The organism is Embleya sp. NPDC127516 (assembly GCF_044765325.1).
Taxonomy (GTDB): domain Bacteria; phylum Actinomycetota; class Actinomycetes; order Streptomycetales; family Streptomycetaceae; genus Embleya.
In genome coordinates, this window is sequence record NZ_JBIWJT010000035.1 from 1 (window position 1) to 57,671 (window position 57,671).

Genomic DNA, 57,671 nt, shown 5'->3' on the forward strand with positions numbered 1-57,671 from the left:
GAACTTCTGCGGATATCTGGGTGGCACGTTCTCTCTCATTTCCGAATCTCGACAACCCTACGCGGGTCACTGTCCGGAAGAAATAGAGCACCTCAAGAGGACGAGCTTCTCGTGCGGCCCGGCGACCGAGAGCATCGCGCTCTTGACCGACAGCGAGCTGCCGCACGTGGTGAAGAACGTGTGGTCGGCGTGCACCGCCTCGGCCATCAACTCCTCGGCACGCTCGAGGACCCGTCCCGACGAGGTTCGGTCGTCCAGGCCCGAGGTCGCCAGGACGTCCGAGGCGAACACCGCCTCACCCAGCACCGCGCGGGTCCGCGCGTCGATGCCGCGGCCCTGCTTGTGACCGGGCGGCGTGAACGGCGTGTATCCCTGCTCGTGGTAGGCGGCGAGCGCGTCCAGGACGGGGGTCTGCGACTGATCCATGCCCACCGGCTGCCCGGTGGACGGGGCGTTGACACCCCAGATCGGGCCGGCGAGGTCGCCCGCCCGTCCTCACGACAGGCACCGCACCGGGTCCGGCCTCCGGCTGCGGACTCGACCACGTCCGCGACACCGTCACCCCCCTCGCACCCCACCGGGGCGTGCCCGCCGTACGCGACTACCTCGACAAGGCCCACACCAGCCCCGCCCTGCGCACCGCCTGACGGGCACTCAGCGCGCCGTGTCCGGCAGCCACTCGGGGGCCGGCGCCGCGTACACGATCGTGTCCCCCCACGCGCCCCGCAGGAACACGTCCTGACGGCGCGTCCCCTCCAGATACATCCCGGACCGTTTCAACACCCGGCCCGAGGCCACGTTGTCCGGCTCGTGCCCGGCCCACACCCGATGCAGACCCACCGTCGTGAACGCGTAGCCGAGCAACGCCTCCAGGGCTGCGCCCGCGTAGCCGCTGCCCCACGGCGACCATCGCACCGCGAACCCGATGCTGCCCAGGTGAGGCGGGCGTACGTGAAGTGGGCGGGGCGTGTGAAGGTCGCTCCGGTGAAGCGGGCGTCGGTGGCGAACGCCGTGCCGGTGAACTGGGCGGCGCCCGAGAAGACGACGCCCTCGAAGCCTGCCTCGGCTGTGAGTTTCCCCGGGCTCGGAACCCAGCTCGGGGCCCGGGTGCTCGCCGAGATCGGGGACGACAAGGCCCGCTTCGCCGACGCTCGCGGGCTCAAGGCCTACGCCGGTGCTTCACCGATCACCCGTGCATTGGAACGTGTGGTGGGTGTCGGTGCGGCGGGTCGACGGGAGGCCGGGGCGGGGCGGGTCGTGCGGGAGGTATGTCGTGGGGGGAGGGCGGGAGGCTCGGGTGGGGTTGCCCATATCCCGTATTGCGTGGCGGGTGGGACGGGTTCGCGACGCGCCGACGTCGTCGTGGGTCGCGGCTCGGGTGCGAGCGAGGGGCCGCGGTTGCGTCGGGCTGCTGTCATCCGCATTCGGTCCGGGGCGCGGCCGGTCGGACTGGGCGCGGTCCACCGATATCTCGTGTAGTGACCGCCGTCGCGCACGTGACGTTGTCCCGTTCGGTCCCGAGTTCGTATCGGATCCCGCGCGAGCGCGGCGAGGTCCGCGAACGCCGACGACAGGCCACCCATCCGCCCCGCGTGAAACCGGAGTTGGTGGCCGAGGCCCCGAACACGATGTGGTCGTGGAACGTGACGAAGCCGCGTGGACCGGATCGGCGGGTGTTCTTCTGTCTCTACACGATGATCTACATCTACTCCCGATACACGGTGGGCTGGATGGTCGCGCATCGCGAACACGAGTCACTCGCACGACAGTTCGTTACCGGGACGGTCGGTCGGCACGCCGTGGGCGGGGCCCGGTCGACGATCCACTCGGACCGCGGAGCGATCCACAACGCGAAGTCCGTCGCGGAGTTGATGGCCGACCTCGGCCACCGAAGACGAGGAACACACCCGCCCGACAACGCACGATCCAACCCGACCGTGCGAGCCGTCTCGGTCAACAACACCCCACCGGCCCGCGAAACGATCCCCGACCCACCGGACTCCACCCGAACACGCGGATACGAACCGCTATCCTTCCTCACCCGGGAAGTGCTTCTTTCCGTGCAGCCGACGGGACCTAGAGAAGTCCCATCGTTGCAGGTCAGGACAATGCCGGTGATTTAGCGCGTCAGGGCAGGTCAGGCGCTCGTCGGTGGTTGGTTTGGGCGGAAATATCCCCGGTGACGTTCTGTGGGTTCGTCACTTCCGGTGACTGCGGACGAAGGCCGGGACGCGGCAACGGAGTCCCCGGTAGGACAGAAGATCGACCAAGATCCGACTGTCCACGAGGGAACTCCGTTGGGTGCTCGGTGTGCCACTGCCCGCGTGCCGTCCGCCAACGCCGAGGGCGGTCCGAAGCCGACCGGCGAACCGATGGCGCCGCCGGGCCGGCGATTTGGTGAACACGTCCGTCTCGGTGTGCCGACCGAGGAGATCGGCCCCGAACCGGTCGACGAGATCGTGGAATCGACCGGTTGTCCCGAGCGGCGCCGTCGGCTGCTGCCGGCTCGGGCCGTGGTCTGCTTCGTCCTGGCATTGTGCCTGTTCGGCGGTTCCGACAGTGCCGGGCCGCCGGGCTACCGGTCGGTGTTGCGCGCGCCGACAGAGAAGCTGCGGCACCTTCCGGGTCTGTGTGTGCAACACCTGCCCACGAGTTCAGCCCTGACGCGGGCTCGGCAGCGGCTCGGCGAGAAGCCGTTGCGGGCCCTGTTCGAGCGGCGGTGCGGCACCCTGGCGACGACCGCCACCATCGGTGCGTTCGCCTTCGGTCTGCGACTGGTCGCCTGGGACGGCACCGTCCTCGACGTGCCCGACAACCCCGTCAACGCACGGGGGTTCGGGTTCACCGGCAAGGACGGCGCCAATCAGAGCGGCCACCCGCAGGTCCGCCTGATGGCGCTGACCGAGTGCGGGACCCACGCCCCGATCGACGCGGCCTTCGACGCAGTGGCATCCGTCAGCGAACACCGGCTCACCCGCCGAGTGCCGGCATCGCTGCGGTCGGACATGCTGCTGTCGGCCGACCGGAACCTCGCCGGATACGGGTTGTGGGGCCTGGCCCGGTCCACCGGCGCCCACCTGGCCTGGCGGATCAAGAAGAACCCGGTCTTCGTCCCGCTGCGGATACTGCCCGACGGGTCGTACCCGTCCGTCATGGGCACGCCGGCGGAGAACCAACGCCGCGGCACAGCCCGCGCGGCCGGCCGCACCACGGCAGGGCAGCCCGCGGGGCACCTCGTGCGGATCGTCGAGTACACCGTCACCGTCCACCCGCAAGCAGGTCCGCCCCGCACCGAGAGGTTCCGTCCGGCCACCGGTCTGCCGGACCACCGGCTCGCCCCCACGCGGGCGTTGGCGGCGATCCACCACGAGCGGTGGGGGATCGGGAACGGATTCGCGGAGTTGAAGACCCGCCTGCGCGGCGCCGGATTCATCCCGAGGTCCCGAGCGCCCGAGTTGGTCCGCCGGGAGATCTACGCCCTCCTCACCGTCCACCAGGCCTTGTGCGCACCGGAGTTGCGTGCCGCGGAGCACGCCGGCATCGATCCCGACCGGATCTCCTTCGCCGTCACCGTGCAACTCGCACGACTGAAGGTCACCGCCCAGGCCGCCACCGACGCGACCACACTGAACACCGCACGCCGCGAGGTCGTGACGGAACTCCTGGCCGCGCTCCTCCCCACCCGACGGGACCGACAATGCCAACGCGTCAAGAAGCCATCCAAGAACACATTCGAGGTCAGGAAACGAGACCAGCCCCGCACTCCCAGTAACGTCCGCTACACGCTCAAAGTGACCAGACACCCTACTTGACCTGCGGAAACGCCTAAATCACCGGTATTGCAGGTCAGGAGCACTTTCCGTTTTTCTGACCGCATGTCAGACGACCCGCTTCATGAAAGCGCGAGGCTAGAGGTTCACCACGTCCGCAAGCTCGCCAATCTCAACCGTCCCGGACGCCGGGAGGAGCCCGCATGGGTCCATCTGATGGCAATGCGGCGGCGCAAGTCCCTTGTGATCTGCCGTCGTTGCCTTGAAGACATCCACGCGGGCCGTTCTACCGCAGCACTTCGCAAGTGATCACTGGAGAGCCGGATGTCTGGAAATCGGGCCCGTCCGGTTCGGGAAGGGTCCGTCGGAAAAGAAGCTCAGCCAGAGGCACCTCGTCGGAGGGCTACTTCACTCTGAGGGGGCGGGGACGCAGTGATGCGTCCCCGCTACCCGACTCGTCCTGGGCACACGCCCATCCGCCATCGGCACCCCGGTCGAGCGCACGGCCCGCTGCACGGCCCTCGTCGCCCTCCCGAACGGCATCAAGGCTCAGCAGGTCCGACCGCACCTCACCCGTTCCATCCTCGGCATCCCGGCGCAACTACGACGTTCCCTGACCTGGCATCGAGGCCGGGAGATGGCGGACCACCGTGACTTCACCGCCGCCACCGGTGTTCCCGTCTATCTTCGCAAGCCGCGCAGCCCCTGGCAGTGCGGCACCAACGTGAGCACAACGGCCTCCTGCGGCAGTACCCGCCCAAGGGCGCCGATCTCCGCAAACTCAGCCAGGCCGACCCGAACGGCATCGCCGATGAACTCAACCACCGGCCCCGCGAAATCTACGGCTGTCAATCACCGGCCGAGGTCTACGCTGACCTCCTGAACAGCGGTATGCGTTGATCGTTTGAGTTCCCTCGTTTCCGCTCTTCTCGACCGCCGCCCGCCTGATCCGCACCGGCCGGCGCGTCGTCGTCCGTCCATCGAAACGATGGCCCCTGGGCCCTGCACATCCTCGACGGCATCACCCGGCTCCACGCTCTCGCCACACCCACCTGAGCACCGAACTCGACCACTCCGACGAGACGAGGCGCCCCCGGAAACATGGAAACCGGCGCCCACCCGACACAACACGACAATCGGGCCACCGGCGCGCGCCCAACCCGGAAATGCCGCATCCCACCAGCACGAAGTCCCCGTCGGCGAACCGACGAGGACTCATGAACGATCGAGGCCCACGACACCCCCGGTTCCGCGAATGCGGTTGCGTGCGCTGCCTCGCCTCTGATGCCGGGACTTCCCAGGCCACCGGCTACCGCCACCTCCACGAGGGCTTCGACGTCCTCGGGCTCACAAACCCAACAGGGTGGCCCGGGCCTGGTGATCGAACCACTCCCCGAAACGGTCTCCGTGATTCGCACCGTCCGGGCTCAGAGTGACGACCAGCGGGTCTACGGTCGAATTCTGCTCGTGGAGATCGACGAAGTATGATTCCGCCGCCGAATTGTCATGACCGAGATAGAAACACGCGTCGAAGACACCTTCGTTCAGATCCTCCAGAGTGAAGTCCTCCTCCTCCTCGTCCGGTTCGGCCCCTTCGTAGCGTTCACGCAACAGATCGCCCAGATTCTCGGTGCCCGGCAAGTCGAATCGCAGGCTCGTGTCACCGGCGTGCAGTGAGCGGTGCGCTGCCGCCAGGGCGCGGATCGACGCGGGAATGGTCTCGTCGTCAAAACGCCGGTCGGCCGGGGGGCCGGACCACAGTACGTTGATCGCGCCGGCGCCGGGCCCCGGCTCATCGATGTCGCTCAGCCTTTGGGCTTGCGTACCACGGGGTGTACGACGAGAACGCGAGAAGTAGGCCACGTGATCCCCACCTCGTACCCGAACCACCACGAGGCCGAATACCTCCCGGCGGATGGCGGCCACCCACTCCGGGAAATACTCCGCCGCCTGCCCCCAGATGTTGTCGAGCGCTTGCCCCAGAGTCGCCGCCCCGGGATCCCGCCATCCGCTCGGCTGCACCGGCTGCAACGGAACGTCGGCGTGGCCCCCTCGGAACAATCGTCCGCGAACCTCGACGCCTTCGTTTGATTCTCCCCCACGGTGGACGGCTTCGAGCGTGGCATCCGCGAGGCTCGCCGGACTCCAACTCCCCTCGGTCCTCAAGGCCCTTCGCAGGAAGAACTCGATGTTCCCGGCCACCCGGGAGTCTATTCGATCGCTCATGCCGTCGAGGGTACGCACACGCAGTCCCGAAGCCGACAACGACCGCCGGCACCGGTCCCGCACCGCAACCGTGAAGCGGGACCGAAGGAGGCCGAGGTTCGAGGCCGCAGCCTCCTGGGGCATGGCATCACCAGCCCTCCCATACCCGTGCCGGCACGAAGGCGAGCGCGCGAAGGCATCGACGCGGCGGATACCGGAACTGACGCTCTTCCTCGTCGAAAAGATCCAGGCTCACCTGCACCCTCAGTTGTAGGCGGTCCTCCTCGAATACCTGCGGGAAGAAGCCCATCTGTTGGCTGAAAGTTGGGGAGACCATCTGCGGGGCTGCGTATCGGGAAGCGAGGTCAGGCCGGGCCGCCCCCGCACCGCACCGCCGACCCCGTTCGAGCTCCCGGGCCCACCACGCCGGGGAAACCGATGTGAAGCCTCGGCGAGCCTTCCGTCACGACGCGGGCCATTGGCGTCAGGCGCCGAACTGCGCTTTTTTCGGCGACGCCTCGGCCTTCGAAGGCAGCAGGTCCTTCGCGGGCTCGCGGTAGTCGACGGACACGATCCGGTCGCCCTCGTACGTGAACGTCGTCAGCGACGCGAGCGAGCACTGTCGCTTGCGCGGGCCGTGCAGCAGGCGCCGCCGCTCGATGTACGAGCGCACGATCCACACCGCCACCTGGTGGCTGACCAATACCGCCTCGTGCCCGCGCGCCCTGTCGCGCGCCGAGTCCAGGGCCGAGCTCATGCGCACGACCCGGTCGATGTACGGCTCGCCCCACGACGGCTGGAAGGGGTTGCGCAGGTACTTCCAGTACCTCGGGTTGCGCAACGGACGGCTTCGATACGAACGCGGTGTCGGTGGTGCCGCTGCAATCGCCCGTGGCGAGACGTACGGTACGCAGGAAAGACCACTGGAGGGGAGATCATGGGCGACTGGTTCCAGACGATCGTCGACACCGAGGCCACGCCAGGGGAGGCGCAGGGGCTCGCGGTGAACATACTCGATTGGCTGATCGCAGACGGCTTCGTCTCAGCGGAACGTACCGACTGCGTCCTGGGCGCTGACGCCGGGCACGCGCCGGGGACGCGTTACGGCGAAGCCGTCGAGGTCCCGGATCCCGAGCTGGCCAATGTGTGGAGCAACGGCCTGCACGTCACCGTAGGACGTACGGTCTTCGATGCCGGGCAGGGCGAACCCTCGGCCGTCACCTGCCTGCACTGCGAAACGGAGATGCCCCTCGGCGACGAGCACTGGTCGCTCATCGAGGAGACGTGGGCCCGGTTCATGGATGCGATGGAATCCTGGGCCCAAGGCCACGATGAGCCCGTAGCGTGCCCGTCCTGCGGCCGGGCAGCTCCGGTGCACACGTGGCTCTGGGCCGACGACTACTTCGCGTTCGGCCATCTCGGCTTCACGTTCTGGAACTGGCCCACGCTGCGCCCCGAGTTCGTCGTGGACTTCTCACGCCGTCTCGGTGGCCACCGCACCGTACTGCTCGAAGGCAAGCTCTGACCTGGCTCTGTACGCCGAGTTGCGATGTCGTTTCGACGGTCCGACCGTCGTCGCCGAGCTGCTGGACGCGCACATAGGCCGGTTCCGGCGGCCGCCGACCGTGCCTGGGGGCGTCCGTCGGCTGGGTGGACCTGGGTGGGGGCGTAGGTGCGCAGGACCACGCCCGAGTTGAGGCGTGTGGCGCCCCGCAGCGTGAGGTGCGCGGTGTCTGCTCCGTCGAGGAGGCGGCGTCCGCGTCCGGCGATGACAGGGAAGACCCGGAGGAAGTACTCGTCGACGAGTTTGTGGGCCAGGAGCACGCGGTCGATCTCGCCGGTGCCGAGCTTGAGGATGTCCTGCCCCGGCTGTTCCTCGAGGCCGGCGACCTCGGCGGCGATGTCGCCGGCGATGACGGTGCCGTTCCAGGTGGCGTGCGGGAGGGTACGCGAGACGACGTGCTTGGGGAGGTCGTCGAGGCGCGAGGCGCACCCCTCGTCGAGGCCGCTCACGTGCGTACCAAGGTGGCGAGTTCCTCGTACGCCTGCCGTCCAAGCAGCACGGCGTCGGTGTCGTTGAGGAGGTCGCCGGTGTACTGGTGTACTGCGCATCCCGATACGGCCCGCTGCACCGGGCGGGCGAGCTGACGACGCCGTCCAGTGTCACGTACGTCGATTCGATGAGCCTGCGCATGAGGTGATGGGCTCCTTCAGGGTCGGGTTATAGCGGGGCGGCCGTGCGCCGGCGGGCTGTGGCGGTGCGGCGCTACGGCGCGTCTTGGCTCTTGCCTCCGTGTTCATGTCGCCGCGACGATCCAGACGGACCCGGGGATGCGGACGCCTTCGGCGGTCTCGAACTCCGCAAGCGCGTCGCGCACTTCGGCGTGGATACGGGCGACGACCGCCGGGTCTGCGTCGCGCAGGTTGTGCTGCGTCGGGCCCATACCGAAGATGAAGTCGGCGGCATCTCCCGCGTCGGCGCCGAAGACCATGGGGGCTTCGGCGGGGGCTATGTCGACGTCCGTGAACCCGGCGGCGGCGAGCACCTCGCTGATCCGCGCGGGGTCAAGGAGCGCTCCCATCCCCCTGGAGGCGGGGGATGCCTCGCGCAGGAACGGCGAGAGAGCGGCGGTCGCGCGGGCATAGGCGCTGTCCGGGCCTCCCGGCTGCGGGCCGAGGAAGGCGAGCCGGCCGGCCGGCGCGAGCGCGCGCCTGAGATGGGTGAACGCCGCGATCAGGTCAGCGAAGAACATGACTCCGCCGCGGCTGAGGACGACGTCGAAACCGTGCTCGCAAAACGGGTGCACCTGGGCGTCGCCCTGCGTGAAGGTGACGTTGCCGATGCCTTCCTCGGCCGCGTCACGGCGGGCGCGTTCGAGCATGGGCGCGGACAGGTCGATCCCCACGACACTTCCGTCGTACGCCTGCTGCGCGGCAAGGAGTGTCGTCCGGCCGGTGCCGCAGCCGACGTCGAGGATGCGGTCATGGGCGGCGATACGCGCGGCAGCGAAGAGAGGCGCGTTGAACCCGTCCAGCATCGCGTTGTAGCGCTCGGCGTGTTCGGCCCAGAGGACGCCCTCTTTGTTCCATGCCTGTTCCTGCTGACGGTTGGCGATGGCGCGCATCTCTCAGCCCTCCATGGATTAGAGTCACACTCTAGTATTGAACTCTAGATATAGGCTCCAGATGTGCGAGAGGTCAAGGGATCACGGGGCGGCACTGCCCTGGCCACCGGGCGGCGGACCACTGAAGCGCCCGCGCTGTTCGTCGGGCAAGGGGTACGGAGCAGCCAAGCCACAGAAGGTCGCCGACCGGGAGGGCGTGAACGTGCAGATCCACTTCGTCTTCCGGAAACAGGCCGCCGTTGCTCAAGGAACCGGCCGACGCCGCGATCGCGGGCGACGACGAGCCCGCCCCGACGACGAACCGGCCCTCGTTCGCCGACATCGCAGCCGCGCCTACCGCCGAGTCGGCACCGGCCGCGCAGCAGCCCAGTCCCAGTCCGACCACCGCGACTTCCCCACTGCGCCCGGACCGGCGGACCGACCCACGAGCGGGCCCCACCCACAGGACGCCTGTGCGGGCCACGGCGCAAAGCGTAGGCCGCTCGGCTTCTCGTATGACGGCTACCACGGTCCGGCGCCGCACCGACCAAGACCCAGCGTCCCAAGGTGCCTTCCCGCCGAACCGCCGACGCACGACCTCACACGTACTCCGGCCACCACCGAGACACGCACAGCGTGCGGCAGAGGTCGCCAGGGCGCCCGCCGTTCGGAGTTACGCGGGGGCACGCAAGTTGGGAATTCACGACACCATGCTCGGGAACTGGGTGTCGCAGTACCGCAAGTCGATGGCGGGACTGGGATCGAAGCCTCGGGATCGCGAGGCTCCGACGGAGCGTGAACGGCAACTGGAGCGCGAGAGTCGGAAACTCCGCGAGGAGAACGCATTTTTGGCAAAAGCCGCCTGCTTCTTCGCCCGCGACCATCGGTGAGTTCCCGCTATGAACTCGTCGACGCGGAGAAGGCAAACTTTCGTGGTGCCGACACGTGCCGATGGCTCGATGCCTCCCGATCCGGATACTCAGCATGGCGAATCCGCCCGGAATCCGCGACCACACAACGGCGCGACCGGCTAGGCGGCGATCAAGAACATCTTCACGGCGAATCACGAGACCTACGGATATCGGCGCGTCCACGCAGTTCGAAGGTGCGGACTCGGACATCTGTGGCACGGACGCCGTGTCGCCGGGCGGGCTCGCTGCGGTTCCCGGCCCACGGCCCGCTCCCGACTCACACGTTGCTGTCGTCCCCTCAGTCGACGATGACCACCCACCGACCACTTCGCAGGCCCTGCGCCGTCTACCAGGCACCGGCCGCGAAGCATGTGTGGATCGCGTCGTAGGTCGCCGAGGGCACGCGTCCGGTCAGTGCCAGATCCTCCCATCGCGCCGGGGGGCCAATCCGGGCGTCGACGACCACTGCGGCGAGCACCACGCCGTACTCGCGCCCGGGCAAACACTGGCAACCGTCTTCGACTACCGCGTGCGGAAGTGCCCCGGCGCGTCCGGCGAAACGTCGTCCGGCGGTAGGCCGACCCTGTATCGGCCGGTCCGGATGCGAGTAGTCACGCCAAGTCGCCGCTGCTGACGATGGAGAATCGCGCCGACCAGCCGAAGTCGTTGCATGGGTCTGTGCGTTCGTATCCACCTCCTGGGAACGGCGCCCGCCTCGCGGTCGCGGGCGAGGCAGCGAGAGCGGGGACAACACCGCGACCACCCACCGGAAGTTCGCCACGCTCGACGATGCAGCGTTCCACCCGCCCGCGATCCCGATTTCCTCCGCCACCGCACCCTGCTCAACTGATCCATCTCGGCGAGCGAACAAGGCTGTCGGGCAGCCCCGGGCGTATCAGCCCGGGGCTCCCACAGATCCGTACGAGCCCGGACCCCAACGGCAATGGCGCGGCGGGGCGGGCCTGACGCCGCGCTCGTGTCAGTTCCCTTCCCGGCGGGGCTTCCGGGGCTTGTCGTCGGCTTCGTCGACACCTTCGACGTCGACCCGCTCCTTGCGTACCTTTCCGGTGACCTCCTGATCGCGCGTGACCTCGTCGGTCCTGAGGCCGACGCGCTCGACGGGTGTGACCTCGGTCCGGACCACCGGGCGTTCCTCGTACAGGGTCACGTCCTGCTGCTCCTCACCCAAGCGGGTCTCTTCGGACATGCCGGCCCGGTCCGCATCGGTGATCGGATCGCGCTCGACTCGGACCTCTTGGTGACTGACCGGCACAGTGGTCGTCACTTCCTCGGTGACCACGTACTTGCGAAGACGAGCGTGGCCCGTCTCCCGGCGTTCGACGCCGACGACGAGATGCTCCTCCGAACGCGTCAGCGATCGGTCCGCGCTTTCCTGCCTCGGCCGCGCCCCACGGTCGCCTTTGTCGCGATCGCCACTCGCGGTGTGCGGCACGGCCCGTGCGGAGTCAGCGTTGGTCGTCTTACTGCGGTCCCCCACGTTGCCGGGCTCATCCAGTCCGTAGTGGCTGTACAAACGCTGTTCCTCGCCCGGGTCGAGGTGGCCGTCGTCGTCCACCCGAGGGGCGTGCTTGACGAGGTCTTTGGGGTGGGCGATACGCAGGCCCTTGTCAGTGAGATCGGCCCCTTCGAGCGGGACGAAGGACTCCTTGTTCCCGAATAGGCCGGTGCGAACGGTGACCCATTCGGGTCGTCCGGTGCGGTCGTCGAGGTAGACCTGTTGGACGGTGCCGACTTTGGCGCCGTCCGGGTCGTGCACGGTGGCGCCGGTCATCTCGCGGGGGTCGAGGCGCGTGGTCATCGAGGGCTCCTTCGGTTGTCCGTGTCGACGGTGCGACGCACGGTGGATGCCCCCCTCGCGGCTCGTGACGCGGGCGTCGACCGGGTTCACCTGTCCGGGGCAACGCATGGACGGTGCCCAATGGCCGAAGCTCTTCCGGCGGGGGACAATCAGTCCTCGACGAGCGAGGAAGAGCCCGTGGATGTGGGTGTCCGCGACGCGGTGCCGTTTCCAGGTCTCGGCCCTCGACCACCGAGCCGGTCGATCCGATCGGCTTCGTCCACGCCGTCCACGGAATCGACGCATTTCTCCTCGGCGGCACGGTCGTTCACCCGCACGGCCGGCTCCCTCTTCGGGCCCCGTCCCGAAGATCTGAACCCTGTCGGGCAAGGGCTCAGCGAGGGTCGATCTCGGATTCGGGTGCGGTGCGCGCGTCGGCGGGCCGAGGGCGGTGTTGTGGCACCACGAGGCGAACGCCGCGGAGGTGGCGGCCAGGACGGCCAAGCCCAGGCTCCAGCCGCCGACCACGTCGGCTTGAGGTGAGGGCCCGTGGACGTGGCCGGTCGCGTTGGGATTCCTGCGCGGCTTCGGAACCGACGGACGCGCCGCTCCGGCGCCACTCGGCCGTTGTCGTGTGCGAGATTCGTCGCACCGACGAGCGGTGAACAGGCCCTGCCCGGGAAGGTGTTCCCTGGCATCGGTGTGACGCGCGTGGGCGCAGCGTCCACGGCATGAGTCGGTCCTTGGTGGTGAAACGGCGTCTGCCGACGGTGACCTGGTCGGCCCGCCGGCCGTACACGCCTTCGGCGGAGGTTCGCGTTGCCCCGCCGGCGTGAACCGTGGGACGTGGCGCCGGGTTGCGCCCGTCCGGTGGTTTCGCAGATGACCGCGGCTGTGTCGGCGCTCTGACGACAGTCGCCGAACCCGTCGGTAGGCGTGAAGCCGTCGGGCGGGAGGCGGGGGTGGCCACCGGGGCAGCATGCCGTCGGTGATCGGTTCCGCGGCCAGGCGGCAGAAGATAGGTTCGCCCAGGCCGGTCTGGGTGGTCCATTCGGTCGGTCGCCCGGCATCCGCATCCGGTTGCCGCGTTTCCACCCGCCCCCGCCCGCGCGGCATCGGCTCCGCGAACATCGTCAACGCGCCGTATTTGCGGACGCTGCCTCCGTGCCGCCGCCGTCGACTGCTGCGGCGGCAAGAGATGGTGACGGTGTCCGCAGCGGGAGTGGTCGAATGTGCGGGCATCGGAACTCCACGCGCCGGAGAGCGGCGTGCCGACGCGTCGACCCGTGCCGCGGCGCGGGGGTGTGTCCCGCAGGGAGGCCCCGTGCGGTCAGCGGGTGGTGTAGCCGCCGTTGGGGAACAGTGTTTGGCCAGTGAACCACCAGCCCTGGGTGACCAGGAAGGTGATGACCGGGACGATGTCCTCGATGTGGGTGAGTTGGTTGCCCATCGCCTGCGACGCGTGGAACCGGGCCCGTTCCGGGCTCTCCTGCGGGTAGAAGAACGGTGTGTCCATCGGACCGGGTGCCACGGTGTTCACCGAGATGTTCCGGTCGGCGAACTCCTTGGCCGCGGCCCGGGTGAAGTGCTCCAGCGGCGCCTTGCCACCCGCGTAGGTGGAATAGCCGTCCGTGAACGCGGCCAGCAGCGACGTGCCCAGACTGACGATCTTCCCGTGATCGTTCAGCCGGCGCCCGGCCTCCTGGATGAAGAAGTACGCCGCCTTGGCGTTGACGGCGAACATGCGGTCGTACTCTTCCTCGGTGGTCTCCAGGATCGGCTTGCGCAACACCATCCCGGTGGTGTTCACCGCCACGTCGACACCGCCGTAGGTGTCCACCGCCGTGTCGAAGAGCCTTCGCACGTCCGCGACCTTCGTCAGGTCACCCTGGACGGAGACGGCCTGTCCACCCGCCGCCCGGATCGCCTTCACCGTCTGCTCGGCATCGCTCTCCGAGGTGTGGTAGTGGACGACCACCTTCGCCCCGGACTCGGCGAACGTCCTGCTGAGCAGCCCGCCGAGGTTCTTCTCTCCCCCGCCGACGACCGCGACCTTGTCCCGCAGAGTGTTCTCGACCATGCTCGGCGCTCCCTCACGTCATTGCCGGTGATCGACTCGATCACCCTCTACAACCAAAACCGGGCGGATGTCAGGGCACCCGGGCACGTTGAGGTGCCGGGTCGTCCCACAAGCACCGCCGCTACCCCCGGGCAGTGCCTCGGCAAACGTCTGAACCGAGACGGTCCCTTGCGATCCCGCTCTCGCGCGCCCCGACGCGCGGACGGTGGGTGAACGACGGTGGTAGCGCCCGATCGCCTCGACCGGGAGGCCGCCAGAGGATGCCGTCCCTCGTGGAACAGGGCGACGATCACGGCCACGGGGCTATCGCGCGCGGAACGGGCCACGTGTGCACGGGATGGTCGAGCACGCTCAGGCGCGCGTATTGTGCGACCAACTCGTGAAGGGCCAGTCATGGTCGGATCGCTGTCGGAGGGAGTCGAGCATGCGACGCTGCCACATGGCGCCGGTCATACCGGTTGCAGCTCGCTGTTCGATCACCGAGAGCACCTGGTGTGCCTCGTCGGCGTCCACCCCCATGGACAGAAGTCCACGGGCGGCTCGCGGAATCAGGACGCGGATCAGATCCGGGGCACCGCGCTCGACGGCGGGTCCGGCCGGAGAATTGGGCCACGCCAGCCGGGCGGAGAGGCCGTATCGTGCCGCCTGGTAGAAGTTGTCTCGCACCGCGCGGAAGGGGAGGTTCGCGGTGAAGTCCGCGGGCGCGTCGGTGAGATGACGGATCAGGCCGAGGAGGAACGCCGTGTTCGCGACCATGTCGATCGCGGTGGGTCCGGCGGGAAGCGCCCGGGACTCTATCCGCAGATGACCGTCGCCGGCAGGATCGTACACGGCCCGGTTCCAGGGCCACACCGTGCCCATGTGCAGGCGTAACTCCGCCAGTTGGGGCGTGCGACCCGCGGCGAGCGCCTCGATGGGTCGCTCGTCGCTCAACACGGGAAGCATCGTCGCGTAGTCCTGGACGGCCTCGGCGAAGATTTCGGTCGCGCCGTGCCCGTACCAGGCCCGGCCGAACAGGACCCGGGGATGGTCCCCGCCCACCGGCGTGTCGCGGTCGCCGAATCCCTGTTCGTAGTACGGAATGCGCGTCTCCTGCCACAGCTTCTTACCGAACAGCAGAAACGAGTTCCCGGCGACGGCCAGGACGGGTCCGACGGCCAGTTGCGCCGCATTGTAGGTGCGGCTGAAGTCGTCGGGCGGCACAGTGAGGTGAACCTGCCACGAGCAACACGCCCCCTGCACGGCCATCGTGTCGGTGCGCAGGACACACGGTTCCTCGCCTTCGATCCGGACGTCGAACGAACCCTGACGGCGCTCGGCGAACGCATCGTTCAGAATCGCGTAGCGCGCAACGTCGGTGAGCGAGGAGCCGGACAGATCGCAGGGACGCAGGCTCGGGAGCATGCCCACCATCAGGGGCCGGGTTCCGTAGGGTCGGCCGGCCGCCGCGACCTTCGCCATCACCCGACTCGTCTCTTCGCGCATGGCGGTGAAGGGGCGGCTTCGGGCGGGCACGGGCGTGACGTTCAATTCGAGGTTGTAGCGGTTGACCTCCACGGTCAACCGAGGGTCGCCCGCCGCGGACAGGACGGCCTTGTTGAGCGGCATCGGCGCGCCGGAGGAATCCACGAGGAACATCTCCAGTTCCGCGCCGATGCAGGTCTCGATCCGGCCGAACGCGGGGCGTCGGAGCAACTCGCCCAGCGCCTTGAGCGACTCGTTCAGGCGTTCGCGAAAGGCCTTGTGGTCGGCGGCGTCGAACTCGCCCGCCTCACGCGAACTCACCCCGTCTCCCCTACGCGTGTTCGCGGCACTCGCCTGCGACCGAGGGAAGACGTGCGGACGGCGGGAAGCAACCACATCACCCGGTCTTTCGGTCCTCCGCGGACGCCGCGTCGGACCAATAGTGGTGGGAGCTTGATTGGGCAGTCACCGACCACTGTATTCCCGCCCATTCCTGTGACACAAGGTGAACAATCGATCACTCGTCAAGGCCGCGCGGCGTGCCGTTGGAGCAGCGAGAGCATCGGAAGCAGGCGCTCCCGGTCTGCACCGACTGCGAGGACTCAATCGCTGCGCCTGTGGCGATCGTGTTATGAGCAAGGCGGACATCCGGAAGGCCGCCCTGCCCTTGTCGATCAGCGTTGCAGGTGGCCTCTGGGAAGAGTGCCGTCATGGACGTGTCGGCGAGACGCGGTCAGGTATCAACGGGCCCGGGCAGAGGCGCAGTCGAGGCTTCGGACGGCCCGGCCGGGCCGCCGCGGGCGAACAGGGCCCTCCCCCTTTTTGCGCGGCCCGTCGCAGTGCATGCGGTAGGGGCGCAGAGGGGAGGCGTTCGCCGGTGCCGGCGAGGGAGGCCCGCAACAGCTCCGACACCACGGTCGAGTGCTCGCCGGCCGCCGGGTCGGAGCCGCCCACCCATCCCCGGCCCACTCGCGCATTCAAGGTCGGGCAGCCCCCGGCTCCGTGTCCCCGGCTCATCATCCTGCGGGCCTCTCCCGGTTCACAAGAGCACAAGCGTTCAACGCGTTCACGCATCAGAGGACTTCAGCGAGGTCTTGGACCGCGTGTGGAGGCGATTCCCGGGAAGCGCTCACACCAGCCGGAAAGTCGGTACCGCGCTCATGAGACGCCCGGGCGTCACAAGGGTTGCCCGGACGCCGAAGAGGTCGCCTCTGCGTTCACCAACGGTGGGCCGAAAGGTTCGTCCTTTCCGATCAGGGGCTTCGGCCTCCCCCGCCTGTGCCGGCGACAGTGAAAGGAGTTACAACCGTGCTGATCCGCGCCACGAAGAAGGACAGCGACCTCGCTGTGGAGGTGCTCACCGAAGCGTTCGAGAACGACCCGTTCCTGCGCTGGCTCTTCCCCGAGGACCCGCAGTACGGCACGTACGCGCCCTTGTTCTTCGGACAGTGGGTGGACGTCACCCTCGATGCGGGCGAGATCTGGATGGATCCCGATCGCGCCGGCGTGATGCTGGGTCAGCTGTCCACCACCCTGGCGTCGAATGAGGAGGACAAGGCCCGAGCGCGCGAGGAGTTCCGTGCAACGTTCCGGGAATGTGCGGACCGCGTGGTGGCGTTCGTGGACGGTGTCGCGGAGAACCACCCGAACATGGACCGAGAGCACTGGTACTGGACGATGCTCGGCGTCCGCCGCTCCCACCAGCGCAAAGGCGTGGGACGCGCGATCTTCCAGGAGCTTTTCGAGATGAAGAACCCCCGATACCCGTTCTACTGCGAAGCGACGACCTCGGGCAACCTGGCCCTGTACCGGCGCCTCGGCTTTCGCCGCCTCTTCGAGTTCCGGGTGGCACCGGACGCCTCTCCGCTGCAGGCCATCTGGGCCGAGACCAACGCGTTCGCCGAGAGTCGGAGGTGAACCCATGCACGTCGAGCCCCACGCCCTTCGCCTGGGACGCGAGGAGCCGGACGCCGAGCGCGACGTCCGGCTCCTGACGGAACTCGGCCGTACCCGACACGACAAGCGTCACCGGCACCTCGGCTACCCCCTCAACCAGGACTTCGACTACCGCGCCCTGTCCGAACTCCTCGACACCCCCTGGTACTCGATCGGCTTCGCCGACGAACCGGACCGGCTGGGTCTGGGCGCCGACGCCTTCGAACGGGAGATCCTGGCGTTCTTCGCCGAGATCCTCAAAGCCCCTCCCGGCGAGGTACGCGGTTTTCTCCCCACAGGGTCCACCGAAGGCAACCAGTGGGGATGCCTCCTGGGCCGACAGGCCCTGCCGCGCGCTCCTTTGTACTTCAGCCGCGCCGCGCACTTCGGAATCCGCCGCGTCGCCGAGCTCCTGCGCATGGAACCGGTGGAGGTCGCCACCCTCGACGACGGCCGCATGGACCTCGACGACCTGGAACACGCCTGCTCCCTTCGACGGGGCCGCGGAGCGGTCGTCGTCAACACGGCCGGGACGACCATGCTCGGCGCCGTCGACGACATCGTCGGTCTGCGCAGCGCGGCACGACCCGCCGGAGACGTGTTCGTGCACACGGACGCCGCGCTGAGCGGATTGATCCTGCCCTTCGTCGACGAGGACGTCCCCTTCGCCTTCGACGCCGGCGCCGACAGCGTCACCATCAGCGCGCACAAGATGATCGGCCTGCCCATGCCGTGCGCCATCGCACTCGCCCGCTCGGAGCACATACCGCAGGGGCACGACGTGGAGTACGTCGGCATATCCGACTCGATCGTCAAATGCAGCCGCGACGCCTACACCCCCTTGCTCCTGTGGTATGCCCTGCGCCGCCTGGGCACTCCCGGCCTGACCCGAAGGGCGCACCACTGCCTGGGGACCGCCGCCTACGCGGTGGACCGGTTGAAGGACGGCCCGGGCAAGGCCTGGCGCCATCCGCACTCGATCACCGTCGTCCTCGCCTCCATCGACGCATCCCTGGCTCACCACTGGCACATGGCCGTCGAGAACGGTGTCTCCCACATCGTGACCGCCCCCCACGTGACCCGCGCCGACATCGACCGTTTCGCCGAGTCCCTGCGTGCCGAAACCTCCCGACACACCACCGACCCCGCCCCCTCGAACCCCGCCCGGTGAACGGCGGGCCCTGCGGCGCCCGAAGGAGACACGCCCCCGCGGCCGGGAGCGGCCGGCTGGTCACCGTCGAAGGCTCGGACCGCACCGATGGGGAGGCACCCCTTCCAGCCCGGTCCACCGAAATCCTCCTGCCCGGGAGGGAATCGATGTGTTGGAGCCGACGACATCGCCCGGGAATCGAGATGCGGCCCGGCGATTGCCCTCACGTGCGGGGATGCCTCGATGCGTGATTCACGAGGTTGTGGCCCGCGGGCCCGCGTGGGAAGGCGGGTCGACCTTCACCGAGAGGAGTTGGTTGTCGGCGAGGAAGTAGACGACGTACAAGACGACCTGTTCTTCGCCTCGATTCTCACCACAATGGGCGTTCTCGCTGCCCGCCGGTTCCAGGACGCAGTTGCCTGCCGTGATGATGTCCGTGGAGGAGTCGGCGAACGTGCGCACAAGGGTGCCGGTTTTACAGATCACGAGCATGGGGCCGGGGTGGTAGTGCCATCCGGTCGTCCCGCCGGGCGGGAAAGTGATCCTGCGGAAGACGACGGTGCGGGCGTCGGGCCCCAGTGGGGGTAGTTGCTCGGTCGTCGATCCGGCCGCCAGGATCACCGACTCGAGGGAAGGTCGATCATCCGATGGCGCGTTCATCGATTCCGCTCCCCTCGCCTGGGCCGATCGGGCCGCGGCGGGCAGGCGTCCACTGGGGACATTCGATCGCGGCCGCTTGCGATCGTTGCGCGTCGGACGGGCCCGACCCCGCAGGTCGGGCCGGGTCGCCGCCTCACGGCGTACCGTCCTGTCCGAAGTCGGGGCGCCTGTCCCGGGCTTCGAGGATGTCGTCGTTGGACACTCCCGAGGGCACCATGGGCCAGACCATCGCCTCTTGGGCGACCACGAAGTCCACCACGACGGGCACGTCCTCGATCGTCATGGCCGCCTCGATCGTCGCGTCCACGTCCTGGGCCCGATCGCATCGAAACGCCCTGCATCCGTAGGCTTCGGCGAGTCGCGTGATATCGGGGCTGATGGGGGCGGAGTCCGAGTCGAGGTCGATGTTGGCGTGTTCCTCGCCGTGCGTCATGTTCTGCGCTTGGCGGACCATGCCCAGACTCGCGTTGTTGATGACGGCGACCTTGATCGGCAGATGATTGAGGACGCAGGTGGCCAGCTCCTGGTTGGTCATCTGGAAGGACCCGTCACCGTCGATGGCCCACACGATCGCCTCGGGCAACGCGGCTTGTACACCCAGCGCGGCCGGGATCGCGTAGCCCATCGTCCCCGCGCCGCCGGAGTTGATCCAGGTCCGAGGGCGTTCGAACCGGATGAACTGCGCGGCCCACATCTGGTGTTGACCCACCCCCGCCGTGTACACGCTGCGCGGACCGGCGGTGAGCGTGCCCAGACGCTCGATGACGTATTGCGGCGCCAGGGCGTCGGGAGAAACGGCGTAGCCCGGTGGGTATCGTCGACGCCATTCCTCGAGGGTGTCCCACCAGCTGCGGTAGTTCGTGCTGCGGCCTTGGTCGAGCGCACGTTGCACGGCGTCGGCGAGCAGAGACAGCGCCTGGGCGCAGTCGGCCAGGATCGGCACGTCGGCGCGACGTTTGCGGGAGATCTCGGCGGGGTCGATGTCGACGTGGACGACGGTCGCGTGGGGTGCGAAGGAGTCGATCTCTCCTGTGACGCGGTTGTCGAAGCGTGCGCCGAGGGCCACCAGGAGGTCGGCTTTCTGCATCGCGCCGACTGCGGTCACGGAGCCGTGGCGCCCCGGCATGCCCAGATGCCGGCGGTTGCCGTCGGGGAAGGCCCCTCGGGCCATCAGCGTGGTCACGACGGGTGCCCCGGTGAGTTCGGCGAGGCGGAGCAGTGCTGGGGATCCGCCCGATTTGATGACTCCGCCGCCGACGTACAGGACCGGTCGTTCGGCGTTCAGCAGGGCTTGGACGGCCTGGTCGATGCGGGCCGGGTCGGGGGTCGGCGGATCGGCCGGGCCGGTCGTGGGGACCTCCAGGGGCATCGGCACCTCGATGCTGTCGTCGAGGGCGTCCTTGGTGATCGCGACGAGTGCGGGTCCGGGGCGTCCGGAGACGGCGATGCGCAGCGCCTTGTCAACCGTTTCGAAGATGTCGGACGTCTTGGTGACCTGGGCGTTGTACTTGGTGATCGGTGCGGTGATGGCGCAGATGTCCGCCTCCTGGAAGGCGTCGGTGCCGATCAGGTGGCTGACGACTTGGCCGGCGATCGCCAGTATCGGGACCGAGTCCATGTGTGCGTCCAGCAGGGGGGTGACCAGGTTGGTCGATCCCGGGCCGGACGTTCCCAGGCACACGCCGATCCGGCCGGTGGCCTGGGCGTAGCCGGAGGCCGCGTGTCCGGCTCCCTGTTCGTGGCGGACCAGCACGTGGTGGAGGCCCGGGGCGGAGGCGATGCGCTGGTACAGCGGCATGACGGCCTCGCCGGGGATGCCGAACACCGTGTCCACGGCGTGCAGTCGCAGGGTGTACAGGAGGATCTGGGCGCCGGTCAGGCGCACCGTGCCGTCGGCGGGCAGGTCGCCGAGGGGCTCGTTTCGCAGGTCACGAGCGGGCACGACTTCACGCTCCGGGATGAGGCGCGATCTCGGAGGGCGCCGGAAAACCGTGTCCTGGCGGGCGTGGCCCGCGATGCGGACGGTCGTAGGCTCCGGCGCGCCCCGGGAAGGGCACGGACAGGAGGATGCGGAGCTGTTCGCTTGCATGTGCCGTCCACAGCGTAGGCACGTGTCGTGACGGGCGACAAGGCATTCGCTGCAAAGGGGGCGCCACGGGCGCGTGTTGGGGATCCGGGACGGCATTTCGTGTTCGCGACGGGTCGTCGCCGTGTCTGGCTGCCGGGCGTCACCGGTCGTACAGTCACGGTATGCAGGAGACACGGATCACTGCGCAAGATGTTCGTGAAGCCCGCGATCTGCTCGCCCCGGTCACGCATGTCACCCCGATGCTGACCAGTCGACGGCTGTGTTCCCTTACGGGTGTCGCCGTGCACCTCAAGTGCGAGAATCTCCAACGCACGGGTTCCTTCAAACTGCGCGGCGCGTATGTGCGCATCGCCGGTCTGGACATCGAGGAGCGCGCCCGCGGGGTCGTCGCGGCCAGCGCCGGGAACCACGCCCAAGGCGTCGCGCTCGCCGCGTCGTTGCTGGATGCGCGCTCGACGATCTTCGTGCCGTCCGGTGCGCCCCTGCCCAAACTGGCTGCGACTCGCGACTACGGGGCCGCGGTCCGGACGGCGGGCACGACGGTCGACGAGGCCATGGAGGCGGCGCGACGGTTCTCGGACGAGACGGGTGCCGTGTTCATCCACCCCTTCGATCACCGGGACGTGATCACCGGCCAGGCCACCGTCGGCGCGGAGATCCTGGAGCAGTGTCCCCGGGTGCGAACCGTCCTGGTCGGGCTCGGCGGCGGCGGACTGCTGGCCGGGATCGCAGCAGCCGTCAAATTGTCGCGCCCGCACGTGAAGGTCGTCGGCGTCCAGGCTCTGGGGGCGGCGGCGTTTCCGCCCTCGCTGGCCGCCGGCCACCCCGTGACGCTGGAACACATGTCCACGGTGGCCGACGGGCTCATGGTCCAGCGTCCCGGCGATCTGACGTTCGAGATGGTCAAGGCACTCGGCGACGGCGTGGTCACCGTTTCGGAGGAGTCCCTCGCGAAGGCCGTCCTGTTGAGCCTGGAGCGGTTGAAGTTGGTGGTGGAACCGGCCGGGGCGAGTTCGATCGCCGCCCTGTTGGAGCACCCGAACACGTTCGAGGGCCCGGTGGTCGCGGTCCTGACGGGCGGCAACATCGACGCGGAACTGCTGCAGCGCTTCCTGCGACACGATCTCGCATCCGCGGGACGCCGCACACGCATACGCGTGCAAGTGGCAGACCACGCGGACGCGATGACGAAGCTGCACAGTTGCGTGAGCCGGGCCAACGCCAACGTCCTGGACGTCGAACGGGTGGACGTCGACCCTGGCCTCGACTTGACTCGGATCGAGGTGGACGTGTTGCTGGCGATCGAGGGGGACGACCATCGCGTGGCCGTGATCGAGGAACTGGGGAAGGCCGGGATCACGGTCCTGCCTAGACAGGGCCGCTAGGCCTTTCCGGCGGATCTTGGTGGATCAGGCCGCGTCGTCCGGTGCCGTGGCTCGGCGTGCCGGAGAAGCAGTCGCTTGGTGGTTCTGTTCTGTTGTTTCTCCGGCGCGGCGAGGCGCGGAGCCAGGCGGCGCGAACCGACCAAGTACCGCCGGACAGGGGCTAGTTTCTCCGGGAGGTGTGGGGAAGTCCGGACCGCGCGACCCCCGGGCCGCCCGGCGGGGGTCGGTGGCCCCCGGTTGCGTAGCGCCCCCGGCCGGTGCGCACGGATCGGGGCAACCGGGGGTCAGTCCCGCGTGGTTTCCGGGAGTTCATCGGAGCCTTGGTCACGTCCGCGCTCGTGTCGGTACACGCGGCCCTCGCGCATCACGTACTCGACACGCGTCATCGCGCTCATGTCGACAAACGGATCACCCCGAACGGCCACCAGGTCGGCCTGCGCTCCCGCAACGATCCGGCCGATGTCCGTACGCCCCAGCAGGTCGGCCGCCGTGGTCGTGGCCGCGCGCAACGTGCGCAACGGTGAGATGCCGTACCGCACCATGGTCAGGAACTCTAGGTTGTTGTGCTCGTGCGGCACCTGGCCGGCATCCGTGCCGAAGGCGATCTCCACGGGGCTGTCGGCCAGGGCCGCGAAACCCTCGTGCAGGCTTTCCCGATGACGGCGAAATTTCGCTCGGGCCGCCCGGGGGCGTCGCAACCAGAAGTCGTCGTCGTCCAGGTGATCCGACGCCTCCTCGATGACCCTGAGCGTGGGGACCAGGTACACGCCGCGATCCGCCATCTCCGAACGGGTTCCGGCGCGTATCAACGAACCGTGCTCCACGGAGCGCACACCCGCCCGCAGCGCCCGCCGTACACCCTCGTCGCCGAAAGCGTGCACCGCGCACGGCAGACCGATGTCCTGCGCCGCCCCGACCAGCGCGTCCATCTCCCCCTGGGTATACGTAGTGTGCTCCGGCTCGTCCGAGGGCGAGAAGAACCCGCCCGTCGCCGCGAACTTGATCCAGTCCGCCCCCGTGCGGGCCTGACTGCGCACCGCACGCAGGATCTCGTCCACGCCGTCGGCCAAAGCCCCGATCTCCGTGTGCGGCAGGCTACCGAGGTTCGAGCTCTTGTCGCCGTGGCCGCCTCGGGAGCACAAGATGCGCGGGGCCACGACCAATTGCGGGCCGGGCAACAGATCCGCGGCCACCGCGTCGCGAACCATCAGGGCCAGGGAGTCCTCCAGCGCGCAACCCAGGTCGCGCACGGTGGTGAAGCCGTTGCCGAGGAGGCTGCGCATCGACAGCAAGACGTTGCGGTGGCGGGCAGCGACCGAAAAGCCGATGTGGCTGTCCATCATGTCCGGCGCGTTGGACAGGTGCACGTGGCAGTCGATCAGTCCGGGCACGAGCGTGCAGCCGGGCAGACGCACGACGACGGCGTCGGGGGGCGGTCGTGTGCTCGTGTCGACGACGGCGGCGATTGTCGAGCCGTCGACGATCACCATGCCCGGCGTCGGAGCAGCGGCCAGTCCGTCCCATATCCGTTCCGCCACGATGACCGTCGGCCTGTTCATGCGGCCCTTCCCCCTGCTGGACGGCGTGGGCCGGTCACCCGGTCCCACCCCGAGACGAGACGCCGCGCCGGCCGGGTTCCAGGGGGCTCGGGGCGGGCCCGGCCGAGTGCGGCGTGATCACTCGATCCGTACGGGTTCACCGGCAACCGCGACTTCGGCGCGTCCAACGCCCGTCCGGCGGCCGATCGTTCGCGTGCGCCGACAAGCGTGCACGGCCACATCCTTGCGCTATGGCGACCGTTCGAGCGTTTCAAGCATGCCCGCCCGCAGACCGCCTGAGAAGGCGTCGCCGGGTTGCAGCGTCGGATCGACGGCTGTCCGTCGTGCGCGATCGGTGAATGCCCCGCCTGTCTTGGGGCGTTGCCGGCCGGCCGGGTGATCGGCGTGCGGAGGAAGCACGGCGGTGGGGGCGCACGCGGGCCGCCAACGCCATGCCCTCGGTAGGAGAGTGCCACGTGTCGACGTCCGATGCTCCATCATCTGCCGGTGGTTCAGTGGTCATCGAACCGTCCCCCCCGCTCCACTGAGGCCACGATCCCGCTTTCTTCGCCCGTTCGGTCCGCAGATGCCTGCCGCGCACCGTGAGCTTGCCAGAACAGTCTTCGAGCACATCGGTGCCCGGGTTGATCGATCCGGGGTCACGGCTTGACGAGGACCTTGAGACTCGTGCGGTCGGCCATGGCCCGATAGCCGGCAGGGACGCCGTCGAGGTCGGTCATGGTGTCGAAAACCTTTCCCGGCTCGATGACGCCCTCCACGATGTCGGGCATCAGTTCCTCGATGTAGGCCCGGACCGGGGCCACTCCCCCGGCCAGGCGGATGTTGTGGCCGAACAGGCTGCCGAAGCCGATGGGCGCCTGTTCGTACTGCGGGACACCGACGCGGCTGATGACACCGCCGGGCCGGATGACCCCCAGTGCCTGCTCGTAGGCGGGCATGTGGCCGACGGCTTCGATCACCACGTGCGTGCCGTGCCCACCGCTGAGCTCGCGAACCCGGGCTGTGCCTTCCTCGCCGCGGGCGGAGACGACGTCGGTGGCACCGAAGGCCCGGCCGAGGTCGGTACGCGCCCGGTGGCGCCCCATCAGGATGATCCGCTCGGCGCCCAGGCGCCTGGCCGACAGGACCGCCAACAAGCCGACGGCGCCGTCACCGATCACGGTGACGTGGGTACGCTCGTCGACGCCGCCCGCCACGGCGGCGTGGTGGCCGGTGCCCAGGACGTCCGAAAGCGTCAGCAGGGACGGGATCAGGGCCGAGTCCGGCGCGACGGGAAGCTTGACGAGGGTGCCGTCGGCGAGCGGGACGCGGACCGCTTCGGCTTGGCCGCCCTCCTCGAGTTCGTCGTCCCAGAGATTGGCCTGGGGGTGGGCGCACGAGGTGTGCAGACGTTCGCGACAGAACACGCAGGTGTTGTCGGAGATGGCGAACGGAGCGACGACCGTGTCGCCCTTCTTGACGGTGGTCACCTCGGAGCCGGTGGCCTCGACGATGCCGATGAATTCGTGGCCCATGCGGACCGGGCCGTCTTCGGGCTTCATCGAAGCGTAGGGGTGCAGGTCGCTGCCGCAGACGCAGGACGCGGTGATGCGGACCAGTGCGTCGGTGGGCAGTTTGACGACGGAATCGGGGACGTTCTCGATGCGGACGTCACCGGCGCCGTACATGAAAGTCGCGCGCATCAGGACTGCTCCGTTCTCGATGGTGTTTGTATCGGATCGGTGCCGCTCGAGAAGGCGGAACGCGTGCCCCAGCACGCGTTCGCGGCTTCGCGGGTTGGTTTCACCGGGGCGTTGCGTCGGTGGGCGGATCGGTGAGTTCCGCGCACAGGCGGTCGATGTGGTCCTCGGTGACGTGGGGCATCGTCACCAGGTGGGCCCGGCCGTCGACCTGGAACAGGTGCCACCGCTCGCACATCGCCTGCGAGGGGGCGTCGAAGAGCACCGTGTTCGTGCCGGCCGGGTGCGTGGGGCGCCGACCGCATCGCTCCAGGTGTTCGGCGGCGTATTCCGCGATGCGCAGGCATTCGTGGACGCGGTCGACCATGCCCTCGCGGCCGAGCCGGCGCAGCTCGTGCCACAGGAGGACGGGTGAGAGGGCGTCGCGGGAGCCGCCGATGGTGTCGTCGTCGGCGCCCACCGCCGCGCCCTGTTCCCGAATGTTGTCCACGTGCTCGGGGCGGGCCAGGACGATGCCGCACGGGATGGGGCAGCCGACCATCTTGTGGCCGCTGATGGCGATGCTGTCGGCGCCGTCGGCGAAGCCCCACGGTCGTGGGGACGGTCCCAGCGCGGCCAAAGGGCCGCCGAACGCCGCGTCCGCGTGCAGGTGGGTGCGTTCGATACCGGTGTCGGCCAACGCCGCGCGGATGGCGGGGAGATCGTCGACCGCTCCCCTTCCCGTGCTGCCGATGGTGGCGACGACGACCGCGCCGCGGTGCCGGTTCGCTCGGCATGCCGATTCCAGGGCACGCGGGTCCATCGCCCCGTGTCGATCGGTGGGTATCGACACGAGTTCCATCCGAAGCAGCCGGGCGATCTTGGGGACGGAGTAGTGCACGTCGCGCGACGCGTACAGGACGGCGTCGGGATGGCGTTCGCGGCCGACGAACACGCCGAACAGGTTGCTTTCGGTGCCGCCGTTGGTCACGTAACCGAACGCGGCGCCCGACGGGGCGCCGGCCAGGGTGGCAAAGAAGTCGACGACGGCGCGCTCGAAGTGCTTGGTGTGCAGACGGTATTCGCTGGTTCCGCAGGGGCTTCCGGCGTTGTTGCCGTGCACCGCCAGGAAGGGCGCGAGGTGCCGGTAGTCGATGTCCAAGTTGACGGGAGCGCCGATGGAGTGGGCGCGCTCGTCGCGCATCCAGGAGGCGATGTCGTCCAGGAGGGCGCGATCGGCCGCGAGGCCCTCGGCTGTGCGGGGCTCGTGCGCGATGGCCAGATCCGCTTCCAGGGGGACGCGCATGCGATCTCCTCTCGGGTGGTCGGAAGGCGGTGATGTCACGGGGCACTTCGCAGCGGGCGGGGTTCGAACGGGCCTGGGTCCGTGCGAATCGCGTAGTGGGCCTGCACGTCGCCTCGCATCGGCTCCATCGAGTGCTCGTGGCGGGGCGGGTCGGTGGGGTCGACGTGCACACGACCGTCCTGGAGAACGAAGTCCACCCGGCCCATGGCGTCGATGTCGCGCAACGGGTCTCCCGGCACGGCGATCAGGTCCGCGACGCCTCCCGCGGCGATGCGACCGAGCCCTGGCCTTCGCAGGAGTTCGGCGGCCGAGGCGGTGGCCGAGCGCAATGCCTGGAGGGGAGTCAGGCCCGCCGTCGTCATCGCGGGGAACTCGCGCCAGTTGTCGCGGTGTGGGAGCACCCCGGCATCGGTGCCGTAGGCGATGGTCGCCGTGCAGGCGGCCACCCGCCGGCCGTGCCCCCGCAGGGTCGGTGCGTGGCGTGCCAGTTTTGCGCGCTCGTTGGCGTCCCGGTCGGTCCAGAACGCGTCGTCGTCGAGGTGGGCCAGGAAGTGCGACACGGCGTGGAGGGTGGGGACGAGGTAGACGCCGTGCGGGCGGAGCGTGTTGAGGGTTGCCGGTGTGGCCAGGCAGGCGTGTTCGACGGAGCGAACGCCCGCCCGGACGGCGCGGCGGATGCCCTCGTCGGAGAAGGCGTGGACAGCGCACGGCAGGTCGAGGTCGCGCGCGGTGCCCACCAGGGTGTTCATCTCGAGCTGTGAATAGGTCACGCGCAGCGGCGAGTCGTCGGGGTGGGTGACGCCGCCGGTGGCGGCGAACTTGATCCAGTCGGCACCCGCGCGGGCGTCGGCGCGAACCCGACGCTCGATCTCTTGCGCCCCGTCGGCGACCGGCCCCACCTCCCGAACCCCGTGCGGAACCGCCGCGGCCGACTTGTCCCCGTGTCCGCCGCGCGCCGAGATCAGGTGGGGTGCGACGAGCAGGCGGGGGCCGGGCACAATTCGCCGGGCCACCGCGTCGCGCAGGTGGACGACCAGGGGGTCCTCGAGGGTTCCGCCCATGTCCCTGACCGTGGTGAAGCCGTTGCGCAGCAGGCTGTCCAGGTGCGGTATCGCGGCGAGGGTCTGGGCACTGACGGGATCGGAGATCGACGTGGGGAAAGCCTCGGTGAGATGCACGTGGCAGTCGATCAATCCCGGCAACAGCGTCCGGTCCCCCAGGTCGATCCTGCGCGCTTCGGCCGGCACCGCCGCTCCCGGCCCGACGTGGCGGATACGACCGTCCCGGATCAACACTCGGGCGTTGTCGCGGGTGTTGTCCTCGGCGGGATCCCACCAGCGTGCCGCGCTGATCAACAGTGGGCGCTCCTCACGGTCGCGGGCTCGATCGCCACGGGCCGGGTCCTCGCGACCCGTGCGCGGCGTCACCATCGGGCGTCCGTGTCGGCTCCGCCGCATAAACCTCGGCCGGCCTCCCGTCCCGCGCCGATACCGGCCTCGAGCCCACCGGACGGGGGGAGTTGGACCAACTCACCCGACTCCCCATGGAGTTGGACCAACTCACCCGACTCCCCGTGGAGTTCGACCGGGCGTTCACGTCCGACCCTGTGATCGGCGGCGGGAAGCCCGCTCTTCGCGTGCGGGGTCGTGCGACGACCCCCGGGCACCATGGGGTTGGCCTGGGACAGGGCGGAGAACTCGTGCGGACGGCGAGAAGGCACTCACATCACCCGGTCTTCCAGGCACCAGCCGGCGACGCAATGGACCAGTAGCGGTAGGAGATCCGTTCAGCGGGTGGCACCATCGCATTCGACTGTATTCGCGGCGATTCCGATAACACAAGGTGATTCGAAGATCACTCTCCCGACACCGCGGTCGGCCCACCCCACGCCGGACTACGTCATGGGCCGGGCCGGTTACCCGTCGAGATCGACTACGCGGGCTTTGTACCGACACCCGACCGACAAGCCGAATCCCCGGAGATGTTCGAATGCCCCATCGCGGACACTCGAGAGTTCCGGGCCGGCGACGCGATCGCGGCCATTCGCTGGTGGAACCTCGAGTCCCCGACCCACTACGGCGCCGACCTCCCCGACCGTCCAATACCGCGGCGGAGGTCGCCCCGGCTAAATCGTCGGAACGCTTCCGGATGCCTCGTGACCGGCGGCGACGGGTTGCCCCTCGGCACGCGGTGACAACTGCGCCCTCGCGCCCTCAACGCCGCCGTGTCGGACGCACCACGCAAGATCCGGGCATGGTCGAACTCGACGACGGCGGACGGGAGCGAACCCCGTTCGGGCGTTCGCCGGGTCTGAACTCGTAGCCGCCCCAGTCGGAGCCGAGATCCTCGCCCGCGACAACCGGAGGAACTCCATCTCGTCCGGAATCCCCCGACCGGCCAACGCCTTTCCCGTGGCGGCCATGTCCCCCTCGGCCGTGGCCAGTTCCTCCGCGACCAGGTCCATGATTGCCCCGAGCAACGGGTCCTCCTCGGTGTCGGTGTCCCCCCACGACCCGGCGCGCCGTCTTCGTCGCGGCCGTGTCAGGGGGCGGTGGACGGAGTGTCAGGTGCCTTGGCGGGGGGTGGGGCCGCAGCCGGCGGGTTGAATGGCCAGCCAGCGGCCCAGGGCCCAAAGCGGGAAGTATTCGCGGTAGAGGCGGTAGTCGAGCATGGCCGTGCCGAAGAAAACTCCGGTGACCGTGCTCTGCTGCCAGCTCCCGTCGGGGAGTTGGCGGGCGCACAGCCAGTCGATTCCGGCGAGGGCCGCGCGGCTTCGGCCTCCTGTGAGTTCGAGCAGGGTGAGCAGGGCCCAGGCGGTGCTGACCGGTTGACTCGTGGCGCCGGCGACGTAGCGGTTCTCGGAGCAGCCGGTGGGGTCCTCGGACCAGCCGCCGTCCGGTAGTTGGATGCTTTCCAGCCACCAGGCCGCCTTGATGAAGCAAGGGTGGGTGCGGGGTACTCCGGCGGCCAGTAGTCCGCGTACGGCGAAGAGGGTTCCGTAGATCCGGTTGACTCCCCAGGCCGCGGGCCAGGAACCGTCGGCGTGTTGCCGGGCCAGGAGGTACGCGCGCGCTCGGTCCAGGGCCGTCTCGCATGCCTGCCGTTGTGCGGTGTCGCCGTGATCGCGCAGCCGGGCGAGGGCGACGGCCGCCGACCCGGTGCACTCCGTGTAGGAGTCGTCGATCGTGCAGTTGGTGAAAATCTCTGCGGGGTTGAGGCGCTCCAGGAATCGTGGTCCCCGGCGTTTTTCGTAGGTGGCGAAGCCCCCGTCACGGTTCTGGCGGGCGAGCAGGAACGCGGTGGCTCCGGCGATGTCGAAGCGGGGGTCGGCGGGGGCCTGCGAGTTCGCGCAGGACAGCAGGGCACTGGCCGCCTCGGCCGTGCAGTCGCTGACGGGCCAGCGATGACCGCCCTCGGAGAAGCACCAGCCGCCGCGGGCGGGCGAGCGCGCCGTCAGGTGCGGGGTGGGGATCTCGCGGGTGACCTGAGCCCCGCTGAGGAAGCGGCCGCCGCGTCTCACGGCCCGGACGGTTTCCCGGCACGGCGCGCGGTCGGCCGCGAGCGCCTCGATCGCGAACGAGGTGTCCCAACTGTGGGAGCGGGCACCGGCGTAGCGGGTCCCCTCCTGCGGATCGCTCCAACGCCAGTAGTCGAAAGCCCGCAACGAGCGGTCGACTTCGTCGGGGGCGGCGCCCGCGGCGTGCAGGACCAAGATGTCGAGGAGCGAGTTGACGGGGGACAGGCCGATCCGCCCGGTGACCGTGTGCTCGTGCTCTACCCGCTTGCGGCAGTGGAGCAGGGCGCGTCGGCGCAGAGCGGGAGGGGGGTGGTGTTCGTAGGCGGCCAGGGCCCTTTGGGCCAGGCGCAGCGCAAGGGTGCGGGTCACCGCCGTATCGAGGCCGGTGCGACGGCGGTCGCTGCGGCGTAGGGGGCGTTCGAACAGTTCCGTGCGCAGTTCCTCGATCGTCGCTCCGGGCATGCCTTGGTATCGGGTGCCGTACAGGAACGCCATCGCCTGCCCGATGGTGCGGGTATGGCAGTAGAGGCGATCGGGATGGATGGGCAACCAGCGAGGGAGCAGGAAGAGTTCGGGCGGTAGGGGGTGCATGGCCCGGTAGTCGTAGAGGCCGAGCAGTGCGAGCCAGGCCTTGCCCCAGGAGGGAATGGCGGCGACCCCGTGGGGCTGGTCGCGCAGCCACCGGCGTGCGGGACGGCACAGGGGGTGTTCGGGGCCCAGGCCGAGCAGGCGCAGCGCCGTGTAGGCGAGGGCGGTGCAGTACAGCGAAGGGTTGGTGGAGGCGGGGTGCAGGCCCCAGCCGGTCCGGTCGATGCGGCTGACGGTGTAGTGCCGCAGGATCGGTTCGACCTCGCTCTGCGGCAGGGGCCGGCCCAGGAGGTGCCGGGTGATCACGTACTGGGAGAGGAGCACGGTGTTCCAGGCCATCTCCCCTTCCCATGCGCCGTCGGGCCGTTGGAGCGAGAGCAGCCGTTCGCGCGCCCGATCGTGGACCGAGCGAGGATCCGTGGTGGACGGTGAAGGGACGGTGGCGGGTGCCGAAGGTGCAAGGGCGGACGGGTCCATGGTGCTCTTCCTCGCCTGCCGTGTGGGGATGCCGCGGGTGCGCTAGCCGCGCTGTCGCGTGCGGTAGCGCAGGACGCAGGGGGCGGATGGTTCCGAGATGAGGGCGGTGGAGTACGAAGGTCGGTGCGGGGCGCCCAGGAGTCGCAGGTCGAAGCGGCGCAGCAGGACGCTCCAAATCGCTTTGATTTCCTGGTCCGCGAAGGCACGGCCGATGCAGCGGTGCTTCCCGCCGCCGAAGCCGATCAGGTTGTACGGGCGCAGGTGCTCTTGTCTTCCATCGGCGTAGCGGGCCGGATCGCACCGTTCCGGATCTGCGAATGCGGATACCATCCGGTGGGCGACCGTGGGTGAGATCATCACGAGCGTGCCGACGGGAACGTGGTGCCCTTCGAGGACGAAGGGTTTGCGTGCCTTGCGCATCAGCACCATGGTTGGTGGGTAGAGCCTCTCGGCTTCGCGGATGCATCGGCCCATCAGTTCCATACCGTGGAGCCGCTCGGCCGTCAGGGGGCTTCCCGCGGGCACGATCCGGTGCTGCTCGTCGAGGAGTTGGGGCAGCATGTCCGCTTGTTCCAGGAGGACCACGCCGGCCCACGAGGCGAGCCCTGTGCTGTTGTGTACTCCGGCGAAGGTTGTCGCGATCGTCATCCCGATCACGGTCTCGTCGGACACGGGCTGCCCGAGCGTTGTCCGCGACTCCAACAGCGCTTGGAGCATGTCCTGGTGTGCGACGTTCGGGCCGTTCCTGCGGGTGTCGATGACGTGCTGCAGTTCCTGTGCGATGCGCCGGCGTGCTCGGTCTCTGCGGCGGAACGCGGGGAGGGGCAGTCCCGGGTTCAGAAGCCCGGCCAGTCGTAGGCCCTTGGCCATGTCCCGGTAGAGTCCGACGGTGTCGGAGCCCATGTTGCGGCGCATCTCCGGGCCGAGCAGGCAGCGACTGCTCACCGCGGCGACCAGTTCGGCCATCGCCGGGACGAGGTCGATCTCTCCCTCGTCCCCCCAGGCCTGGACGCACGTCTCGATCTCCGCTTCCATGATGGTGGGATAGCGCTGGAGATGGGTGCTTGTGAGGTGTCGGGCCAGGAGGCTCATCTGCCGGTCCATCTCCTCCGGCTCGGCGTCGAAGCCGATGCCCGGTCCGAAGATGGGCTTCATGAACGGGTAGGCGTCGCCGGCATTCAGGACGCTGTCCTCGGCCTTGAATACGCTCTCGTGGGCGCGCGGGCCGCAGGCGAACACCACCTGCTGTCCCATCATCCTGAATCGGAACAAGTCCCCCGCGTGCCTTCGGCCTTCGCTGAGGAATGCCACCGGATCCTTGCCGAAAGCCACAGAATGCCCAATCCAGGGGGCGCCCCCGGGCAGCGCGGGGATGGCTGACCACGGCTCGAGACGTGGTGGGGAAGCGGAGTGGATCATGGTGGACATCTTGGTTCACATCACGCGGATGGGCATTTCGAAACGGGCGGGAGAATCTGTACGACGGGTGACGGCGGCCCATCCACACGCCCCAGGCGACCAACTCCCGGGTTCTGCGGCCGATGTCGGGGAAGCCATTGTCGGCGAGGACATGTGTGGCGGTACGCGCGACGGTACCGGCGAGCGGCCATTTGCGGGTGCCGAGCATGGCCGGTTGGTGCATCGCCTGATGAGTGCGCGGACTCGGCGAACGTCCTGCTCACCAGCCCGCCGAGGTTCTTCTCTCCCCCGCCGACGACCGCGGCCTCCTCCCACAGAGTGTTCACGGCCATGCTCGGCACTCCCTCACGTCATTGCCGGTGATCGGCCCGATCGCGCTCTACAACCGGGACCGGGCAGATATTCCGGGCACCCGGCAACGAGATTTGCGGGCCACCGCACGAACACCGCCGGTACCCCCGAACAGCAACCCGGCAAACGCCACGAACCATGGCACAGCGACCGCCGAACGGCGAGAACGGCCGCACGGAGCACCAGCGAAACGAGACCCCGGCGCATGCCCACGCTCGCGGACGGCACGGCCTGCGGAGCGCCTTGCTCGATGTCGTCGACTGCGTGATCCGTCCAGCCGTCGTCGATGCCGCACTCGACCACCACGAACGCACGGACATGGTCAGGCTGCTGTGGCACGCCCATCGTGATCGTCACATCGGAGGTGCTGCCGGCGCGCCCGTCACCCGGTTCTGGAGCCGCCCGGACGACTGCTCGTCGTCCCGGGTGACCGGTCGTGCTCTGCTCGTACAAGCCTCTCGCGCAAGTCGCGGTCCACGCGTCCTAAGCGGTTCGGAGCGCGTCGACGAGGCGACGCGAGCCGTCCTGGGTGGCGATCGTGCTTCCGTCGGGCGAAGCGGAGATCGTCGCCCACGAGTCGGTGCCGTGGTGGACGCCGGCGTTGAGGCCATCCGTGTCCACCACGGAGTCGAACGGCGGGTCGAGCAGTACCAGGCGTAGCACCCAGAGCGGGTGAGCGTTCTCGCGCGGGAGACACAGGTCGTGGGACAGCGGCCGTCGGCAGGGTGTGCTCGTGTCGGTGACTCGGAAAGAGCACGCCGGGCCTGTGCGGGGCGCCGTGCCGCCTGGCACCGGCTGACCGCGTCGGCCGGTGGACGTCCGCGGGGGCTGCAAACTCTGCTCGATGTGCCGCTTTTGCGAGGATGACGCGCCGATGGTGGACTTGTACCTGCGTCCGAAACGCTTGTGTGGGCTGCGCATCGAGCAGGCGGTTTCCCGTCGGGAAGTGCGCACCATGACTTTGCGTCGTGTGCGTCTGGAAGGGATTCCCAATCATGAAGTCCAGTCGGGGCGGCAACGCCTCGTGACCGGCTCACGTCGCTGCGGCAACGGGGACGGGCATGCTCGCCGCGAAGGTGCGGCCATCGCGGATCAGGGACCGGAGCACCTTGAGGCGGCGCCTGGCCGGCGCCGCGACGGCATGCTTGTGCTTTTTCCCCTCGGATCGTTTGCGCCGGTAGAACGCCCTGGAGACGGGGCAGCAGGTGTCGGCGACGCGGGCCGAGAGGTGAAACATCCGCAGGGCTTCGGGTTCCGCGATCGCGTCGTCGAGGGCCGTGACCTCCCGTGCGAGGGTGCGGGCCGTCTTCGCTGCGGTCCTTTCGCCGGGGACGACGGTGTTCCGAACCTCGGCGGCCGTGACGGCGAGGTCGGCGACCCCTGCGGGCGTACGGACCTTGCGGTTCTTCGGCCAAGTGGTCGGCCGCGTGCGGCCGATGCGGCACACGGCGGTCGGGGTCCGATGGCCGGTCGGCAGCGACAGAGCGGCCTCGGAGCTGCTGTGGTCGAAGGCCCGCTCCGCGGCGGGGAAGAACTCCGGGAGTCGGGCGCGCAGCCGGTTGACGGCCCGGGTGCGGTTCTTTGCCAGGCCCATCCGGCAGGCCCTCGGGATCTCGAGGTCGACGGCAATCTCGTCCCGGTCCGGGCGCGCTTGCAGGTCACGACGCATGCGGGCCTGGTCGGCGAAGGCGTCCTCGGCATCGGTCCTGCCGCTATCTCGACAGGCGCCGGAGGCGTGGTGGACGGTCCGGCCCGGGGTGTAGAGCGGGCGCTGCCCGTGGCCGAGCAGTTGCAGCAGATCGGTCTCGTCGTTCGGCACCCTGCGGGGAGAACACCACGGTGCCGTTCGCGTCGATCGGTGTGCGGAGGTGTTCCATCCTGCCCGCGTCCGCGCCGGCCCACGGTTCGGGCACCGGCTCCTCCTTCGTCGCGCGTGCGCCTGGCCCCAGCAGACGACTTCGCTGTCACGTCCATACAAGCGATTCGGTTCGCGCGTCCCCATCAGCAGCCGAGTCGTCGCGGGACTCCGGGCGGCCAACCCCTTTGCGCCACGACAGCTGCAACCTCATGACATCCACCCCCGGAGTCCCTGGGTGTCCCGATCCTACGAATGACCAGGAACCAACCCACAAGGAAGGTATGGAAGTCATGACGGCTACCGCGGAAGAAGAAGTGATTCGGTTCGAACGCAGCGTCGCCACTCCGGACCTTCGGATGTCGGGGTATGCCTCGATGGTGCCGGAGTACTACCGGCTGGTGGGTGATATCTATCGGGAGATGTGGGGACCGTCGGGCCACTTCTCGTTCTATCGGCCCGGTCAGGATCGGGAGGCGGCCACCGAGGCGACCGAGCGGTTCGTTGCCGACCAGGCCGGGATCACGTCGGGGATGCGGGTGCTCGACGTCTGCTCCGGCGGTGGCGGGCCCGCATTGACGATTGCCGCGTACACCGGGGCGCACGTCACCGGCGTGGACCTGGTGCCCGGTCGGGTGCGCGACGCGCGGGAGGCGGCGGGCAGCCGAGGGCTCACGGAGCTGGTCTCGTTCGTCGTCGGGGATGTGATGACGCTCCCCTTCCCGGACCACTCCTTCGATGCTGCTTTCAGCTTCGATGCCCTGACCCATGTGCCGGATCCTTTGCGTGTGCATCGAGAGGTGGCCCGGGTTCTGAAACCGGGCGCCGCGTGGACCGGAACCGACTGGTTCCAGAGCGAGCGTCCGAGTGAGCAGGCGGTCCTCGACATCATCGAGCCGATCTGTCAAACCCATGGCTTGAGCAGAATGTGCCGTCTCACCGAGTACGAGCACAACCTGCCCGCGGCCGGGTTCACCGATGTCCGGGTGTGCGACGGTCGACAGCTCGGCGACTGGGAACCGAACTGGGCCTTGCTGGAGGAACTGGTCGCGGCCGCGCCGCTGGAGTCTCTGCCGCCGGTGCACCGCATGATGGCGCGAGGTGCGCGGGCCTTGTGCGAGGGGGCTCGCAGCGGTGACTTCCTCGTCGGGCACTGGCGGGCTCGGATGCCCAAGCACGGGTCTGCGGCACGGTGACGGGCCGAACCCGCCGGCGGAGCGGGCGTCCGCGGGCATGGATGGAGCACGCCGGCACGGGAAACCGGACAGCCCTTCGCGTGGACGGGGCGGGGGAGGGACGCGGTGGAGCAGGTGCGTGAGACTGTGATCGCGACCGCGGTGGTCGTCTTGTTCACCACCGTGCTGTTCGCCGGTTCCCGGTGGCTGCCGGGTCGTCTGGTCGAGGGGGCACTGTTGACCGATGGGCGGCGCGAGACCTACCGGCTCAACGGCATGCCGCTGTTCGCTCTCGTCGTGGCAGCGCTCTGTCTGACCTGGTTCCTACGGCCTGCGTGGTCGGCGTATCCGAGTACGCATTTCTCCACGCTCTTCTGGACCGCGAACGTGTTCGCCATCACGGCGAGCATCCTGCTGTACGTCAAGGGAGCAAGCGGCACGGCCGAAGGTGGTCGGCGCCGCGTGCTGACGGCCGTTCGGGAGTGCTTTCTCGGCACGGAGCTCAACCCGAGACTGTGGGGGGTGGAGCTCAAGACGTTCTCGTACCGGCCCTCTCTCATCGCTCTTCTGGTGTTCAACGTGTCCTTCGCGGCCGCTCAGAAGGCTGAGTACGGAAGCCTCAGCGCCCGCATGATCCTCTATCAGTTGCTCTTCTTCCTCTACATCGCCAGCTACTTCCAGTACGAGCGGCTGATCGTGCAGATGTGGGACGTCATCGCCGAGCGGTTCGGCTGGATGCTGGTGTGGGGCGACTATGTCCTGGTCCCGTTCTTCTACTGCCTGCCCGCTGCTACCCTGCGGGACCTTCGGGAGCCGCTGTCGCCCTGGCTCGGAGGGGTGTCGGTAGCTCTGTTCGTGGGTGGCTTCTGGCTCTTTCGCGGTGCCAACGCACAGAAGTTCCGCTTCAAGACCGACCCGGCGGCGCGCATCTGGGGGCGCCCCGCCCAAAGCCTCGACGGCCGGCTACTGGTGTCCGGTTTCTGGGGAATCGGCCGCAAACTCAACTACACGGGTGAGCTCATGGTCTACCTGAGCTGGACGGTGCTGTGTGGGTTCGCCTCCCCTGTCCCGTATGCGGTTCCGCTGTTCCTCGTCGTGCTGCTGGTCCACCGGGCCTGCCGCGACGAGCGTCGCTGCAAGGCCAAGTACGGTGCGCTGTGGGACGAGTACTGCGGGCGGGCGCGCTTCCGCATGCTCCCGTACCTGTTCTGAGGTGCCCGGTTACGTGCTTCTCGGCGACACTCCCGCATGGGGGTCGCCCAGCCACATCAGCCACGCGGCGTGGAGGGTCAACCGTCGTGCGGCGGCCAAGGACGCACAAGCCGCAGGGCGGGTTCGTGGGCACCCATTCCGACGGCGTCGCGCGATGTGTGCCGCGCTGCCCGCGACGTCCGGCATGTGGTAGCCGTCGACCAGGGCGGTCTCGACGGGTCCGGGCGCGATGGCGTTGACCCGAAGCGGTGTCTGGATGAACTCCCGGGCCAGGGAACGGGTCAGCTGGATCAGGGCGCCCTTGGACATGCAGTTCGCGGCGGTGAACGCCTGCCCCTTCAGGGCGGCGCTGGACGCCCCATCGCAACGGGTCCTTGCCGAAGGCCACGGAGCGCCCACGCCAGGGGGCGTCTCCAGTAGTGGGGACTGCGGACCATGGCTCGAGACGTGGCAGGGAAGCGGAGCGGCCACGGTGGACATCGGGGCTGTATCACGAGGATTGGCATTTCGAGTCGGGCGGGGGAAATCTGTACGGCGGGTGGGGGTGGCCCAGCCACAGGCCCCAAGCGATCAGCTCACGGACTCTTCGCCCGACGGTGGTGACGTCCGGGAAGTCGCTGTCGGCGAGGACGTGTGTGGCGATACGCGCCAAGGCGGCGGCCAGCGGCCATTTGCGGGTGTCGAGCATGGCCAGTTGGCGCATCGCCTGGTGAGTGTGCGCGGAGTTGTTCCGCCATTCGGTGAACAGGCTTTGGCGCAGGTCGGCCGAGATGGCGTCGGGAGTGATGAAGAGTCTGCCGAGTGCGGCGCAGACGTGTTCCGGGGTCCAGGAGGTACGGCGGCTCCGGCTGCGGTAGTCGCCCAGGGCGGCGGCAGCGGCCAGATGGCGGGCGTCCAGGAGGGCATGGGAGAGACCGTGCGCGGCCAAGGGGTGGTTGTGGCCGACGGCGTCTCCCACCAATGCGCACCGGCGGCGGCCGTGGAAGTCGCGCGGTCGGTAGGCGTTGGAGGCCCACTGGATCGGCCGCGTGGTGAGGGCACGTCGGGCGGCGGGGCGCAGCGGGCCGGGGATGTGTGGCAGGTATTCCTCGAGTAGATGGCGGACCAGGGACTCCGGGCGAGGACCCGGTGCGGGCATGTCGAAGGTGATCCGGATCCGGTCGGGGGTGAGGCGGAAGAGGAGGATCGGGCCGGGGGCCCCGAGGATGACGTGGCCGTAGTGCTCCGTCGGCAGAGTTGCGAGCGGCAGCGTGATTCCCGCGGTGCGGCTCAACCTGATCGCCGCCGGTTCGTCGGGCCGAAGCGCCCGTCGGACGGCGGAAGCTCGTCCCTCGGCGCCTACGACCAGCGCGGTGCGGTAGCAGCCGTCGGTGCTCTGGGTGAGGCCCTGGTCGGTGGCGGTGAGTACGCGGTGTCCGGTCCGGAAGGTGATGCTCGGATGTTCGGCCACCGCCCGGCGCAGCGCGGCGATCAGCGTCTCGTGCGGCATGCTCAGGGCCTCGGTGCCGGGATGCTCCAGCGTGATCGGTGTCTCCTCGTCGGAGGGGTGGACGATGAAACCGCGATTGCGTGCGCAGGTGGTGTTCTCGAATTCGAGGCCGAGGCTCCGTAGCGCGTCGGCACCTGCCGGATGGATCCATTCGCCGGCGAGGCGGCACTGCCTGGAGGGGCCGGGGTCCATCAGAAGGACCTCGGCGCCGCGTTCGGCAAGGCCCAGTGCCGCTGCGCAACCACCCGGTCCCGCTCCGGCCACCAGTACGTCGGGGCTCTTCACGATGCTCTCCCTTCCCACCCCCGGCGACTGCGGCCCGGAGGGACGGCGCCGGCGGGAGCGGTGCACTGCCCAAGCGACGTTACGGTGGATGGGGTCTGGGGGCCTCGGCAACTACTCCGGTCGGGTCGCGCAGGTCGGGCCCGCGATGGTGGCCGTCGGGCAGAGGTGGATCGTGCTGTTCACGGTTGCGCCCGGCCCGGCAAGGGCTGCGGGTCATGGCTGTGCTCGGCCGGCCGGAACACGCCGTTTCCGGCGGCTTCGCAGGTGGCCTGGCCGTGCCGGCGTTCTCGCGCCAGTCTTCGAACCCGTCGGTGGGCTTGAAGCCGTCGATACGAGGCCGGCGGTCGTAAGGTACCAAGAGGCAGTGGCCGGGGCGGCAGGCGATGGATGATCGGTTCCACGACCAGGTGGTCGAGTAGGCGTTCGCCCGGGCGGGCTCGGGTAGCGAGGTCGTCCGAGCGGACGAGGCCCACGCCGTCCAGAACGGAATCATCGGCTGGCAGGCTCTCGGCGAGTGAGCAACATCCCGCCCCACACCACATTCTGACGTTACGTCATGAAGAGAACGGAACCTCTATGAGTCTTCCCAGCCCGCCCGTCATCCCCGAACTCGACTCCGGCGGCCATTGCCGCATGTACCCGTTCATCCGGTCTTTCGCCCATGGGATCAAGACTTGTGGACCGCTCATGAGTGAGCAAACCGGGGCGGTCAGTGGAATGAACGGTTCAGCCCGGCGTCGGCGTCATCGGCAGCACGCCGTTCCCCGCCCATGACCCGGCTCTCGCACGGCCGGTGGACTGACTGCCGGCCTGCCAGAAACCGGACGGCGACTGAGGCGAGCACTACACCAGCTGCGTCCAACGGCGCTGTCCGAGGCACCCCGACAGCAATTCGGCGATGACCGACTGGGCCGTGCTCCCCTCCTGGCGGCCGTAGGCACCCGGCACAGGGTTGCCTCCGTCGGGTCCGGCAACCGATCCGGCGGCTACCTCGCCGTCCACCGCCCCGCCCGTCTCGCCCGCACCGAGGCCGGCCCCGCGCACCGCATGGCACCGACCCCGCTGGTAGCCGGCGACTTTCTCCCAGTGCACACCGTCTCCCAGTCATCCGGCTGGCAACCCGGTGGTAGGGCCACCGTCCGCCACGCGCCCGGTCGACCTCGCACGAGTTCGTCAAACGACGCCCTGGGCCGACATGGCGTCCGCGACCCGTAGGAAGCCCGCGATGTTGGCGCCGAGTACGTAGTCGTCCGGTGTGCCGCCGTAGTCCTCGGCGGTTTCGCGGCACTGGGAGTGCACGGTGCGCATGATGTCGGCGAGGCGGCTCTCGGTCTGTTCGAACGACCACTGCTCTCGCGCGGCGTTCTGCTGCATCTCCAGCGCCGAGGTGGCGACTCCGCCCGCGTTGGCCGCCTTACCCGGGCCGAACAGCACCCCGGCCTCGTGGAACAGTCGGACCGCCTCGGGAGTGCAGGGCATGTTCGCGCCCTCGGCGACGGCGAGTACGCCGTTCTTCACCAGTGCGACGGCATCCTCACGGTCCAACTCGTTCTGGGTCGCACATGGCAGGGCGATGTCGCAGGGCAGGCCGTACACGGTGCCCCGGGCCGAGAAGCGGGCGGTCGGCTTCGACTGCGCGTAGGCGGCAACGCGGGCGCGCCGCACCTCCTTGACCTCCTTCAGGAGTTCCACGTCGATGCCGTCCTCGTCGACGACGTAACCCGAGGAATCGGAGCAGGCGACGACGCGTCCGCCCAGCGCGTGGGACTTCTCGATGGCGTGGATCGCGACGTTGCCGCAGCCGGAGACCACCACGCGGCGCCCGTCGAAGCCGTGGCCTCGGGTGGCGAGCATCTCCTGCGCGAAGTAGACCGTCCCGTAGCCGGTGGCCTCGGCGCGGGCGGGGGAACCGCACCAGGCCACCGGCTTTCCGGTCAGGACGCCCGCCTCGAAGCGATTGGTGATTCGCTTGTACTGGCCGAAGAGGTATCCGATTTCACGGGCGCCCACACCGATGTCGCCGGCCGGCACGTCGGTTTGCTCGCCCACGTGGCGGTGGAGTTCGGTCATGAAGGACTGGCAGAACCGCATTACCTCGCCGTCGGAGCGACCCCGGGGGGCGAAGTCCGCGCCCCCCTTGCCGCCGCCGATGGCCATGCCGGTCAGCGCGTTCTTGAAGATCTGCTCGAACCCGAGGAACTTCACGATGCCGAGATTGACACTCGGGTGGAACCGCAGGCCTCCCTTGTACGGGCCGAGGGCGCTGCTGAACTCTATCCGGAAGCCGCGGCTGACCCGCACGGCGCCGTCGTCGTCGACCCACGGGACCCGGAAGGTCAATTGCCTCTCTGGTTCGCACAGTCGCTCGACGATTCCGGTGTCCACGTACTCCGGGTGCCGTTCCAGCGCCGGTGCGAGGGAGGAGAGGACCTCGGTAACCGCCTGGTGGAACTCCGCCTCCCCGGGATCGCGTCGGCGGATCTGCGCGTGGACGGCGTCGATGTGCGCGCGGACATTCATGGATGCTTCTCGCCCTGTCTGTTTCGTCGAGCCGTCGGGATGTGGTGGTTCCGCACGACGTGCCGGTCGTCGGCCGTGTCTGGGTGCCGACGACGTTCAGGCGGGGGTGGATCGGCACGTCGGCCGGCGGTGGGGCGGCGCCCGGCGGATCCGGCCGCTTCCGACTCCCCGGGGCCCGGGGAATCGGGCGGTGATCGGCGGGGCAGCCGACACAGGTGGTGGAAGGCTGCCGACGTCACAGTCCGTGGAGGACGACGAGCGTCGCGCAGATCGCCGCGCACCAGCAGGAGAAGAGAACGTGCAGGGTGCGTGGTGCCCAGCGGAGTTCCATGAAGACGTAGCCCACGATCAGGACTTTGCCGAAGGCGAGAACGAGTAGGACGACGGCACTCGCCTCGGCGCCCAGGCCGGCATGGCCGTCGCCGGCCAGTTTCCATGACAGCGTGGTGAGCGCCACCAGTACTGCCCAGGCCACGACGACCACTCGGGAGCTCCGCGTGCGTGCGGTATCGGTATCGGTATCGGTATCGACGGTATTCATCTCTCACCGGACCAGGTAGAAGAGGGTGAACAGGACTATCCAGAGTGCGTCGGTCAAGTGCCAGAACGTGGCCCCGTTTTCGAAGAAGCGAAGCTGTTGTGCATGCGGTGTCTCGTGAATGAGCGCGGCCCGACGCCACATGAGGACGATCACGACCATCGCGATGACTACGTGAAGGAGATGGACGCCTGTGAGGATGTAGTACATCTGGAAGAAGATGCTTGATTCCGGGGTGTGGCCGCGGGCGGCTTCGGTGCCCCATTCGATCCCTTTGTTCACTATGAAGAGCGCTCCGCAGCTTCCCGCGCCCAGCAGGAGGCCGCGTGCCCTCCTTCCTGCCGACTCCCGCACGGCGGGGACTGCCAGGGCGATGAAAAGGGACGCCGTGAGCAGGAGGAAAGTGTTGGCGAGGCCTAGGCCGGTGAGCATCTGGGCACGGCCGTCCGAGAAGGCCTGCCGGTGGTTTCCCCGTTCGTACATCACCAGTCCGAAGTAGGTGCTGAACATCAGGAGGTCCGTGAAGACGAACACCCAGATGCCCAACTCTCCGGGAATCCACGGGGTCGGGTGGTCGGAGTCGGGTTGCCGATGCGGAATGCGGGTCTCCTCGCTGTCCTCCGCGGTGGTGTACTTGCTCTTCTCTGCGTGGCGCATGACTTTTTGCCCTTCCTCGCTTGTGGTCCGCGATCCGACGCCGGCGTCGGTGCCGATGTGGGTTTCGCGCACTCAGGGCACCGTGACCCTTGGGGCGTGGTCCGTACTTGCGGCGATTTCCTGTCGGCACATCTGCTCCTGGCGGGACACAGCCTTGAGGCCGAGATACGTCATCACGTGCACCCACACGGAGAAGGAGCCGAAGATGAGCCACAGTCCGGCGAACCCGGTATACGTCCACTGACCGGTCTTGAAGAAGACGATGGCCAGGTCCGTGATCCAGCTCAGACACAGCGCGAGCGTCATGTAGGCGGCCCAGCGCGGATAGAGCTGATGCTCCGGGGGGTTCCAGAGAACACCCAGCGCCAGCGAGACGAACCAGACGATGAACGGCGGGATGGAGAACAGGAACAGGAACCATCCCGTGTCCCATAGTGCTTGGGTGACCTCGGGAGATGTCTCGCCCGCGCGGTACGCGGCGGCGGCCCAGAAGATGTTGACGAGCATGAGGATGCACACGCCACAACCGAGTGCGATGAGCTGGGTGGCGTAGAGCACGGGGAACCGGCTTTCGGTCTTCCGGGTCCATATCGCCAACGCGGCTGCCCACGGTGCGATCAGCGCCGCACCGAGCATCATGAGAACGCACGCGAGTTGCACCCCGAGGCGGTGCTCGACGATCCAGGCGGTCAGATGTGCCGATGTCCAGTTGGGATTGGGCGGTGGAAAGAAGTCCGCCAGGGGGACGAAACCGATGAGATAGGTGGCGATCATCACCGGACCCATCCAGAGGCAGAGTCGATGCGCTTTGGGCATGAATCGTTGTTCCATGTCGGGGTTTCCTTTCTTCTTCCGGGGATGCGGTGCGGTATCCGGTCGTCGTCTCGGTCGGGCCCGGAGCACCCGGAGGCTGCGGCATCCGGGTGCTCCGGCTCCGGAATTCCGGTGTCCGCTGTCCTTGGTCCTCGCTGCCGGCGGGGCCGTGCGGCCGGATCGGGTCAGTGGTTGCGGGTTGATGCCGCAGCGGGGTGTGCATTGCTCGCACCTGCCGTGCACGGCAGGTGGGTGAGGGCCCGGAGCAGGGGGCCGGTGCGCCAGTCGAGGGCGTCGGGAGCGGCGGCCAGTTCCAGGTTCGGGAAGTGCTCCAGGAGGGCGGGGATGGCGATCGTTGCCTCCAGGTGGGCCAGGGACCTTCCGGGGCAGCTGTGGATGCCGTGTCCGAACGCCAGGAGGTAGTCGGTGGGGCGGTGGATGTCGAAGGCGTCGGGGTTGGGGAATTGGCGGGGGTCGCGGTGGGCGCTGGCGATGACGATCTGCACCTGGCTGCCGTCCCCGGGGATGCTCGTGTGGCCGAGGGTGAGGTCTTCGCGGGCGAATCGGGGAAAGGGGCTGGGCGCCGGCGGTGTCAACCGCAGGGTTTCGTCGATGGCCTGGTCGACGAGGTCCGGATTCCGCCGCAGGAGGGCGAGTTGGTCGGGGTGGGTGAGGAGATGGAGGACGGCGTTGGAGAGGAGGCTGATGGTGGTCTCGTGTCCGGCGAGGAGTAACAGGAACGCGGTCGCGCGGAGTTCGTCGTGGGAGAGCAGGTCGCCGTCGGCGGTGCGCAGGAGGGCGTCGAAGAGTCCGCCGCCCGGGCATGCGCGCTTGTTGCCGATCAGTTGGTCGAAGTAGGGGATCAGATCCTGCCGGGCGCGGATGGCGTCCTCGGGGACGGCGGGGAAGCTGACGCGGTCGGCCCATTCGCGGATGCGTCCGTGGTCGAGTTCGGGGACTCCGAGAACGTCGCAGATCATGACGAGCGTGAGGGGGGCCGCGAACTCGTCGATCAGGTCGAACGGGTCCTGCGGGGAAAGGGCGCGGAGCAGGCGGGCGGTGTGTTCTTCGACCGTCGGGCGCAGGGTTTCGATGCGGCGAGGGGTGAATGCCTGGGTGGTGGGTTTGCGGAGCCGGGTGTGCTCGGGCGGGTCGGAGTTGAGCATGTTGCGGCCGTGGGGGAATTCGGTGGTGTCGGGGTCTCCGAGGTAGTGGGAACGCCATTCCGGTGTGGCGTGGACGGGGTTGCTCGACAAGGCGGGGTGGGCCAGTGCCGCCTTGGCCTCGGGGTAGCCCAGGACGAGCCAGGTCCGGGTGCCGTCGGGCTGGATGGCCCAGTGGACGGGTCCTTGCTCGAGGAGCGGGGCGTAGACGGTGTGGGGGGCGTGGATGAGCGCGTCGGCGTGAGGGCGAAGGTCCACGGTCGCGGGCTTGTCGGTGCCGAGTGGGCGGGAATCGTCCATCACAGGGTCTCCGTCGGTCTGTTCGGTTCGGGTGTCGGGGCTGTGGTTGTGCGATTCGGTGACGGTCCTCGCCGGCGGGCGGGGTCGGTCCTTTGCCGTGAGGGGCGTCGGCGCGCTCAGTCGTCGTCGGGACGGCCTGCGTCGGGTGGCGGCCCGTTGAGGAAGTCGAAGATTCCGCCGGTGCGCAGAGGAGGGGACCACTGGCGCGCGGTGCGCAGGAGTTCGGCCGCATGCGCGGTGGCGGGCATGGGGCAGTTGGCGCCGCGTGCCAGTTCCAAGGCGGCGTCGAGGTCCTTGAGCAGGTGGTCGCGCGAACCGAAGGAGGCGATGTTGCCCGGCGTCAGGAGTGGTTGGAAGACGTGCAGGAGCGGGGAGTCGGCGAAGCCGCCTTCGAGGTATTCGGGCAGGCGGGCCGGGTCGATGCCCGCGGCCGTGGCCAGGAGGGTGGCCTCGGCCAGGCCCCAGGAGGTGGCTGCCACGATGACTTGGTTGCACAGTTTCGCCGCCTGTCCGGCCCCGGTGGGGCCGACGAGGGAGCGTCGGCCCGCGTACGGGGCGAGGAGGGGTTCCACGCGTTCGAAGTCGTCTCGGCTGCCGCCGGCCAGGACGGTGAGAGCTCCGGCTGCGGCCCCCTGGGGGCCTCCCGAGACCGGCGCGTCGATCCAGTGCGCGCCGGTCTCGGCGGCCAGGCGGGCGGCGATGTCCCGGGTGCTGTCCGGGGAGATGCTGGAGTGGTCGACCACGATCTTGTCCGGTCCGGCGCCTTCCGCGAGTCCGCCGGGGCCGAAGGTCACTTCTCGAACGGCGTTTGCGTCGCTGACGCAGAGGATGGTTACGGTGGTCTCGCCCATGAGGGCCGCGGGATCGGCTGCTTCGCGTACTCCCTCGGCGGTCAGGCCGCTCGAGCGTCCCGGTGTCCTGTTCCATACGGTGTCCAGCCGTTTGGAGGCGGCCAGTCGCTGCGCGATGGCGGTGCCCAGGATGCCGAGGCCGATGAAGCCGACGGATGCCGCGGTGCGGGATGCGGGAGTCTCACTGGTCATGGGGCGCCTCGATCTGGCGGAGAACGCCGGCCCGGTCCCAGTGGGACCTTTCCCAGACGAATCGGGCCTGGTCGTCGAAGCGGAAGGCGCTCATGCCCTGCTTGGTGAAGCGGCTGCCCGGCTGCGAGTTCGGGCTGAGTTCGGCGAAGACGCCGCGGACCACCGCGGTCAGCTCCCACATGACGGCGGAGTGTCCGTCGCCTTCCAACTGCGCGAGGATGGTGATCTTCTGGTCGCCTATGGCCTGGAACCAGCGGATGGCCGCTTCACGGATGTCGTGGACCCCGCGGGTCACCATGCCCATGGCGACGTCTTCCGCCACCGCGTCCGGGGCCCAGCAGGAGGCGTACGCCTCCACGTCGCCGTCGGCGATCGAGGTGGCCCACTTGCGGTAGGTGTTCGCGTGTTCGTCGAATGCGTTTTGGTGCGACATGTCGGTCCTCTCAGTTCTTTACGGCAGGGTTGATGGCGGCGAGAAGCCGTTCGGCGCGGTGGAGGTCCTTCGCGGTTCCGCGTGCCGCGACGTATCCGTCGGGGCGGACCAGGAGGAACTCGGGGCGTCGACGGGGAACGTGGTGGTGGCCGACGAGGGGGGCGTGGCGCTCGGCCGCGGCGTCGGCGGCCTGGTGCAGGGGGTGGTCGGTGGGGCCGGAGGTGACCAGCAGGAGCCGGTCGGGCGTGCTGCCGGCGGGCGGTGTCGCCCAGTGGGGTGCCGGCAGTCCCGTGCCGCGGGATCCCGACGGGCAGCCCAGTGGTGTCGCGGGGAAGCGGATGCGCTGCCCCGCCACCCTGGCGGCATACCAGGCGAGGGCTCGGCGGCTTCTGTGCGCGATGTTGAGCACGGCGTTGCGCAGGCCGCTCCAGGGCGGCGGAGCGAGAGCGACGCGGGTCAGGACGCCGGTGGTCTTGATGATCTGTCGTGCCGCGGCGATGCGTTCGGGGCCGTAGGTGTCCAGGATCGCGTCGTCGAGCCTGCCGGTGATGACGCCGGCGAGCTTCCAGGCCAGGTTGCGGACGTCCTGCAGGCCCAGGTTCAGGCCCTGCCCGCCGACCGCGGAGTGGGTGTGGGCCGCGTCCCCCACGAGCAGGACGCGCCCGATCCTCATGCGCTCGACGACGCGCTCGGCCGAGCTGAAGGTGGTGAGCCCCTGGAAGCGGTCCATCCGCAGGCCTTCGGGGCCGCGGGTGTCCAGCATTTCCTGGATGAGGTGTTCGGTGGCTTCCTGGCCCTCGTGGGTGCTTCCGGAGACCCTGACGCAGCCGTCCGGAAGCGGAACGATGACCAGGCCCCCGCGCGAGGTGAAGTAGTAGGTCGGCGCGGTGGGCACGCAGTCGCCGTTGAGTCGGCCTTCGGCCAGCGCGAACCGGATGGGTAGGGCGTTGCCGGGGAAGGTGATGCCGAGCAGTTCGCGTACCGTGCTGTGTACTCCGTCGGCGCCGACGAGCCACTGCGTGCGCAGGTGTTCCTCCCGGCCCGCGTCGTCGCGTACGACGACTTCGATCGTGTCGCTCGTCTGGGTCAGGGCGATCAGCCGTCGTCCCCGTTCCACGGTGCCCCCCGCTTTGTCCACGGCTTGTTCGAGGAGGGCGTCCGTGCGGGCTTGGGGCAGGACGAGGGGGGACTGCTCGGGGGTCAGCGGGATGCGCGCGAGGCGGCCGTGGTCGCCGAAGTAGTCGAGGTGGTCGGGTCGGTGGGCGAGGGCGCGGGCCGCGTCCAGCACCTCCAGGTCGTCCAGGACCGCTTGGGCGGGGGGCCAGAGCATGATGGCCTTGGAGCCCTGGGACGGCGCGGAGGATGCTTCGAAGAGCCTCACCCGGATTCCGCGGCGCAGGAGTTGGGCCGCGGTGGCCAGGCCGCACGGGCCGGCGCCGACGATCACGACGTGGGCGGTGTCCATCGTTCAGTTCCCGCTTTCGATCGGGGGCAGGCGGTCGGTGAGGAGTTCGGCGAGGGCGGCGGGCGTGGGGTGCGTCCACAGGATCGAGGTGGGCAGTTCGACGTGGAACTCGTGGGCGATGTGGTTGCGGAGCTGGATCGCCAGGAGCGAGTCCAGTCCCAGCTCGACGAACGGGGTGTGGGCGTCGACGGTGTCCGGGGAACACCGCAGGACGGCCGCGGTGTGGTCCGCGATCCGCTCGTGCAGTAGTCGTGCGCGTCCGGCGGGGTCGGTGCAGGCGGCCCATTCGGTGAGGAACGTGCCGGTGTCCTCGGTGGCGTCGTCGGTGGCGGGCATCGCCGCGTAGTAGGCGAGGTGGGCCGCGTCCGGGTGCAGGCCCAGGCGCAGTTCGAGGTCGGGGGGCGCGTGGATGATGCGGGCGCGGGAGGAGCGGGTGAGGATCTTCTCCATCGCGTCGATGCCCTCGGCGGGGGTGATCAGGGTGTAGCCGAGGGATTCGAGGTGGACGGCGCGCCCGTGTTCGCCCCAGGGTCCCCAGACGATGCTGGTGGCGGGCAGGTCGTGGGCGCGCCGCCACGAGGTGAACTCGTCCAGCCACGAGTTCGCCGCGGCGTAGCAGGTCTGTCCGGGTTGGCCGATGACGGCGGCGACGGAGGTGAAGGAGATCCACCAGTCCGGGGGTGTGGTCCTGGTCGCCTCGTGGAGGTGCCAGGCTCCCAGGGCCTTGGAGTTCCAGACCCGTTCGAGTTGGGGGGTGTCGACGTTGTCGAGGATGGCGTCCTCGACGACGGCGGCGCCGTGGACGATGCCGCGCAGCGGGAGGCCGGTGGACTCGGCGGCGGTGACGAAGCGGGTGGCGGTCCGCGGGTCGGCGATGTCGCCGAGGACGACGATGACGCGCACGCCCTGGGTGGTGAGTTCCTCGATGACCTGTGTGGCGCGTTCGTTGGGTTCGGAGCGGCCGCCCAGGATGATGGCCTGTGCTCCTTGTCCTGCCAGCCAGGTCGCCACGTCCAGGCCCAGGCCTCCCAGGCCTCCGGTGATCAGGTAGCAGCTTCGGGGCTGGACGGGACGGACGTCCCGGGGGGTGACGGGCAGGTCGGTGCTTTGGTCGGTGGGCCAGGTGAGGCCGAGGTTGCCGATGTGGCGGGCGGCGGCCATGGTCTGGAAGACGGCGGATGCCTCGGATACGGGGGCGAGTTCCATCGGCAGGGGCGGGAGGGCTCCGGTGGTGTACTCGTGGGCGATCTCTTGGGTGAGGGTGCCGATGAGGTCGGGGGCCTTTTGCATGAGCAGCGCGATGTCCACGCTGCTGAAGGTGATGTTGCGGCGGAACGGGAGCAGCCCCAGGCGGGTGTTCTCGTAGATGTCGCGCTTGCCGATCTCGATGAACCTGCCTTCGCGGGCGAGGAGATCCAGGCCTGCGGCCTGGGCGGGGCCGGTGAGGGAGTTGAGGACGACGTCGACGCCTTGTCCGGCGGTGGCGTGGCGGACCTGCTCGGCGAAGTCGAGGCTGCGGGAGTCCATCACGTGGTGGACGCCGAGAGAGCGCAGGTATTCGCGTTTGGCTTCCGTTCCGGCGGTGGCCAGGACTTCCGCCCCCAGGAGACGAGCGACGTTGAGCGCGGCGAGTCCGACGCCGCCGGTCGCGGAGTGGATCAACACCCGGTCGCCTTCGCCGAGGTGCCCGAGGTGACGCAGCCCGTACCAGGACGTGAGGTAGGCGATCGGGAGGCCGGCGGCGTGGTCGAGGTCCTGCTGTCGGGCCAGGGGGATCGCCCAGTCGGCGCGCACGGTGGCGCGCGAACACATCAGTGTGCCGTCGTCGTTGGACCAGCACACGGGCACGGCGACCAGGTCTCCGACGGCGGGGTTTCGGACGTCGGGGCCGACTGCGGTGACGGTGCCGGCTCCGTCGAAGACCGCCGGTTGGGCGATGTCGGTGTCGGCGTGCAGTTGGTCGAAGGTGCCGACGGCCTTGAGGACGTTGACGAAGTTCAGGCTGGTGGAGTGCAGTTGGACCTGGATTTCTCCGGGGCCGGGCGGCTGGGGGGCGAGTGCTTCCAGGTGCAGGCCGTCGAGGGTCTTGGTCCGTCCGCGCAGCAGACTCGCGCCGTCGCGGGTCCAGTCGACGCTGCGTCGGATGCGGTCGTCGGTCCCGAGGGGGTTGTGCGTGAGGTGGGCGAGGTGGCGGGTGTGGTCGCGGTAGGCGATGTCGTCGTCGGTTTCGGGGCAGGCGAGGAGTTCTCGCGCGAGTTCCTGGGGGGTGGTTGCCTGGTCGACGTCGAGGTGGGTGGGGTGCAGGGCGGAGTGTTCCAGGGCCATGACGCGCAGCGCGCCGCGCAGGCCGGCTCCGGCGAGGTTGGGGGTGTCGTCGGGCAGGACGTGTTGGGTGTTGCGGGTGAGGGCCCACAGTCGCGGCGGCGGCTGGTCGTCGTCGCGGCCGATGACGGCTTGGGCCAGGCGGATCAGGTGCCGCACGTTGGTGCGGGCACGGGCCGCGGGACCGGGGGTGTCGTCGAGGGAGGGCAGGTACACCACGGCGTGTGCGGGTTCGTTCAGGTCGGCGATGGTGTCGGCGCTCATGGGGTGCAGGACCGCCTGGGCTCCGTGCGCCTGGAGGGCGGCCTTGACCTCGCGTGCCTCGGCTGTGCGGTCGGCCTCGTGGCACAGGTTCCACCATCCCGTGGCGGGCGTGTCGGATGTATCGGACGTGGCGGGTGGGAGGGGGGCTTCCTGCCAGGTCACGTCGAGGGTGCGGTGGTCGAAGACGTCTTCGGGGCTTTGCAGGGGCACGGTGACGCATCGGATGGAGTCGGCTTCGGCGAGGACGGTTCCGGCGGTGTCGGTCAGGACGCACCGGGCCGTGCAGGAGTGGTCGCCGCTGTCGGTGAGTTCGACGTGGCAGTGGGCCGCGGCTGTGGTGTCGCCCAGGACCCTGACCCGTCCCAGGCGGCGTGGGAGCAGCCCGCCGGGTGGAACGACACGGGAGGCCAGCCAGGTGCTGCCCACGGCTTGGAGACAGATGTCCAGGAGGATCGGGTGGAGGTGGAGGGAGCGTGTGCCGGCGTGGCCGGTCGGGGGCAGTGTCACGTCCGCCAGGGCGGTGGGGGTGGGCCGGTCGTGGAGCAGGCGCAGGCGTTCGATGCCGCAGAACGCCGGTCCGTGGGTGATGCCGCGGTCTTCCCTCATGCGTCGGTACAGCTCGGCCGGTTCGATGTCGGTGGCGGGCTCGGCCAGGAGAGCGGGGATGTCGACCGTCTCCGGCGGCGGGGCATCGGTGATGTGGTGCAGTTCCGCGTTCGCGTACGGCTTGGGGGTGCCGTCGGGGTCGGGGGCGGTCAGTTCCCACGCGGCCGTCGCGGGCCCGAGGGTCGTTGCGACCGCGGTCACCTCGCGTTCCTCGCCCAGGGGCAGCATGCGGTGAAGGTCCAGGTTGCGGACTTCGACGGTGTGCGGGTCGGCGGCGAACACGTCGCCGGCGCAGGCGATGGCCATCTCGGTGTAGGCGGCGCCGGGCAGGACGGGGACGTCGTTGACGCGGTGTTCGTCCAGCCACGGCAGGGTGGTGCGGGTGAGGGTCTTCTGCCACAGGTGGCGCCGGGTGTCGTCCGGGTCGGCCAGGTGGGGGCCGGTCAGGGGGTGGCCTCCGGTGGCGGCCGGTGGCGTCGCGTCGCGCAGGGGCGAGGGGTCGATGACGTGCCGGGTGCGTTCCCAGCTCATCCCGGGCACGTCGGCGAGTTCACCCGTTCCGTAGCGGGTGTGCCAGTCGACCGGGTGGCCCGTGCAGTGCAGGGAGGCGACCTGGACGAGGAAGTCGGTGGGGTCGTGGGTGTCGCGGTGGAGCGAGGCGAATACCTCGGCTCGATCCTGGCCCAGGGAATCGACGGTGGCGTGCACCGCGTGGGTCAGGACGGGGTGCGGACTGATCTCCAGGAAGCGTCGGTGGCCGTCCTCGACGGCGGCCCGGACCGCGGAGGCCAGGAGAACGGGGCGGCGCTGGTTGGCGGTCCAGTAGTCCGCGTCGAGCGGTACCTCGCCGCGAGCGTCGTCGTGGACGGTGGTGTAGAAACGGGCGGTCGGCGACTGCGGTGCGAGCGCGGTGAGGCCGGCACGCAACTCGTCCAGGATCGGGTCCATGTGGGCGGTGTGCGCGGCGATGTCGACGTTGACGAACGTCGCCGCGACGCCCTCCTTCTCCCAGGTGTGGACCATGGCCTCGACGGCGGCCGCGTCTCCCCCGATCACGGTCGTGTGCGGGGAGGCGACGACGGCGACGCTCACGCCCTCGACGTGGTTTCGGGCGATCGCGGCTTCGACGTCGGCGCGGGACAGTTCGACGGAGGCCATGCGGCCGATGCCGGCGGCGCGCAGGTTCAGCCGGGAGCGGTGGCAGATGACGCGGGTTCCCTCTTCCGGGGACAGGGCGCCGGCGACCACCGCCGCGGCCACCTCTCCCATGGAGTGCCCGATCACCGCGGCCGGCCGTACGCCGTGGTCCGCCCACATCGCGCACAGTGCGACCTGGATGGCGAAGAGGGTGGGCTGCACCCGGTCCATGCCCTCGACGAGTTCGGTGCCGGCCAGGATCCCGCGCAGGGAGAACCCGGACTCGGCCGCGACCAGTGGCTCGAGCCGGTCAATGACCCGGGTGAACGTGCGATCGTGGTCGAGCAGTTCGCGGCACATGCCGGCCCACTGGGAGCCGTGTCCGGAGAACAGGAACACCGTGTCGGTGTCGTCGGTGTCGGAGGTGGCGGTGCCCGTCGCCGTCGCGGTGTCGACGGTGCCGTCGGCGACCGCGGTGAGCCGGTCGACGAGTTCCTGCCGGGTGCGGGCGACGACGGCGGTGCGCTCACGCAGGTGGGAGCGTCGCAGGGCGAGGGTGTGGGCCACGTCCGCCAGGGGCACGTCGGCGCCGTCGCCGGTGAGCCATTCGGCGAGACGGCGGGCCGCGATGTCGACCGCGGGACGGGTGGCCGCCGAGAGAACGAACGCCATCGGCTCGGGGTCGGCGCTCTCGCGCCGCGCGGGGTCGGATCCGGGCGTGGCGTGCCGGGGGCGGCCCGGGGCCGGCGGGGGCTGCTCGACGATCAGGTGGACGTTGGCCCCGGTGACGCTGAGGGAGGAGACCGCGGCGAGGCGGGAGGTGTGTGCCTCGGGCCAGGGTGTGACTTCGGTGGGGACGAAGAACCGGGAGCCCGCGGGGTCGATCTCGGAATTCCATTGGTGGAAACGGAGGTTCGGCGGGATCTGCCCCCGGTTGACGGCGAGGAGCGCCTTGAGGAGTCCGGCGAGACCGGCCACCGGTTCGGTGTGCCCGATGTTCGTCTTGACCGATCCCAGAGCGCAGTTTCCGGTGCCGGCGCCGTAGGTCTGGGCGAGGGCGCGGAACTCCAGCGGGTCGCCCACTTCGGTGCCGGTTCCGTGCGCCTCCACCAGGCCGATGTCGGCGGGAGCGACATCCGCGGCGAGCAGGGCCTGGCGACACACGTCGATCTGCGCGTCGCTGGAGGGGGCGGTCAGGCGGGTGGAACGGCCGCCGTTCTGGTTGACCGCGGAACTGCGGATCACGCCCAGGATGCGGTCGCCGTCGCGAACGGCGTCGGATAACCGCTTGAGGACCAGGACGACACAGCCTTCCCCGCGTACGTAGCCGTCGGCGGCCTCGTCGAAGGAATTGCAGTGGCCGGTGGGTGAGAAGAACGACCAGCGCGCGGGGGGCACCGACTCCTCGGGGCCGAGGATGAGGACGCCGGCACCGGCGAACGCGATGTCGGCGTCCCCGTTCTTGAGCCCCTGGCAGGCGGAGTGCACGGCCACGAGCCCGGAGGAGCAGCCGGCTTCCACGGTCATCTGGGGGCCCTGCAGGTCGAGGAGGAACGCTATGCGGCCGGCGGCCATGGAGTGCAGGCTGCTGTTCATCGCGTAGGCGTCGATCTCCTCGAGCGGGCGCTGGGCGCGCAGGAGGTATTCCTTGTTGTAGATGCCGAAGTACGTTCCCACCGGCTTGCCCGCCAGGGATCGCGGCGGGATGCCCGCGTGCTCGGCCGCCACCCAGAACGTCTCGGCGAGGAGCCGGTGGTGGGGGTCGACCCAGTCGGCCTCGTGGGCGTTGATGCCGAAGAACGCCGGATCGTAGGCGTACACGTCCTCGTCCAGGAACGCGCCCCACTTCAGCCGGGCGGCAACCTCCGGCGGAAGCCCGGATATCTCCTCCTGCGTCCACCGCTCGTCGGGGACCTCCCGGACGGTGTCCCGCTTGTCGGCGAGGAGTTGCCAGAAGGAAGTCGGGGAGTCGACTCCCCCGGGCAGCCGACAACCGGCTCCGATCACTGCCAGGTGCTGTTCACTGGGCTGCTTCACCAGTGCTCCTTGAGGAATAGTTATTCGGCGATGGCCGTGGTGTACGACCACGCGTAGATCGGTACCGATACGCCGTCGACGGACTCGACCCGCCCGGTGGCGGTGAAGTGTTCGTTGTTTCCGCCGTGGGCGACGACGACCCGCTCGGTGTCGACGGTGATGCAGGCGGCCGCCTTGCGGACCCCTTCCAGGGCCGCGGGGCAATCGCGAAGGACAACCAACCTCGGGATGTTGCACATTGCGCCTCCCTGGGGCGTGTGGCTGCTCGGGCGCGCACGGGCACAGAGCGCGCTCGCGGTCGGTGGACGCCGCCGGCGCCTCTCCTCGACGGGCGCCGCGCGCAGGGCCTCGGAGGTGATGACCTTCTCCGCGAGGGTGTCGGTCCGCATGGTCATCACGTCCACCCTTCCGGGCAGTGGTTGCAACGGCCGACCGGGATCGGTCTGCGCACCAGGGCGCCTGTCCGGTACATCCGGGAAGGAACCCGGCCCGGCCGCGCGGGGAGTGAACGCGTTGAACGCTTGCGCGCTTGTGAACTACGCGGCTTCGTTTGCTCCGGAGCCGGCGGCCGGGCGGACACGGCTCAACACCCCGGGCGGGGGCGGAACGGCCGGCGCGTCGCGGTCGGCGGCCGCACATTCCGGCGGCACACCTGCGCGGCGTGCGCGCAGCGCGCGGCGGGGCCTTCAGGCCGGCGCCGTGGCCGTGCGGGTTCGCGCCGCTTTACCGACCGACGCCGAGACCGACCGCCCGATCGCCGCCCACCCGACCGACCGGCTGCCCGCTCGGGACCCGCACACCCGGGTCCGGAGCTGCCGGGGGCGAACGGGTGGAGGCCCAGGGCGTGTTGCGGCAACGCTCTGCCTCACGCGGGCAAGGCGCGGCCCGAGGTCGACGCTCGGGTCCCGGACGGGCGGAGAAGCGCTCCTACGTCTCGAACGAGAACACGTCGGCATACCCGGTGCGCAGCGCGTGCCGGGTTCGCCCGGTGTGTTCGCGGCGGGCGCCGCCGTGTTCGACGTTGATGCGCGTACACGGGGGCGGGACCTTCGATCTCGGCCGCCGCGGGTCGTTCTGCAGCGACCCAATGAGGACCGGGGGCACGGTGTCCGATTAAGCAACCGGGGCACCCGGGGCGATCGCGGTCTCGAGGGCGCCTGCCGGGCATGCCACCGGCGAGCATGCAATTCGTCGGATTCGGGGTGTCACGGCAAGGCGGTTGTCCGCCACGGCGAGGTCCGCGCACCAGCGGACTCGCGCCCGGCTCAGCGGCTCGGTCCCGGGGGCGTGCGGTCGGGAGGCCGGCGTTGGGATCGACGGGGCCGGCGGTCGGTGCGCGGGGATGCGCTCTCGCCCGGACGTTCGGGGTCCGGGCCTGCTCTACGCCTGCTGCGCAGGAAGGGGTCGGAGGCCGAGGAGGCCTCGGCGGGAGCGGACGGCCTGCGCGTCCCCCAGGGTTCGACCCGGGTGTTCCATCGCGGCGGGGTCGAGTCCGACGGGCGTTACCCTCCCGGGCGATGCCGTGCGGCCTCGACCGGCAACGCCCCGGGCCGGCGCTCGGCGCAGGTGCGAGGCGCACTCGGGGTCTCGGCCTCCGACGCGGGCACGTCGTCCGGCGGTCGGGGTGGGGCGGTTCGCGAGTCCCACCCGGCAAGGCATGCAAGTGACAGTGGATCCTCCATGAGGAAACCATACGATTGGTTGTGATTTGTGACGGCCGCGCCACGCCGGGCATGCCCGGTGGCCCGAAAGCGAACACCCCGTCGTGTGGGCCACGAACGGTTGGCGACGGACGGGCTCCGACGTCGGGCGGCAACCGGACCGGGAACGGACGCGGTTGCGTCACAACGACCGTTCACAAGCGCGCAAGCGTTCAACGCGTTCATTCCCCGCCCCGGCAACGGACGGTTCCCTCCGGGCGCACCGGACAGACCCCCGTGTGCGGTCCGGTCCAGGTCGCCCGTTGCGGTTGTCCCCTCGGAACGAGGCACTCGTGGCCGGCCCGGGGCACCACACACGAAGCGAGGAGAGGTGGGCATGTGCGGAGTGATCGTGCACACGCCCGGCGACGTCCGCACGGAGGACCGCCCCGATCCGAAGATCATCGAACCGACCGACGCTGTCGTCCGGCCGGCCGTGACCTGTGTCTGCGGTTCGGACCTGTGGTCCTACCGCAGGATCGAGTCCGTTGACCACGCACCCAGGGCCACGATTACGCAGGCGTGGCCGAGGAACTCGGCCCCGCGGTGGGGAGCGTCGAGGTCGGCGACTTCGTCGTCGGGTTGTTCGTCATCTTCGACAACACCTGCGAGATCTGCTGCTCGGGCCACCAATCCGGCTGCGTACAGGGGCAACTGGCGAGGCAGACGATCGGCATCCGGGCCGAGACGGCCCGCATCCCCACGGCACCCTTGTCGCCGCCCCAGCGCAGCCCGCCCCGGAGCTGATCCCCTCCTGGCCGTCCGCCTCCGACGTGCTGGGCGCCGGCTGGTATGCCGCCCATGCCGCCCACGCGGATCCCGGCAGGACCGTCACCGTCGGCGGTGACAGCGCGGTCGACCTGATGACCGTCCCGGTCCTGCCCCCCTTGGGGCATCACCTCGCCGTCACCCATCACGTCGGCCCCGAACGCCCTGTGACGCGGAGGGCCACCGTGAACCACCTCCATGGGAATAGTCCCCGGCGGAAAGGCCCCGACGAGTGGATCGTCTGGCCGGACGTCGCCGACCTCCACGCGATCTCGCAGGAGACCCTGGCCTCGTGGACGGCACCGGACGCCCCGACGCAGACCCTGGCCTGGGTCCACGCCCGTACCTGTGGCTCCTCGCCTTATCGTCGTGTCGGTGGCGACCCTGCTGGGCAGATCCCATGATCGTGCCGCGCTCATCGCCAAAGACCTGGCCTCGGTCCGCATGCGGGTCTTCGAGAACA

General features: G+C 69.3%; 42 protein-coding genes and 5 pseudogenes (1 of these 47 running past the window's edge). 14 read left to right on the forward strand and 33 right to left on the reverse strand.

The genetic code is table 11. The annotated features are described in order from the left end of the window. Nucleotides 1–90 precede the first annotated feature (90 nt). The 3 genes and pseudogenes from ACIRL2_RS42195 to ACIRL2_RS42205 all read right to left on the reverse strand — a co-directional run. Nucleotides 91–426 (reverse strand): annotated as a pseudogene (locus tag ACIRL2_RS42195) (ornithine decarboxylase); the annotation flags it as partial. Nucleotides 427–654: 228 nt separating this feature from the next. Further along, a complete protein-coding gene (locus ACIRL2_RS42200) occupies nt 655–936 on the reverse strand; it encodes a GNAT family N-acetyltransferase (RefSeq protein ID WP_402239858.1) in 282 nt (93 codons plus the stop codon). Nucleotides 937–998: 62 nt separating this feature from the next. After that, nucleotides 999–1,133: pseudogene (locus tag ACIRL2_RS42205) on the reverse strand (hypothetical protein); the annotation flags it as partial. On the opposite strand from ACIRL2_RS42205, the pseudogene ACIRL2_RS42210 reads away from it, so the two are divergent. From ACIRL2_RS42210 to ACIRL2_RS42230, 5 genes and pseudogenes are all read left to right on the forward strand, one after another. Continuing rightward, nucleotides 1,069–1,221: pseudogene (locus ACIRL2_RS42210) on the forward strand (transposase); the annotation flags it as partial. The pseudogenes ACIRL2_RS42205 and ACIRL2_RS42210 overlap by 65 nt on opposite strands. 257 nt (nt 1,222–1,478) lie before the next feature. After that, nucleotides 1,479–2,123 carry a DDE-type integrase/transposase/recombinase gene (locus ACIRL2_RS42215; protein WP_402239673.1) on the forward strand — a complete coding sequence of 215 codons (645 nt, stop codon included), beginning with the start codon at nt 1,479–1,481 and terminating at the stop codon, nt 2,121–2,123. A gap of 294 nt (nt 2,124–2,417) precedes the next feature. Continuing rightward, the gene (locus ACIRL2_RS42220; RefSeq protein ID WP_402239676.1) at nt 2,418–3,812 is read left to right on the forward strand and encodes an IS4 family transposase; all 1,395 of its coding nucleotides are present in this window, start codon (nt 2,418–2,420) and stop codon (nt 3,810–3,812) included. A gap of 63 nt (nt 3,813–3,875) precedes the next feature. Further along, nucleotides 3,876–4,079: a hypothetical protein gene (locus ACIRL2_RS42225; RefSeq protein ID WP_402239678.1), complete on the forward strand. Its 204-nt coding sequence runs from the start codon at nt 3,876–3,878 to the stop codon at nt 4,077–4,079. A gap of 402 nt (nt 4,080–4,481) precedes the next feature. Then, nucleotides 4,482–4,670, forward strand: a complete 189-nt coding sequence (locus tag ACIRL2_RS42230) for a hypothetical protein (protein ID WP_402239681.1) — start codon at nt 4,482–4,484, stop codon at nt 4,668–4,670. 447 nt (nt 4,671–5,117) lie between these two features. Here the strand turns inward: ACIRL2_RS42230 and ACIRL2_RS42235 are convergent, their stop codons facing one another. From ACIRL2_RS42235 to ACIRL2_RS42245, 3 genes and pseudogenes are all read right to left on the reverse strand, one after another. Beyond that, nucleotides 5,118–5,996 (reverse strand): hypothetical protein, encoded by an 879-nt coding sequence (locus tag ACIRL2_RS42235; RefSeq protein ID WP_402239683.1) that lies wholly within the window; start codon nt 5,994–5,996, stop codon nt 5,118–5,120. Nucleotides 5,997–6,123: 127 nt separating this feature from the next. Then, a complete protein-coding gene (locus tag ACIRL2_RS42240; RefSeq protein ID WP_402239686.1) occupies nt 6,124–6,312 on the reverse strand; it encodes a hypothetical protein in 189 nt (62 codons plus the stop codon). A 147-nt stretch (nt 6,313–6,459) separates the two neighbouring features. Further along, a pseudogene (locus ACIRL2_RS42245) lies at nt 6,460–6,816 on the reverse strand (histidine phosphatase family protein); the annotation flags it as partial. A gap of 96 nt (nt 6,817–6,912) precedes the next feature. Between ACIRL2_RS42245 and ACIRL2_RS42250 the strand changes: the two are divergent. Then, nucleotides 6,913–7,500, forward strand: coding sequence for a hypothetical protein (locus ACIRL2_RS42250; protein ID WP_402239689.1), 588 nt, complete (start codon nt 6,913–6,915; stop codon nt 7,498–7,500). 212 nt (nt 7,501–7,712) lie between these two features. On the opposite strand, the pseudogene ACIRL2_RS42255 reads toward ACIRL2_RS42250, so the two are convergent. Together ACIRL2_RS42255 and ACIRL2_RS42260 are read right to left on the reverse strand one after the other, a co-directional pair. Beyond that, a pseudogene (locus tag ACIRL2_RS42255) lies at nt 7,713–8,087 on the reverse strand (dihydrofolate reductase family protein); the annotation flags it as partial. A 185-nt stretch (nt 8,088–8,272) separates the two neighbouring features. Continuing rightward, complete coding sequence (locus ACIRL2_RS42260; RefSeq protein WP_402239692.1) at nt 8,273–9,100, reverse strand: class I SAM-dependent methyltransferase; 828 nt, start codon at nt 9,098–9,100, stop codon at nt 8,273–8,275. Between the two features lie 494 nt (nt 9,101–9,594). Here ACIRL2_RS42260 and ACIRL2_RS42265 point away from each other — a divergent pair, with 494 nt between their 5' ends. Then, nucleotides 9,595–9,969, forward strand: coding sequence for a transposase (locus ACIRL2_RS42265; protein ID WP_402239694.1), 375 nt, complete (start codon nt 9,595–9,597; stop codon nt 9,967–9,969). Between the two features lie 1,000 nt (nt 9,970–10,969). Here the strand turns inward: ACIRL2_RS42265 and ACIRL2_RS42270 are convergent. From ACIRL2_RS42270 to ACIRL2_RS42280, 3 genes are all read right to left on the reverse strand, one after another. Then, nucleotides 10,970–11,782, reverse strand: a complete 813-nt coding sequence (locus tag ACIRL2_RS42270; RefSeq protein WP_402239697.1) for a PRC and DUF2382 domain-containing protein — start codon at nt 11,780–11,782, stop codon at nt 10,970–10,972. A 1,336-nt stretch (nt 11,783–13,118) separates the two neighbouring features. After that, nucleotides 13,119–13,868, reverse strand: coding sequence for an SDR family oxidoreductase (locus tag ACIRL2_RS42275; protein ID WP_402239699.1), 750 nt, complete (start codon nt 13,866–13,868; stop codon nt 13,119–13,121). 351 nt (nt 13,869–14,219) lie between these two features. Next, the gene (locus ACIRL2_RS42280; protein WP_402239702.1) at nt 14,220–15,653 is read right to left on the reverse strand and encodes a glutamate--cysteine ligase; all 1,434 of its coding nucleotides are present in this window, start codon (nt 15,651–15,653) and stop codon (nt 14,220–14,222) included. Nucleotides 15,654–16,640: 987 nt separating this feature from the next. Here ACIRL2_RS42280 and ACIRL2_RS42285 point away from each other — a divergent pair. Beyond that, the gene (locus ACIRL2_RS42285; RefSeq protein ID WP_402239704.1) at nt 16,641–17,249 is read left to right on the forward strand and encodes a GNAT family N-acetyltransferase; all 609 of its coding nucleotides are present in this window, start codon (nt 16,641–16,643) and stop codon (nt 17,247–17,249) included. A gap of 4 nt (nt 17,250–17,253) precedes the next feature. After that, the gene (locus ACIRL2_RS42290) at nt 17,254–18,438 is read left to right on the forward strand and encodes a histidine decarboxylase (RefSeq protein ID WP_402239706.1); all 1,185 of its coding nucleotides are present in this window, start codon (nt 17,254–17,256) and stop codon (nt 18,436–18,438) included. Between the two features lie 231 nt (nt 18,439–18,669). Here the strand turns inward: ACIRL2_RS42290 and ACIRL2_RS42295 are convergent, their stop codons facing one another. Together ACIRL2_RS42295 and ilvB are read right to left on the reverse strand one after the other, a co-directional pair. Then, nucleotides 18,670–19,077 carry a cupin domain-containing protein gene (locus ACIRL2_RS42295; protein ID WP_402239709.1) on the reverse strand — a complete coding sequence of 136 codons (408 nt, stop codon included), beginning with the start codon at nt 19,075–19,077 and terminating at the stop codon, nt 18,670–18,672. A gap of 133 nt (nt 19,078–19,210) precedes the next feature. Continuing rightward, nucleotides 19,211–21,019, reverse strand: coding sequence for a biosynthetic-type acetolactate synthase large subunit (ilvB, locus tag ACIRL2_RS42300; RefSeq protein WP_402239712.1), 1,809 nt, complete (start codon nt 21,017–21,019; stop codon nt 19,211–19,213). A gap of 308 nt (nt 21,020–21,327) precedes the next feature. Here ilvB and ilvA point away from each other — a divergent pair, with 308 nt between their 5' ends. Further along, on the forward strand, nt 21,328–22,551 hold the full coding sequence (gene ilvA / locus ACIRL2_RS42305; RefSeq protein WP_402239715.1) for a threonine ammonia-lyase: 1,224 nt from the start codon (nt 21,328–21,330) through the stop codon (nt 22,549–22,551). A 284-nt stretch (nt 22,552–22,835) separates the two neighbouring features. On the opposite strand, the gene ACIRL2_RS42310 is transcribed toward ilvA, so the two are convergent. The 8 genes from ACIRL2_RS42310 to ACIRL2_RS42345 form a co-directional block, all read right to left on the reverse strand. After that, a complete protein-coding gene (locus tag ACIRL2_RS42310; RefSeq protein ID WP_402239717.1) occupies nt 22,836–24,110 on the reverse strand; it encodes an amidohydrolase family protein in 1,275 nt (424 codons plus the stop codon). A 638-nt stretch (nt 24,111–24,748) separates the two neighbouring features. After that, nucleotides 24,749–25,792 (reverse strand): zinc-binding dehydrogenase, encoded by a 1,044-nt coding sequence (locus tag ACIRL2_RS42315; RefSeq protein WP_402239719.1) that lies wholly within the window; start codon nt 25,790–25,792, stop codon nt 24,749–24,751. 100 nt (nt 25,793–25,892) lie between these two features. Continuing rightward, nucleotides 25,893–27,074, reverse strand: a complete 1,182-nt coding sequence (locus tag ACIRL2_RS42320; protein ID WP_402239721.1) for a histidine decarboxylase — start codon at nt 27,072–27,074, stop codon at nt 25,893–25,895. Between the two features lie 35 nt (nt 27,075–27,109). Continuing rightward, nucleotides 27,110–28,429, reverse strand: a complete 1,320-nt coding sequence (locus ACIRL2_RS42325) for an amidohydrolase family protein (protein WP_402239723.1) — start codon at nt 28,427–28,429, stop codon at nt 27,110–27,112. Between the two features lie 1,208 nt (nt 28,430–29,637). Beyond that, complete coding sequence (locus ACIRL2_RS42330) at nt 29,638–31,656, reverse strand: prenyltransferase/squalene oxidase repeat-containing protein (protein ID WP_402239725.1); 2,019 nt, start codon at nt 31,654–31,656, stop codon at nt 29,638–29,640. Nucleotides 31,657–31,698: 42 nt separating this feature from the next. Beyond that, a complete protein-coding gene (locus tag ACIRL2_RS42335) occupies nt 31,699–33,084 on the reverse strand; it encodes a cytochrome P450 (protein ID WP_402239727.1) in 1,386 nt (461 codons plus the stop codon). Nucleotides 33,085–33,909: 825 nt separating this feature from the next. Further along, nucleotides 33,910–34,089: a hypothetical protein gene (locus ACIRL2_RS42340; protein WP_402239730.1), complete on the reverse strand. Its 180-nt coding sequence runs from the start codon at nt 34,087–34,089 to the stop codon at nt 33,910–33,912. 370 nt (nt 34,090–34,459) lie between these two features. Next, nucleotides 34,460–35,245, reverse strand: coding sequence for a transposase (locus tag ACIRL2_RS42345; protein WP_402239733.1), 786 nt, complete (start codon nt 35,243–35,245; stop codon nt 34,460–34,462). A gap of 320 nt (nt 35,246–35,565) precedes the next feature. Here ACIRL2_RS42345 and ACIRL2_RS42350 point away from each other — a divergent pair, with 320 nt between their 5' ends. Together ACIRL2_RS42350 and ACIRL2_RS42355 are read left to right on the forward strand one after the other, a co-directional pair. Then, entirely contained in the window at nt 35,566–36,477 is a 912-nt protein-coding gene (locus ACIRL2_RS42350) for a class I SAM-dependent methyltransferase (protein WP_402239735.1), read from the forward strand. A 105-nt stretch (nt 36,478–36,582) separates the two neighbouring features. After that, on the forward strand, nt 36,583–37,668 hold the full coding sequence (locus ACIRL2_RS42355) for a DUF1295 domain-containing protein (RefSeq protein ID WP_402239737.1): 1,086 nt from the start codon (nt 36,583–36,585) through the stop codon (nt 37,666–37,668). A gap of 9 nt (nt 37,669–37,677) precedes the next feature. Here ACIRL2_RS42355 and ACIRL2_RS42360 read toward each other — a convergent pair whose 3' ends face one another. The 12 genes from ACIRL2_RS42360 to ACIRL2_RS42415 form a co-directional block, all read right to left on the reverse strand. Further along, nucleotides 37,678–38,148: an SDR family oxidoreductase gene (locus ACIRL2_RS42360; protein ID WP_402239739.1), complete on the reverse strand. Its 471-nt coding sequence runs from the start codon at nt 38,146–38,148 to the stop codon at nt 37,678–37,680. Between the two features lie 10 nt (nt 38,149–38,158). After that, nucleotides 38,159–39,442 carry an FAD-dependent monooxygenase gene (locus ACIRL2_RS42365; protein ID WP_402239741.1) on the reverse strand — a complete coding sequence of 428 codons (1,284 nt, stop codon included), beginning with the start codon at nt 39,440–39,442 and terminating at the stop codon, nt 38,159–38,161. 1,173 nt (nt 39,443–40,615) lie between these two features. Then, nucleotides 40,616–41,962, reverse strand: coding sequence for an NADP-specific glutamate dehydrogenase (gene gdhA, locus ACIRL2_RS42370; RefSeq protein WP_402239743.1), 1,347 nt, complete (start codon nt 41,960–41,962; stop codon nt 40,616–40,618). Nucleotides 41,963–42,197: 235 nt separating this feature from the next. Further along, nucleotides 42,198–42,437 (reverse strand): cytochrome C oxidase subunit IV family protein, encoded by a 240-nt coding sequence (locus tag ACIRL2_RS42375; protein WP_402239746.1) that lies wholly within the window; start codon nt 42,435–42,437, stop codon nt 42,198–42,200. Between the two features lie 69 nt (nt 42,438–42,506). Further along, nucleotides 42,507–43,229, reverse strand: a complete 723-nt coding sequence (locus tag ACIRL2_RS42380) for a cytochrome c oxidase subunit 3 (protein WP_402239747.1) — start codon at nt 43,227–43,229, stop codon at nt 42,507–42,509. Next, nucleotides 43,230–43,988, reverse strand: a complete 759-nt coding sequence (locus ACIRL2_RS42385; protein ID WP_402239749.1) for a hypothetical protein — start codon at nt 43,986–43,988, stop codon at nt 43,230–43,232. 167 nt (nt 43,989–44,155) lie between these two features. Beyond that, on the reverse strand, nt 44,156–45,433 hold the full coding sequence (locus ACIRL2_RS42390) for a cytochrome P450 (protein ID WP_402239752.1): 1,278 nt from the start codon (nt 45,431–45,433) through the stop codon (nt 44,156–44,158). A gap of 116 nt (nt 45,434–45,549) precedes the next feature. Then, nucleotides 45,550–46,476: an NAD(P)-dependent oxidoreductase gene (locus ACIRL2_RS42395; protein WP_402239755.1), complete on the reverse strand. Its 927-nt coding sequence runs from the start codon at nt 46,474–46,476 to the stop codon at nt 45,550–45,552. Next, a complete protein-coding gene (locus ACIRL2_RS42400; protein ID WP_402239758.1) occupies nt 46,466–46,909 on the reverse strand; it encodes an ester cyclase in 444 nt (147 codons plus the stop codon). Before ACIRL2_RS42400 ends, ACIRL2_RS42395 begins: the two co-directional genes overlap by 11 nt. A 10-nt stretch (nt 46,910–46,919) precedes the next feature. Further along, nucleotides 46,920–48,374: an FAD-dependent oxidoreductase gene (locus ACIRL2_RS42405; RefSeq protein WP_402239760.1), complete on the reverse strand. Its 1,455-nt coding sequence runs from the start codon at nt 48,372–48,374 to the stop codon at nt 46,920–46,922. Between the two features lie 3 nt (nt 48,375–48,377). Further along, complete coding sequence (locus tag ACIRL2_RS42410; protein ID WP_402239762.1) at nt 48,378–54,740, reverse strand: SDR family NAD(P)-dependent oxidoreductase; 6,363 nt, start codon at nt 54,738–54,740, stop codon at nt 48,378–48,380. A 20-nt stretch (nt 54,741–54,760) separates the two neighbouring features. Next, nucleotides 54,761–55,135, reverse strand: a complete 375-nt coding sequence (locus ACIRL2_RS42415) for a DUF5988 family protein (protein ID WP_402239763.1) — start codon at nt 55,133–55,135, stop codon at nt 54,761–54,763. Between the two features lie 1,827 nt (nt 55,136–56,962). On the opposite strand from ACIRL2_RS42415, the gene ACIRL2_RS42420 reads away from it, so the two are divergent. Both ACIRL2_RS42420 and ACIRL2_RS42425 read left to right on the forward strand, forming a co-directional pair. Continuing rightward, nucleotides 56,963–57,187, forward strand: a complete 225-nt coding sequence (locus tag ACIRL2_RS42420; protein WP_402239765.1) for a hypothetical protein — start codon at nt 56,963–56,965, stop codon at nt 57,185–57,187. A 396-nt stretch (nt 57,188–57,583) separates the two neighbouring features. Further along, a protein-coding gene (locus ACIRL2_RS42425) for a hypothetical protein (protein ID WP_402239767.1) crosses the window boundary here: on the forward strand, nt 57,584–57,671 show its 5' portion. The gene runs 140 nt beyond the window's last position; 88 of the gene's 228 nt are visible here — the first part of the coding sequence; the start codon lies at nt 57,584–57,586; its stop codon lies beyond the right edge, outside the window.

Excerpts from the sequence above, each read along its gene's own strand:
- ACIRL2_RS42225 (WP_402239678.1), top strand. The coding sequence starts at position 3,876 with ATGTCAGACGACCCGCTTCATGAAAGCGCGAGGCTAGAGGTTCACCAC.
- ACIRL2_RS42235 (WP_402239683.1), bottom strand. The coding sequence starts at position 5,996 with ATGAGCGATCGAATAGACTCCCGGGTGGCCGGGAACATCGAGTTCTTC.
- ACIRL2_RS42240 (WP_402239686.1), bottom strand. The coding sequence starts at position 6,312 with ATGGTCTCCCCAACTTTCAGCCAACAGATGGGCTTCTTCCCGCAGGTA.
- ACIRL2_RS42250 (WP_402239689.1), top strand. The coding sequence starts at position 6,913 with ATGGGCGACTGGTTCCAGACGATCGTCGACACCGAGGCCACGCCAGGG.
- ACIRL2_RS42260 (WP_402239692.1), bottom strand. The coding sequence starts at position 9,100 with ATGCGCGCCATCGCCAACCGTCAGCAGGAACAGGCATGGAACAAAGAG.
- ACIRL2_RS42265 (WP_402239694.1), top strand. The coding sequence starts at position 9,595 with ATGACGGCTACCACGGTCCGGCGCCGCACCGACCAAGACCCAGCGTCC.
- ACIRL2_RS42270 (WP_402239697.1), bottom strand. The coding sequence starts at position 11,782 with ATGACCGGCGCCACCGTGCACGACCCGGACGGCGCCAAAGTCGGCACC.
- ACIRL2_RS42275 (WP_402239699.1), bottom strand. The coding sequence starts at position 13,868 with ATGGTCGAGAACACTCTGCGGGACAAGGTCGCGGTCGTCGGCGGGGGA.
- ACIRL2_RS42290 (WP_402239706.1), top strand. The coding sequence starts at position 17,254 with ATGCACGTCGAGCCCCACGCCCTTCGCCTGGGACGCGAGGAGCCGGAC.
- ACIRL2_RS42295 (WP_402239709.1), bottom strand. The coding sequence starts at position 19,077 with ATGAACGCGCCATCGGATGATCGACCTTCCCTCGAGTCGGTGATCCTG.
- ilvA (WP_402239715.1), top strand. The coding sequence starts at position 21,328 with ATGCAGGAGACACGGATCACTGCGCAAGATGTTCGTGAAGCCCGCGAT.
- ACIRL2_RS42310 (WP_402239717.1), bottom strand. The coding sequence starts at position 24,110 with ATGAACAGGCCGACGGTCATCGTGGCGGAACGGATATGGGACGGACTG.
- ACIRL2_RS42315 (WP_402239719.1), bottom strand. The coding sequence starts at position 25,792 with ATGCGCGCGACTTTCATGTACGGCGCCGGTGACGTCCGCATCGAGAAC.
- ACIRL2_RS42320 (WP_402239721.1), bottom strand. The coding sequence starts at position 27,074 with ATGCGCGTCCCCCTGGAAGCGGATCTGGCCATCGCGCACGAGCCCCGC.
- ACIRL2_RS42330 (WP_402239725.1), bottom strand. The coding sequence starts at position 31,656 with ATGGACCCGTCCGCCCTTGCACCTTCGGCACCCGCCACCGTCCCTTCA.
- ACIRL2_RS42335 (WP_402239727.1), bottom strand. The coding sequence starts at position 33,084 with ATGTCCACCATGATCCACTCCGCTTCCCCACCACGTCTCGAGCCGTGG.
- ACIRL2_RS42350 (WP_402239735.1), top strand. The coding sequence starts at position 35,566 with ATGGAAGTCATGACGGCTACCGCGGAAGAAGAAGTGATTCGGTTCGAA.
- ACIRL2_RS42360 (WP_402239739.1), bottom strand. The coding sequence starts at position 38,148 with ATGTCCACCGTGGCCGCTCCGCTTCCCTGCCACGTCTCGAGCCATGGT.
- gdhA (WP_402239743.1), bottom strand. The coding sequence starts at position 41,962 with ATGAATGTCCGCGCGCACATCGACGCCGTCCACGCGCAGATCCGCCGA.
- ACIRL2_RS42385 (WP_402239749.1), bottom strand. The coding sequence starts at position 43,988 with ATGGAACAACGATTCATGCCCAAAGCGCATCGACTCTGCCTCTGGATG.
- ACIRL2_RS42390 (WP_402239752.1), bottom strand. The coding sequence starts at position 45,433 with ATGGACGATTCCCGCCCACTCGGCACCGACAAGCCCGCGACCGTGGAC.
- ACIRL2_RS42395 (WP_402239755.1), bottom strand. The coding sequence starts at position 46,476 with ATGACCAGTGAGACTCCCGCATCCCGCACCGCGGCATCCGTCGGCTTC.
- ACIRL2_RS42400 (WP_402239758.1), bottom strand. The coding sequence starts at position 46,909 with ATGTCGCACCAAAACGCATTCGACGAACACGCGAACACCTACCGCAAG.
- ACIRL2_RS42405 (WP_402239760.1), bottom strand. The coding sequence starts at position 48,374 with ATGGACACCGCCCACGTCGTGATCGTCGGCGCCGGCCCGTGCGGCCTG.
- ACIRL2_RS42415 (WP_402239763.1), bottom strand. The coding sequence starts at position 55,135 with ATGACCATGCGGACCGACACCCTCGCGGAGAAGGTCATCACCTCCGAG.